Annotated in this window: 45 protein-coding genes and 1 pseudogene (1 of these 46 cut by a window edge); 23 read left to right on the forward strand and 23 right to left on the reverse strand. The window is 66.0% G+C overall.

Features of this window, described 5'->3' with window-relative positions; genetic code table 11:
* Positions 1-248: 248 nt before the first annotated feature.
* From HUW43_RS00015 to HUW43_RS00035, 5 genes are all read right to left on the reverse strand, one after another.
* Complete coding sequence (locus HUW43_RS00015) at positions 249-1,706, reverse strand: cobyric acid synthase (RefSeq protein WP_188235551.1); 1,458 nt, start codon at positions 1,704-1,706, stop codon at positions 249-251.
* Positions 1,707-1,731: 25 nt separating this feature from the next.
* On the reverse strand, positions 1,732-3,192 hold the full coding sequence (locus HUW43_RS00020) for a S41 family peptidase (protein ID WP_188235552.1): 1,461 nt from the start codon (positions 3,190-3,192) through the stop codon (positions 1,732-1,734).
* 44 nt (positions 3,193-3,236) lie between these two features.
* Positions 3,237-3,932 (reverse strand): RlmE family RNA methyltransferase, encoded by a 696-nt coding sequence (locus HUW43_RS00025; RefSeq protein ID WP_188235553.1) that lies wholly within the window; start codon positions 3,930-3,932, stop codon positions 3,237-3,239.
* Positions 3,929-5,020: a Ppx/GppA phosphatase family protein gene (locus HUW43_RS00030; RefSeq protein WP_188235554.1), complete on the reverse strand. Its 1,092-nt coding sequence runs from the start codon at positions 5,018-5,020 to the stop codon at positions 3,929-3,931. The genes HUW43_RS00025 and HUW43_RS00030 overlap by 4 nt, the downstream gene beginning before the upstream one ends.
* Positions 5,021-5,233: 213 nt before the next feature.
* A complete protein-coding gene (locus tag HUW43_RS00035) occupies positions 5,234-5,638 on the reverse strand; it encodes a glycine zipper 2TM domain-containing protein (protein WP_188235555.1) in 405 nt (134 codons plus the stop codon).
* Between the two features lie 213 nt (positions 5,639-5,851).
* On the opposite strand from HUW43_RS00035, the gene HUW43_RS00040 reads away from it, so the two are divergent.
* On the forward strand, positions 5,852-6,796 hold the full coding sequence (locus HUW43_RS00040; protein WP_223181146.1) for an esterase-like activity of phytase family protein: 945 nt from the start codon (positions 5,852-5,854) through the stop codon (positions 6,794-6,796).
* Positions 6,797-6,832: 36 nt separating this feature from the next.
* On the opposite strand, the gene rpmB is transcribed toward HUW43_RS00040, so the two are convergent.
* On the reverse strand, positions 6,833-7,126 hold the full coding sequence (gene rpmB, locus HUW43_RS00045) for a 50S ribosomal protein L28 (RefSeq protein ID WP_188235557.1): 294 nt from the start codon (positions 7,124-7,126) through the stop codon (positions 6,833-6,835).
* A 131-nt stretch (positions 7,127-7,257) separates the two neighbouring features.
* Between rpmB and tadA the strand changes: the two genes are divergently transcribed.
* Complete coding sequence (gene tadA / locus HUW43_RS00050; protein WP_188235558.1) at positions 7,258-7,713, forward strand: tRNA adenosine(34) deaminase TadA; 456 nt, start codon at positions 7,258-7,260, stop codon at positions 7,711-7,713.
* Positions 7,714-7,844: 131 nt separating this feature from the next.
* Here tadA and HUW43_RS00055 read toward each other — a convergent pair whose 3' ends face one another.
* Positions 7,845-8,549, reverse strand: coding sequence for an NAD-dependent deacylase (locus HUW43_RS00055; protein ID WP_188235559.1), 705 nt, complete (start codon positions 8,547-8,549; stop codon positions 7,845-7,847).
* Positions 8,550-8,657: 108 nt separating this feature from the next.
* Between HUW43_RS00055 and dapB the strand changes: the two genes are divergently transcribed.
* From dapB to nth, 3 genes are read left to right on the forward strand one after another with little or no spacing between them, the layout of a single operon-like run.
* Entirely contained in the window at positions 8,658-9,407 is a 750-nt protein-coding gene (dapB, locus tag HUW43_RS00060; protein ID WP_188235560.1) for a 4-hydroxy-tetrahydrodipicolinate reductase, read from the forward strand.
* Positions 9,404-9,787: a hypothetical protein gene (locus tag HUW43_RS00065; protein WP_188235561.1), complete on the forward strand. Its 384-nt coding sequence runs from the start codon at positions 9,404-9,406 to the stop codon at positions 9,785-9,787. The genes dapB and HUW43_RS00065 overlap by 4 nt, the downstream gene beginning before the upstream one ends.
* The gene (nth, locus tag HUW43_RS00070; protein WP_188235562.1) at positions 9,784-10,455 is read left to right on the forward strand and encodes an endonuclease III; all 672 of its coding nucleotides are present in this window, start codon (positions 9,784-9,786) and stop codon (positions 10,453-10,455) included. The genes HUW43_RS00065 and nth overlap by 4 nt, the downstream gene beginning before the upstream one ends.
* Positions 10,456-10,601: 146 nt before the next feature.
* Here the strand turns inward: nth and HUW43_RS00075 are convergent, their stop codons facing one another.
* The 6 genes from HUW43_RS00075 to HUW43_RS00100 all read right to left on the reverse strand — a co-directional run bounded on the left by HUW43_RS00075 (position 10,602) and on the right by HUW43_RS00100 (position 19,925).
* Complete coding sequence (locus HUW43_RS00075) at positions 10,602-13,787, reverse strand: TonB-dependent receptor (RefSeq protein ID WP_188235563.1); 3,186 nt, start codon at positions 13,785-13,787, stop codon at positions 10,602-10,604.
* A 302-nt stretch (positions 13,788-14,089) separates the two neighbouring features.
* Positions 14,090-15,361, reverse strand: a complete 1,272-nt coding sequence (gene clpX / locus HUW43_RS00080) for an ATP-dependent Clp protease ATP-binding subunit ClpX (RefSeq protein WP_011543013.1) — start codon at positions 15,359-15,361, stop codon at positions 14,090-14,092.
* Between the two features lie 190 nt (positions 15,362-15,551).
* Entirely contained in the window at positions 15,552-16,202 is a 651-nt protein-coding gene (gene clpP / locus HUW43_RS00085) for an ATP-dependent Clp endopeptidase proteolytic subunit ClpP (RefSeq protein ID WP_188235564.1), read from the reverse strand.
* A 152-nt stretch (positions 16,203-16,354) separates the two neighbouring features.
* Entirely contained in the window at positions 16,355-16,693 is a 339-nt protein-coding gene (gene fdxA, locus HUW43_RS00090) for a ferredoxin FdxA (protein WP_188235565.1), read from the reverse strand.
* Positions 16,694-16,807: 114 nt separating this feature from the next.
* Positions 16,808-17,158: an RNA-binding S4 domain-containing protein gene (locus HUW43_RS00095; protein WP_188235566.1), complete on the reverse strand. Its 351-nt coding sequence runs from the start codon at positions 17,156-17,158 to the stop codon at positions 16,808-16,810.
* Between the two features lie 7 nt (positions 17,159-17,165).
* Complete coding sequence (locus HUW43_RS00100) at positions 17,166-19,925, reverse strand: helicase-related protein (RefSeq protein WP_188235567.1); 2,760 nt, start codon at positions 19,923-19,925, stop codon at positions 17,166-17,168.
* Between the two features lie 295 nt (positions 19,926-20,220).
* On the opposite strand from HUW43_RS00100, the gene HUW43_RS00105 reads away from it, so the two are divergent.
* The 4 genes from HUW43_RS00105 (at position 20,221) to HUW43_RS00120 (ending at position 25,656) form a co-directional block, all read left to right on the forward strand.
* The gene (locus tag HUW43_RS00105) at positions 20,221-21,765 is read left to right on the forward strand and encodes a M23 family metallopeptidase (RefSeq protein ID WP_188235568.1); all 1,545 of its coding nucleotides are present in this window, start codon (positions 20,221-20,223) and stop codon (positions 21,763-21,765) included.
* Between the two features lie 81 nt (positions 21,766-21,846).
* A complete protein-coding gene (gene hemB / locus HUW43_RS00110) occupies positions 21,847-22,845 on the forward strand; it encodes a porphobilinogen synthase (protein WP_188235569.1) in 999 nt (332 codons plus the stop codon).
* A gap of 4 nt (positions 22,846-22,849) precedes the next feature.
* Positions 22,850-25,108 carry a spermidine synthase gene (locus HUW43_RS00115; RefSeq protein WP_188235570.1) on the forward strand — a complete coding sequence of 753 codons (2,259 nt, stop codon included), beginning with the start codon at positions 22,850-22,852 and terminating at the stop codon, positions 25,106-25,108.
* Positions 25,105-25,656 (forward strand): gamma carbonic anhydrase family protein, encoded by a 552-nt coding sequence (locus HUW43_RS00120; protein ID WP_188235571.1) that lies wholly within the window; start codon positions 25,105-25,107, stop codon positions 25,654-25,656. Before HUW43_RS00115 ends, HUW43_RS00120 begins: the two co-directional genes overlap by 4 nt.
* 148 nt (positions 25,657-25,804) lie before the next feature.
* On the opposite strand, the gene HUW43_RS00125 is transcribed toward HUW43_RS00120, so the two are convergent.
* The 6 genes from HUW43_RS00125 to HUW43_RS00150 form a co-directional block, all read right to left on the reverse strand.
* The gene (locus HUW43_RS00125; RefSeq protein ID WP_188235572.1) at positions 25,805-26,377 is read right to left on the reverse strand and encodes a urate hydroxylase PuuD; all 573 of its coding nucleotides are present in this window, start codon (positions 26,375-26,377) and stop codon (positions 25,805-25,807) included.
* 79 nt (positions 26,378-26,456) lie between these two features.
* Positions 26,457-27,128 (reverse strand): inner membrane-spanning protein YciB, encoded by a 672-nt coding sequence (locus tag HUW43_RS00130; protein ID WP_188235573.1) that lies wholly within the window; start codon positions 27,126-27,128, stop codon positions 26,457-26,459.
* The gene (gene ftsY / locus HUW43_RS00135; protein WP_188235574.1) at positions 27,125-28,051 is read right to left on the reverse strand and encodes a signal recognition particle-docking protein FtsY; all 927 of its coding nucleotides are present in this window, start codon (positions 28,049-28,051) and stop codon (positions 27,125-27,127) included. Before ftsY ends, HUW43_RS00130 begins: the two co-directional genes overlap by 4 nt.
* On the reverse strand, positions 28,048-29,355 hold the full coding sequence (locus HUW43_RS00140) for a MiaB/RimO family radical SAM methylthiotransferase (protein WP_188235575.1): 1,308 nt from the start codon (positions 29,353-29,355) through the stop codon (positions 28,048-28,050). The genes ftsY and HUW43_RS00140 overlap by 4 nt, the downstream gene beginning before the upstream one ends.
* Positions 29,352-30,158: a diaminopimelate epimerase gene (gene dapF / locus HUW43_RS00145; RefSeq protein WP_188235576.1), complete on the reverse strand. Its 807-nt coding sequence runs from the start codon at positions 30,156-30,158 to the stop codon at positions 29,352-29,354. Before dapF ends, HUW43_RS00140 begins: the two co-directional genes overlap by 4 nt.
* A 51-nt stretch (positions 30,159-30,209) precedes the next feature.
* Positions 30,210-31,841, reverse strand: a complete 1,632-nt coding sequence (locus HUW43_RS00150; RefSeq protein ID WP_188235577.1) for a putative bifunctional diguanylate cyclase/phosphodiesterase — start codon at positions 31,839-31,841, stop codon at positions 30,210-30,212.
* A 247-nt stretch (positions 31,842-32,088) separates the two neighbouring features.
* On the opposite strand from HUW43_RS00150, the gene ffh reads away from it, so the two are divergent.
* From ffh to HUW43_RS00170, 4 genes and pseudogenes are all read left to right on the forward strand, one after another.
* Positions 32,089-33,555: a signal recognition particle protein gene (gene ffh / locus HUW43_RS00155; protein ID WP_188235578.1), complete on the forward strand. Its 1,467-nt coding sequence runs from the start codon at positions 32,089-32,091 to the stop codon at positions 33,553-33,555.
* Positions 33,556-33,592: 37 nt separating this feature from the next.
* Positions 33,593-34,030 (forward strand): annotated as a pseudogene (rpsP, locus tag HUW43_RS00160) (30S ribosomal protein S16); the annotation flags it as partial.
* Between the two features lie 141 nt (positions 34,031-34,171).
* On the forward strand, positions 34,172-34,663 hold the full coding sequence (gene rimM / locus HUW43_RS00165) for a ribosome maturation factor RimM (protein WP_188235580.1): 492 nt from the start codon (positions 34,172-34,174) through the stop codon (positions 34,661-34,663).
* A gap of 204 nt (positions 34,664-34,867) precedes the next feature.
* A complete protein-coding gene (locus HUW43_RS00170) occupies positions 34,868-35,752 on the forward strand; it encodes an OmpA family protein (protein ID WP_188235581.1) in 885 nt (294 codons plus the stop codon).
* A gap of 92 nt (positions 35,753-35,844) precedes the next feature.
* On the opposite strand, the gene HUW43_RS00175 is transcribed toward HUW43_RS00170, so the two are convergent.
* Positions 35,845-36,012 (reverse strand): hypothetical protein, encoded by a 168-nt coding sequence (locus tag HUW43_RS00175; RefSeq protein WP_188235582.1) that lies wholly within the window; start codon positions 36,010-36,012, stop codon positions 35,845-35,847.
* A 102-nt stretch (positions 36,013-36,114) separates the two neighbouring features.
* On the opposite strand from HUW43_RS00175, the gene HUW43_RS00180 reads away from it, so the two are divergent.
* The 6 genes from HUW43_RS00180 (at position 36,115) to HUW43_RS00205 (ending at position 40,314) form a co-directional block, all read left to right on the forward strand.
* Positions 36,115-37,050 carry a LysR substrate-binding domain-containing protein gene (locus HUW43_RS00180; RefSeq protein WP_188235583.1) on the forward strand — a complete coding sequence of 312 codons (936 nt, stop codon included), beginning with the start codon at positions 36,115-36,117 and terminating at the stop codon, positions 37,048-37,050.
* 9 nt (positions 37,051-37,059) lie between these two features.
* Complete coding sequence (locus tag HUW43_RS00185) at positions 37,060-37,281, forward strand: hypothetical protein (protein WP_188235584.1); 222 nt, start codon at positions 37,060-37,062, stop codon at positions 37,279-37,281.
* A 59-nt stretch (positions 37,282-37,340) separates the two neighbouring features.
* Entirely contained in the window at positions 37,341-38,087 is a 747-nt protein-coding gene (gene trmD / locus HUW43_RS00190) for a tRNA (guanosine(37)-N1)-methyltransferase TrmD (RefSeq protein WP_188235647.1), read from the forward strand.
* Positions 38,084-38,461, forward strand: coding sequence for a 50S ribosomal protein L19 (gene rplS, locus HUW43_RS00195; RefSeq protein WP_053555131.1), 378 nt, complete (start codon positions 38,084-38,086; stop codon positions 38,459-38,461). The genes trmD and rplS overlap by 4 nt, the downstream gene beginning before the upstream one ends.
* Positions 38,462-38,569: 108 nt before the next feature.
* Positions 38,570-39,595 (forward strand): aspartate-semialdehyde dehydrogenase, encoded by a 1,026-nt coding sequence (locus HUW43_RS00200; protein ID WP_188235585.1) that lies wholly within the window; start codon positions 38,570-38,572, stop codon positions 39,593-39,595.
* A gap of 98 nt (positions 39,596-39,693) precedes the next feature.
* Complete coding sequence (locus HUW43_RS00205) at positions 39,694-40,314, forward strand: DUF2238 domain-containing protein (RefSeq protein WP_411157920.1); 621 nt, start codon at positions 39,694-39,696, stop codon at positions 40,312-40,314.
* Between the two features lie 4 nt (positions 40,315-40,318).
* Here HUW43_RS00205 and HUW43_RS00210 read toward each other — a convergent pair whose 3' ends face one another.
* Entirely contained in the window at positions 40,319-42,250 is a 1,932-nt protein-coding gene (locus tag HUW43_RS00210) for a M61 family metallopeptidase (protein ID WP_188235587.1), read from the reverse strand.
* 121 nt (positions 42,251-42,371) lie between these two features.
* On the opposite strand from HUW43_RS00210, the gene hisS reads away from it, so the two are divergent.
* From hisS to HUW43_RS00230, 4 genes are all read left to right on the forward strand, one after another.
* Positions 42,372-43,628, forward strand: coding sequence for a histidine--tRNA ligase (hisS, locus tag HUW43_RS00215; RefSeq protein ID WP_188235588.1), 1,257 nt, complete (start codon positions 42,372-42,374; stop codon positions 43,626-43,628).
* Positions 43,625-44,692 carry a peptide chain release factor 1 gene (prfA, locus tag HUW43_RS00220; protein WP_188235589.1) on the forward strand — a complete coding sequence of 356 codons (1,068 nt, stop codon included), beginning with the start codon at positions 43,625-43,627 and terminating at the stop codon, positions 44,690-44,692. Before hisS ends, prfA begins: the two co-directional genes overlap by 4 nt.
* Positions 44,685-45,509, forward strand: coding sequence for a peptide chain release factor N(5)-glutamine methyltransferase (prmC, locus tag HUW43_RS00225; protein ID WP_188235590.1), 825 nt, complete (start codon positions 44,685-44,687; stop codon positions 45,507-45,509). Before prfA ends, prmC begins: the two co-directional genes overlap by 8 nt.
* Positions 45,510-45,765: 256 nt before the next feature.
* Positions 45,766-46,626 (forward strand): DUF4167 domain-containing protein, encoded by an 861-nt coding sequence (locus HUW43_RS00230; protein WP_188235591.1) that lies wholly within the window; start codon positions 45,766-45,768, stop codon positions 46,624-46,626.
* A gap of 405 nt (positions 46,627-47,031) precedes the next feature.
* Here HUW43_RS00230 and HUW43_RS00235 read toward each other — a convergent pair whose 3' ends face one another.
* Together HUW43_RS00235 and HUW43_RS00240 are read right to left on the reverse strand one after the other, a co-directional pair.
* Positions 47,032-47,424 (reverse strand): acyl-CoA thioesterase, encoded by a 393-nt coding sequence (locus HUW43_RS00235; RefSeq protein WP_188235592.1) that lies wholly within the window; start codon positions 47,422-47,424, stop codon positions 47,032-47,034.
* Positions 47,421-47,500, reverse strand: the 3' end of a protein-coding gene (locus HUW43_RS00240) for a hypothetical protein (protein ID WP_188235593.1). 223 nt of this gene lie beyond the right edge of the window; only the last 80 of its 303 coding nucleotides appear in the window; its start codon lies off the right edge, out of view; it ends in the stop codon at positions 47,421-47,423. Before HUW43_RS00240 ends, HUW43_RS00235 begins: the two co-directional genes overlap by 4 nt.

Raw genomic sequence — 47,500 nt, forward strand, 5'->3', positions numbered from 1 at the left:
TGAATCAATCCGGCGGCCTTCCCGCAAGGCCGTTTATGAGTTTACGGCCTAATCTGACCGGCAAGCAATCGGTGCTCAGCTATTTGCTGAAACCCGTCTTGAAGGTCAGCAGGACGGCCTTGACCGAACGCTGATTAGCGAGCGTAAGGGCAAAGCTGTTGTGCGATACCGGAACGACGCGGCTGTCGGGTGGGGCTGTCGCGGTGCGATATCCGACGTCGGCCCGGTGCCGCCGCGTGTCGACCCCGCTATCCCGGCTGCGCGGCGATGTGCAGCAGCGCCTCGATGTCGAGATGGATCGCCAGCTCGGCGGCGATGTCGTCGAGCGCGGCGTCGACATCGGCGTCATGATCGCGTCCGTTCCCCGTGACGTTGATTCGTTCCAGCAGTGCGCTGCGCAGGTCGGGCGACGCGAGCAAGCCGTGGATATAGGTGCCGATCACATTGCCCGCGGCGTTGGTCGCCCCTTCGGCTCCGCCGCCCTCGATTCGCGCAAAGGGCCGTGCCGTGTCGGGGCCTGCCGTTTCGCCCATGTGCATTTCATAACCCGCGAACGGGCTGTTCCATGCGGTCCCGGACACCTGGCGGAGCGTCTTGGCGGGGGCCAGCGTCGTCGACACATCGAGCAGCCCCAGCCCGTCGACCGCCGACGGTGCGCCCTCGATCCCCAGCGGGTCGGCGATGCGCTTGCCCAGCATCTGATAGCCGCCGCAAAGGCCGAAGATCAGCCCGCCGCGCCTGTGATGCGCCTTGATATCGATATCCCATCCCTCGCGGCGAAGCGCGGCGAGGTCGGCGATCGTCGCCTTTGATCCCGGCAGGACGATGATCGCCGCGTCCGCGGGAATCGGCTGCCCCGGCGGCACCATCACCAGTGCGACGCCGGGTTCCTGCTTCAACGGGTCGAGATCGTCGAAATTGGCGATGCGCGGCAGGATCGGGCAGGCGACGATGCGGCGGCCCTCGTTCGCGCGCGCGCGGCGTTCGAGGATCACCGCATCCTCGCTCGGCAAGCGCGCCGCCGCAGCGAGCCAGGGGACGATCCCCAGCCCCGGCCAGCCGGCACGTTCGGCAATCGCGCGATAGCCATCGTCGAACAGCGCGGGGTCGCCGCGGAACTTGTTGATGATGAAGCCCTTGATCATCGCCGCATCGTCCGCGTCGATCACCGCGCGGGTGCCGACGATCGCTGCAATCACGCCGCCACGGTCGATGTCGCCGACAAGCACGACCGGAACATCGGCGGCGCGGGCAAAGCCCATGTTGGCGATGTCGCCCGCGCGCAGGTTGATTTCGGCGGGCGACCCCGCGCCTTCGATCACGACGATGTCGCACTCGCTGCGCAGCCGGTCATAGCTTTCGAGCACTTCGGCCATCAGCGTGCCGCGCCCTTCGCGAAAATTGCCGCTGTCCAATGTGCCGCGCACGCGGCCGTGGACGATCAGCTGCGAGGTGCGGTCGGCCTGCGGTTTCAGCAGCACCGGGTTCATGTCGCTGTGCGGCGCCGTGCGGCAGGCGAGGGCTTGCAGCGCCTGCGCGCGGCCGATCTCGCCGCCGTCGATGGTGACCGCGGCATTGTTCGACATATTCTGCGGCTTGAACGGGCGCACGCGGAGGCCGCGGTTGACGAGTGCGCGACAGAGGCCGGCGACGAGCACCGACTTGCCGACGTCGGAGCCGGTGCCTTGCAGCATCAGCGCGGCCATGGAATGCCCCTGTCGGACTGGTCGGTCAGAACAGGCCGGGCAGTTCGCGTTGCGCCGCGCTGGGCCGGTCGGGCACGAGCATTTCGGGCTCGACGCTCATCCGCGCGCCGCTGCTTCGCGCCGCCGCGCCGACGCTCGCCTCGGCGATACGCGTCGTGCAGGCGTTGCCCGCAAGGAAGTCGATCGCGGTGCGGACCGACGCCTCGCGCGGGTCGCCCAGCGGAAAATTGAGGTCGTCGCCCGCAGCACAGCTGTTGGCGATTTTCGGCGCCAGCCCGTCGTAATAGTCGCTTTGGCCCGCCGCATTGCCCGTTGCAAAGGCGACGACGCGCATCCGGTCGTCGCATTCGGCGCGGTCGAGCGCGATCTGGCCGACCGGCTTGCCAAAGGTGTTGCTGCCAACGAGCGTCATGTTGGTGCCGAGATAGGGCAGCATCGAATTGATCACCAGCTCGCTCGCCGATGCGGTCGATCTTGTGCCGATGAAGGCGATGCGCGTCGGGGCGATCGACTGGCTGCCGGGCGCGAAGCGATGCTCGTCATTCTCCGCCGATTTGCTGGCGCGGAACAGCGTCTGCGAGAAAATCTGGCCGCTGCGCCCGGCGCCCAGCAGGTCGCCCATCAGATTGGCGGTGGAGACGAGGCCGCCGCCATTATAGCGAAAGTCGATGACGATGTCGGTGACGCCCTGCGCGCGGAAATCGGCAAAGGCGGTGCGCAGCTGGTCGTTGGCCGAGCCGATGAAGGTGCGGAGGTTGAGATAGCCGTAATTGCGCCCGCCCTCGCTGATGATCTTGGCGCCATAGCGGTCGGACACGGGATCGAGTGCATAATCGGCCTTGGTCACCGTCACGTCGCGCGTGCCCGCGGCGTCGGCGATGCGCAGCACGCGCGTGACGCCGGGGTCATTGGGGCCGAGCGCGCTGGTGATGCCCGCGGTCCCCTCCGTAGCGACAATCTCGGCTATGGTGCGCAGATTGCTGCTGGTCGTGCCGATCGCGATGATGGCCGTGCCGCGGTCGATTCCCGCGGCGAAGGCGGGGGCGCTTTCATAGGCCTCGGCGATCAGCAGGCGCTGGTTCGCGGCGTCATAGACCAGTCGAACGCCGAAACCCGCGCTCGATCCGCTCGAAAAAAAGGCGTTCTCCTCGGCGATCGAGGTGATGTAGGTGAAGAAGCGATCCTTGTTCAGCGCGCGCGCGGGCGCGACGAGCGCGTCGATATAGGATTGGACGTCGCTGAAGCTGGCGGGATTGACCCCCGCCGCGACGTCGCCGGGGAACAGATACCATTCGTCGATCACCGCCCTGGCAAAGTTCTGCCGCGCGGCGAGCGCACAATTCGCGGTCGGCGTTGGTGTTGGCGTTGGCGTGACCGTCACCGGCCCGCCGCTGCCGAGGCTCGAACTGCCACCCCCGCCGCCGCACGACGCCAGCAGCAGCGCCGCCAGTGTCACCGCGGCGAGCGATTGCCTGGATTCCATCATCTTCCCGTCTCCCGGCTTCGACCCCAATGCCTGTTTACAGGGGGTTATGCCGCATCACCGCGCCCCTTGAAACCCTGTGCGATCACATAAAGTTCGGGCGATCCCTTGCGGCTCGCTGGCGGTTTGGCGTGCTTGACCGTTGCGAAGTGCTGTTTGAGCAGCGTCAGCAGTTCACGGTCGGCGCCTCCCGCAAACACCTTGGCGACAAAGGCGCCGCCGGGCAGCAGATTCTGCACGGCGAAATCGGCGGCGGTTTCGGCCAGGCCGATCGTGCGCAGGTGATCGGTCTGCGGATGGCCGACGGTGTTCGCCGCCATGTCCGAAATGACAAGGTCGGGAGCGCTGCCGAGCGCGGCGATCAGGGCATCGGGCGCCGCGTCGTCCATAAAATCCATTTCGAGGATCGCGACCCCCTCGATCGGCTCGCACGGCAACAGGTCGATCCCTGCGACGCGCGCGCGCGGGTTCGTCTTGCGCACGACCTGCGACCAGCCGCCCGGCGTAATCCCAAGATCGACGACCGCGCGCGATTTTTTGAGGAAACCGAACTTGTCGTCGAGTTCAATCAGCTTATAGGCCGCGCGCGATCGATAGCCTTCGGCCTGTGCGCGGCGGACATAGGGATCGTTGAGCTGCCGTTGCAGCCAGCGCGTAGACGAAACGCTGCGCCTTTTCGCGGTTTTGACCCGCACATGCAGGCCGCCGCGGCCGCCGCCGCTCTTGCCGCGCGCGCCGCTCATTTGCGATACTCGCGGCGGGTTACGGGAATGTCGCGCCCCTGCATCGCCAGCGTGCGCAAAATGCCTTCGCGGATGCCGCGGTCGGCGACGCCGACGCGCGCCGCCGGCCACAGGTCGATGATGCTTTCAAGGATCGCGCATCCCGCGACGACCAGGTCGGCGCGCTCGCGGCCAATGCACGCGATCTCGGCGCGGTCCGCGATGCTGGCCTCGGCGAGGCGGCGGCTGATCGCGCGCATCGCGTCGCTGGGCACGACAAGGCCATCGACCGCGCGGCGGTCGTATCGCGGCAGGTTCAGGAACACGCTGGCCAGCGTCGTCACCGTCCCGCTGGTGCCGAGCAGGCGCAGCGGTTGACCGGCAAAGGCCCCGGCGCGGTCGGCAAAGGCGGCAAAGGCCTGGCGCGTCACGTCGCGCATGTGGGCATAGGCCGCCCGGCGTCCCTCCATGCTGTCGTCGGGGAGCGGCGCATGTTCGGTCAGCGATACAACGCCCCACGGCACGCTGATCCAGTCGCGAATCTGGACGTCATGGTCCGACACCTCGACGCGCATCAGCTCGGTTGAGCCGCCGCCGATATCGAAGATCAGCGCGGGTCCGTCGCCGGGTTCCATCAGGTTATGGCAACCGAGAACGGCGAGCCGGGCCTCTTCGGCGGCGGAGATGATGTCGAGCACGATCCCCGTTTCGCGGCGGACGCGCTCGGCCAGCTCGGCGCCGTTGCTCGCGCGGCGGCATGCTTCGGTCGCGACGGCGCGCGACAGCGAGACGTGGCGTCGGCGCAGCTTGTCGGCACAGATCGCCAGCGCCGCGACGGTGCGGTCCATCGCGGCTTCGCTGATCCGTCCGCTGTTGTGCAATCCTTCGCCAAGGCGGACGATGCGCGAAAAGGCGTCGATGACGACCAGCTCGCCGTCCTGCGGCCGGGCGATGAGCAGGCGGCAGTTGTTGGTGCCAAGATCGATTGCGGCATAGCTGCGCGGCCGCACGATCGGAATCGGTCGCCGGGGGGCGTTCGCCTTGTTCCGTCCTTTTGCCGCCGACCCGGGCCGCGGCGGTCGCCCTGATGGCGCTGCCATTTGCCGCATGGCTAGTATAACCTGTTCTGCTCACGCGCCCGCAGAACCGCGGGCGTGCACTTGCCGGCAAACCTAGGCGCGCACCGGGCCAATGGCAAGCGTCTCCTCCGGGGCGCCGCAGACAGTCAAAACCCCGCCCGGCGCGGGGCCGGGGCGGGGCAAGGGAGGGACCAAATTATTGGAGGTCGGGACTGCCTCTTGTGCGGCAGCCGTCATTCCCCGTCAGCGGCGGCAGCCGTCATTGCCTTTGTCGATTGCGCGGCCCGCGATGGCGCCAACGGCGCCGCCGATGATCGTGCCGACGGCCTTGTCGCCGCGGCCGGCGATTTCATGGCCGGCAAGGCCGCCCGCGATCGCGCCGATGATCGTGCCGCCGGTGCCCTTGTCGCACTGACGATAATAACGGCGGTCGCCCCGATAATAACGGCGGTCGTGGCGATAGTCGCGGCGGTCGTAGCGGCGATAGTCGCGGTGGTCATAACGGCGGTCGTCGCGGTCATAGCCGCTGTAATAGCTCGAATAGCCGTCGCGGTCGTAATAGCCGTTCTGCGCCGCGGCCGGCGTCGCCACGCCCAGCGTCACGGTGGACATCAGGGCGGCGATCGAGAGGGTCACCATCTTTTGCATCGTTATACTCCTGCTTTCGCGTTTGGCCCTTGGGGGCAGTGGTCGATGAAAGAGCTTGTGCCCGATTCGCATTGAGCGAAGCCTGAACGCGGCGGTCGGCTGGCGTTCAGCTTCGTCGTCGCGAAAGCCTTTCCTTTCGCGGCCCGGCGGCCTACGCCCCCGGCGATGCGCCGTCTGTTTGCCGCTGTCCTTGTTTTCGCTGTGCTTGGTCCGATGCCCGGCACGGCCGTGCGCTTTGCCGATGTCGACCTGTCGCAACGCGCCGTGGCGCGCCCGCTCGGCTTCGCTGCCGAAACCGCAGGGCCGATGCGCTTTGTGCGCGGCTGGCGCCTCGATAGTCCGAACAGCCGCTTTGGCGGGTTTTCCGCGCTGGCGCGGACGGGGCCGGGCCGCTTCCTGCTGGTCGGCGACAATGGCTATTGGACGCGCCTGACATTCGATTCCGGCGGCGCGGTGTCGTCGGCGCGGATCGACGCGCTTCCCACAATCGACGGCCGCCCGGCGCGCAAGACGATGGCCGATGTCGAGGCGCTGGCCGTCGATCAGGCAGGCGGCACCGTCTGGCTCGCGCTGGAGGGGGTCAATCAGGTCTGGCGGCTCGATGCCGGGCTTGCGCGAATCGAATCGCGGCGCCGTCTGCCGCGCTGGCCCAGGAATCGCGGGGCCGAGGCAATGGTTCGGCTTGGCGACGGGCGGACGATTCTTTTTTCCGAAGATGCCGACGACGATCCGCGCGGGCGCGAGGCGCTGCTCTATTCGGACGATCCGGCGGTGCCGGGAATGCCGCCGGTGCGATTCTTCTATGACGCCGCCGGACGCGGTCTTGTCAGCGACGCGGCGCCGCTGCCCGACGGGCGCGTCCTGCTCGTCCACCGGCGGCTCGGTTTCGATCCCGTCTTCACGACGATCATTTCCGTCCTCGATCCCGCCGACATCGCGCGCGACGCCGTCGTGCGTTCGCGGACGATCGGGCGTGTGCCGCGACCACTGGCCGAAAATTACGAAGGCGCGGCGGTGTCGGTCGAGCGCGGCCGCACCTGGCTTTGGCTCGTCTCCGACGATAATTTCAACGTCTGGCAGCGCAGCCTGCTGCTCCAGTTCGAACTCGGCGACCTGCCGCCTCGAAAAGCGCCACGCAGCAAAAAGGCCGCGCGGTGATCCGGCGGCCCCTTTGCGTCAGCAAGGCGGAAGCGTTCAAGCGGCCTTTTCGGCCAGCTTTTTCGCGACTTCCTTTTTGAGCTTGCGCGCATTTGCCGACAGCTGGTCGTCGCCGGCCTTCAGCAGCCAGTTGTCGAGGCCGCCATTATGTTCGACCGAACGCAGGCCGTGCGTCGACACGCGCAGCTTCACGCCCTTGCCCAGCGCGTCCGAGATCAGCGTCACATTCTGCAGATTGGGCAGGAAGGTCCGCTTGGTCTTGTTGTTGGCGTGGCTGACATTGTGGCCAATCTGGCGGCCCTTGCCGGTCAGTTCGCAAATACGCGACATCGTTCTCGTCCTCACAAAATCTGGGCGGCGTGCCGGTGGGCGCCCGAAAGCGCCACAGGGACCGGTTGGGCCGGGAAAGGCGCGCGCTTATCGGCTTGCAGGGGATTCGTCAAGCGATTAGCGGGGAAGCCATGGCGCAATTCCCGCTTCCCGAACCGATGCGCCGCGCGCTCGAACTCGCCCGCATCGCCGCCGAATGGGGCGAAGTGCCCGTCGGCGCGGTGATCGTCAAGGATGGCGCGATCGTCGCCGAAGGTCACAACCGCCCGCGCGAATCGCACGATCCCACCGCGCACGCCGAAATCGTCGCGCTGCGCATGGCGGCGGCAAAGCTGGGGACCGAGCGGCTGGGCGGCTGCGATCTTTATGTTACGCTCGAACCTTGCGCGATGTGCGCCGGTGCGATCGCGCATGCACGGATCGCGCGGCTCTATTATGGCGCCGACGATCCGAAGGGCGGTGCGGTCGTGCACGGCCCGCGCCTGTTTGCGCAACCGACGGTGCACCATCGACCGGAGATTTACGACGGGATCGGCGAAGCCGAAGCGGCGGCGCTGCTCCGCGATTTTTTCGCCGCGCGACGCTGATTGCGGTCGGCGTCCGTTTTGGGGTGGGCAGCGGACGCAGCGGCCGTTCAGGCCCCTCGCCTTCAGGGTAGGGCCTTTTCCGGGTTATGGCCGATTCCGGCCGAAACCCGCCGTTGCAACAGGGCGCGGCTTCACCCGCCCAGCATCTCTTCGACCCATTCGGGCACCAGCCAGGTCGCGGGACCGTGGCGCGCCTCGTCGAACCAGTGGCTGCCCTGGCTTGGTTCCATGTTCAGTTCGAGCGTGCGCGCGCCTGCCGCGCGTGCCTCGCGGACGAAGCCCGCGGCGGGATAGACCGCGCCCGACGTGCCGATCGACACGAACAGGTCGGCGCGATGGATGGCATAATAAATCTCGTCCATCCGGTAGGGCATCTCGCCGAACCAGACGACGTCGGGGCGCAGCAGTCCCGCCACGCCGCACGCGGGGCAGGACGGCCGGTCGAGCAGCGGCGCGGTCCACGGGCTGCGCGTGTCGCAGCCGGTGCACCAGGCGTTCAGATGTTCGCCGTGCATGTGGACGAGCCGCCGCGCGCCCGCGCGTTCGTGCAGATCATCGACATTCTGGGTGACGATCAGCAATTCGCCCGGCCATTCGGCATCGAGCCGCGCAAGCGCATGGTGCGCGGCATTGGGTTCTTTGGTCTGGATCGCCGCGCGACGCATGTCGTAAAAGCGCAGCACCAGATCGGGGTCGCGCGCGAAGGCTTCGGGCGTGGCGACATCTTCGACGCGGTGCTGTTCCCACAGTCCGCCCGCGTCGCGAAACGTGTCGATGCCGCTTTCGGCCGAAACGCCGGCGCCGGTCAGGATGACGATATTCTGGATGGGGGGCACGCTGACTCCGTTCGTCCTGAGCTTGTCGAAGGACCGTTCTTCCTTCAAAGCGGCGGTTTAGCAAGGACGGCCCTTCGACAGGCTCAGGGCAAGCGGGGGTTTTGGCTTATGACCAGCATCGGCATCATCGGCAGCCAGGGACGCATGGGCGTTGCGCTCGCCGCGGCGATTTCCGAAGCGGGGCAGCGCAGCTGCGGCGTCGACAGGGGCGGCAGTGTCGCGAAGCTCGCCGCAAGCGCCGACGTGCTCGTCGATTTCTCCTCGCCCGCGGCGCTCGAAGCGACGCTCGACGCCTGCGTTGCGGCCGCCAAGCCGATCGTGATCGGCACGACCGGGCTGGAGGAACGCCACCATTATCTGATCGACGACGCCGCGCGCGACATTGCCGTGCTCCAGACAGGCAACACCTCGCTCGGCGTCACCCTGCTCGCGCATCTGGTGCGCGAGGCGGCGGCGCGGCTCGACCCCGAATATGACATCGAAATTGTCGAGATGCACCACCGGGGCAAGGTCGACGCACCGAGCGGCACCGCGCTGCTGCTGGGCGAAGCCGCCGCCGCGGGCCGCGGGATCAACCTTGCCACCTGTTCCGAACGCGGCCGCGACGGCGTCACCGGCGCGCGCGGGCATGGCAAGATCGGCTTCGCCAGCTTGCGCGGCGGGACCGTCGCGGGCGATCATGACGTGATCTTTGCGGGGCCGGAGGAAATGATCACCCTGTCGCACCGCGCCGAAAACCGCATGATCTTTGCCCGCGGCGCGGTGAAGGCGGCGTTGTGGTTGATCCATCAGAAGGCGGGGCGCTACACGATGTCGCAGGTGCTGGGGTTGTCCGACCGGGCGGCCGCACCGGCATGATGAACAACAAGGGCCTTCACGCCCTTCTGATCGGCTTTGTCGCGGCCGTCATCTGCCTGATCCAGGCCTTTTTTGCGATGGGTGCAGGTCATGGATGGAATGCGCCGTTCCGGATCAGCCTGATCGGCTTTTTTGTCTTCCCTTTCGCTTTCTGGGCCGTGCGGTCGCCGCGCAAACGGCAAAGCCGGTTGCTCTATGGCGTCCTTCTGGCGCTGGCGCTCGCCAGCGACTTTCAGCTTTATCGGATGACCGATGCGGAGGGCTGGCAATATGTCCATCGGGCCGCGCCGTTCAGTTTCCTCTGGCTCGTGATCTGGTCGTTATGGCAGCTTGCCGTCCTGTTCGCATTTATGGCCTCGTTTCGGAAACGCACGTCATGAAAAAGGCCGATATTTTCGAGTTTTACCGCCGCCTTGCCGCGTTCAACCCCAGCCCCGAAACCGAGCTGCAGTTCGGCAACACCTATCAATTGCTTGTCGCGGTCGTGCTGTCGGCGCAGGCGACCGACGTGGGCGTGAACAAGGCGACGCGCAAGCTGTTCGAGGCGGTCAAGACGCCGCAGGCGATGGTCGACCTCGGCGAAGACGGGCTGAAGCAGCATATCAAGACGATCGGGCTGTTCAACGCGAAGGCGAAGAATGTCATTGCGCTGAGCGAAATGCTGATCCGGGACCATGGCGGCGAAGTGCCTGCCGACCGCGATACGCTCACCTTGCTTCCCGGCGTCGGGCGCAAAACCGCCAATGTCGTGATGAACTGCGCCTTCGGGGCGGAAACCTTTGCGGTCGATACGCACATCTTCCGCGTCGGCAACCGCACCGGGCTGGCGCCGGGGAAAACGCCGCTGGCGGTCGAAAAAAGGCTGGAGAAGGACACGCCCGCGCCCTTCCGCGTCGGCGCGCACCACTGGCTGATCCTCCACGGCCGCTATATCTGCAAGGCGCGCACCCCCGAATGCTGGCGCTGTCCGGTCGCCGACCTTTGCCGATACAGACCCAAGACCGCGGCGCCGAAAGCAAAGGGCGGGGCGAACGGGACGAAAAACTGACGCCCAGTGACGTGGGCGCCTGTCCCCGCCGGGGTCGTTTCATCCCATGGCAGTTTTCGTCGTTTCGGGCGGTGTGACCTCGCTTTGCGCAAAAAAATGGGCGCGGGAGTGACCTCCCGCGCCCCGATTCGCGAACGCCGACAGGGTTAGAAACTGACCCTCGCGCCGACGCGGATCCCGTACAGCGATACGCGGCTGGTGAGCACCTCATTCGGAGCCAGAACATTGCTGTACTGATACTGGGTGCAGTTGGTGCCGCTGGTCGCCGAACAGGTTACGCGGACGAGTGCCGCGTTATAGGGGAAGGAAACCTGGCGAAGCGAACCCCAGTCGCTGTCGATCAGGTTCAGCACATTCTCCACATCGGCAAAGAGCTTGAACTTGGCGTTACCGACAAAGGCAGGGATTTCCTGACTGATGTGCAGGTCGACCTTGAAGAAGTCAGGCGAAGTCTGGCTGTTCTTCTTCACGATGCGACCGCGGTATTTTTCGAGGCCAAGTTCGGAAATAAGCGCGTTGAATGCGGTCTCGCTGGCCGCCGAGTCAAAGCGGACTTTCGGGTCGCCGCCCGCGGTCGGCACATATAGCAGCATGTTGCCAAGATTGCCCACGGTTCCGAATACCGCGCCGCGACCGCCGCTGTTGTCCAGCATGGTGACGCTGTACGGACGGCCCGAACGATATTCGCCGAACAGGCTGATGCGCGTTTCATTATCGCCGAAGAAGTTGCGTTTGAAGTCGATCCCGCCCTTCCACTGGTGGGTATATTCATAGATCGAACGGCCATAGGCGGCGCGATTGGGATCGACAAAGGCGTTATTGCCATAATTCGACGAGGCGGTCGACGAGGTCAACGCGCCTTCATCCTTCACGTTCGAATAGGTGTAGCTACCGTCGATCGACAGGCCGAAGTCGAACGCCTTGGAGAAGCGCGCCGTCGCGAAATAGGCGCGGCCGCGTTCGCTGTTGGTCAGTTGAAGGTCGCGATTGGTCGTTGCGACACCACCGAACGGACCGTAGCGGGTGCGCCCGTCGGGCAACGTACCGATCGGCACCGACCGCAGGTCGGTCCACGTATAGCCATAGATATTCTTGTCGTAGAGGAACTGGCCACCGATGAACCAGCCGTCGGCGATTTCATAATCGGCCTGCAGCGACGCTTTCCACTTGCGCGCAAGCTTGAGCTCTGGATCGATATTGTCGGTCGGCGCCAGCGCGAGCGATCCGGTATTGCGCGCCAGGAAATTGCCGACACTCGCCGGAATCGTCCCGTCGTCGATCCCGTTCAGCGCATCGCAGGTTGCCGAAGCGGCGCAGTTGGAGCGGTTGATATCGACCAGATTGGTCAGCAGACCGGTATTCGAGAAACTGTTCGACAGGAACACGTCGGGCGTGCCGCCCGAAAAGATCCCGACGCCGCCGCGGACGATCAGCTTGTCGGTGGCCTGCCAGTTGAAGCCGAAGCGTGGCTGGATCACGTCCCGGCCGTTGAACGTCTCGCGGTTGTGGAAGCCGTACCGCGCAAGAAAGTTCGGGTTGAGCGGCGGCTTGGCATCGTTGCCGAACAGGTCATAGCGTATCCCGAACGACAGCGTCAGGTCGGGCGTCACCTGCCAGTCGTCCTGAATGCCGAGGGTATAGTTCTGCGTGCCGAAACTGGCCGCGGCATCGTTCGGATCCAGACTGGGGACCGCATTTGCATAGCGAAGGCGGTTGGCGTTGCCAGCGGCAAAATCGGCGAGGCTGTCGAAGTAGAAGTCGCCAAGCGAGCGCTGCAGGAACAGGTTGAACACGCTGACATCGGTATAGCCGGCCATGAAACGCAGCGCGTGATCGCCTGCGTCGACACGGGCCGTGAAATCGAACGACAGATTTTCGGTGTTCAGATCGTTCGAATGACGGCTCACGTCCGGACCAAAAAACAGGCGCGTGCCGTTGCAGCTGGTGGCCGAACCGCTCGATGTGGCATCGGTGCAGACTTCCATCTGCGGGAAGTCGCGACCGCCGAATGGCGTCTGATCGCGATTATAGTCGCGATACGAGGCGCGGAAGGTCGTCGAAAACTGGTCCGACCAGGTCGAGTTCAGTTCGAAGATGCCGGTGTTGACCTCTTCTGCCAGCTCGTAGCCGTTCGACTGAAAGCCGAGCGCGAACGGCGAGGTCAGGAAAGTGTTTTGCTGGAACTGTTGCGTGCCGACGTTGCGAATATAGGTCAACGAGGCGCGCTGCGTGTCGCTGATGTTCCAGTCGAGTTTGCCGATGATCTTCTCGTCTTCCTCGACCGCGTTAGGCGACAGGCCGAGCGTGTCGTAGCCATAGCGCGACTGGGCAATGCTGCTGACCTGATCGATCACGGCCTGCGTCAGACCCGGCACCTGGTTGGCGAAGCCGGGGCCGAAACCGTCGTCGAACGGGTCGGTTTCCTCTGTCTTTTCATAGGCGAACATGAAGAACAATTTGTCCTTGATGATCGGGCCGCTGATGTTGGCGCCATATTGCTTGCTGTCGAAATCCAGCGAAACGTCGCGCCCGCGGGTGCGGGAACCGGTCAGGCTGTCATCGGTATAGGTGAAGAAAGCGCCGCCGCGGAACTTGTTGCCGCCCGACCGCAGCACGACGTTGACCGCACCGCCCTGAAAATCGCCCTCCGCAATGTCGAAGGGCGCCACCTTGACCGAAAACTGCTCGATGGCATCGAAGGGAACCGGGCCGCGCGACGTCGGCAAGCCGCCATTGTTAAGCCCGAAATCATCGCTGAACTGCACACCGTCGACCGAAAAGCGGTTGAGGCGCCCGTTGTTGCCGGCGACCTCGATCGTGCGCGCGTTGGTCAGGTCCATGGTGACCAGCGGATCGCGTCGGGCAAGGTCCCGGATATCGCGGTTGACCGAAGCGACACCTTCGATCGCTTCCCGGTTCAGAGCCGTGATCGGGCCGTTGGACTGTTCAACAGCGCCGCCGACCGACGAGGCCGTTACAACGATTGCGGTGTCTTCGAGCATGACCGGCAGGCGGAAGGGCTGGCCAGCCTGCAGGAACAGGTCCGTAATGCGGGCCGAATCATAGCCGTCGGCGCTCACTTCCACCGTGAACGGACCGCCAACGCGCAGACCGTTGGCGCTGAAATTGCCGTCGCCGTCCGTGGTGGTGCGGGCGACCGTCCCCGATGGAGCATGGGTGACCGTTACGGTAGCGCCCGAAACCGGGCCGCTGGACGATTCAACGGTGCCGCGAACCGACGAACTGGTTTCCTGCGCCTGTGCCGGCGCGGCGACGACGGTCGCGGCGCTGATGGCCATCAGGCTCGCAGCGATCGAATAACGAAGTTTCATGTCAGGATGTCCCCTTTTGATGCGATCGGCAGGCGCACGACAAGGGGCGCGCCAGAACCTGCGAGCGCCCCTGAAGCCCGCATGTGGCACGATTGTGACAGCAATTGTGACAGTGCAAGCGGCGAGCGGCGCGCGCGTCACGCGGACGTTAAAAAACCGCCGATTTTCGTCGCGCGCGCGATCTTATCCACAGGTGCGGATGCGTTTTTCGCGGCAACTGTTGCTGCGATGCAACATAATGGTCGCACGCATTCGGTCGCGCAACAGGATGGTCGCGTGGATGCGGCCGCGCGCGAATCGGTTCAGGCGGCGTCGCCTGCCGCTTCCTTCGCCTTGTCGGCATAGACGCGCACCGGATCCTTGCGACCCTCGACGACATCCTTGTCGACGACGATCTCGACGACATCGGTGAGGTCGGGCAGGTCGAACATGGTGTCGAGCAGGATCGCCTCGACGATCGAGCGCAGCCCGCGCGCGCCGGTCTTGCGTTCGATCGCCTTTTTGGCGACCGCGACCAGCGCATCGTCGGTAAAGGTCAGCGCAACCTCCTCCAGGTCGAACAGCTTCTTATACTGTTTGACCAGCGCATTCTTGGGCTCGCCCAGAATCTTGACCAGCGCGTCGACGTCGAGATCCTCGAGCGTCGCGATAACCGGCAGCCGGCCGACGAATTCGGGGATCAGGCCGAACTTCAGCAGATCCTCCGGCTCGATCTGCTTGAGAACCTCGCCCGCGCGGCGCTCGTCGGGACCGGCGACATGCGCGCCAAAGCCGATCGACTTGCCCTGCAGGCGGTCGCCGATGATCTTTTCGAGGCCGGCAAAGGCGCCGCCCGCGATGAACAGGATGTTGGTCGTGTCGACCTGCAGGAACTCCTGCTGCGGATGCTTGCGCCCGCCCTGCGGCGGCACGCTCGCGGTCGTGCCCTCCATCAGCTTCAAGAGCGCCTGCTGCACGCCTTCGCCCGACACGTCGCGGGTGATCGAGGGATTTTCGGCCTTGCGGCTGATCTTGTCGATTTCGTCGATATAGACGATGCCGCGCTGCGCCTTTTCGACATTATAGTCGGACGATTGCAGCAGCTTGAGGATGATATTCTCGACATCCTCGCCGACATAGCCCGCCTCGGTCAGCGTCGTCGCATCGGCCATGGTGAAAGGCACGTCGAGGAAACGTGCGAGCGTCTGCGCGAGCAATGTCTTGCCGCTGCCGGTCGGGCCGACCAGCAGGATGTTCGACTTGGCAAGCTCGACATCCTCGCCGCGGCCGCTGTTCGCCAGCCGCTTGTAATGATTGTGGACCGCGACCGACAGGACGCGCTTCGCCTTGTTCTGGCCGATCACATAGGCGTCGAGATGCTGGCAGATTTCGAGCGGCGTCGGCACCGCGCCATCCTTGCGCGCGGCGACCCCGCCCTTGATCTCTTCGCGGATGATGTCGTTGCACAGCTCGACGCATTCGTCGCAGATGAACACGGTCGGCCCGGCAATCAGCTTGCGGACTTCATGCTGCGACTTGCCGCAGAAGGAGCAGTAAAGAGTGCTCTTGCTGTCCGAGCCGCTCAATTTCGTCATAAATCATCCCTTGGCGGGCGCCAGAAGGGCGCTGCCATCCTTATCCTAGCCCCCGGCCACCCAATTACAATATGGCAATTGGGTGACATGGCCGCAATGTCCCGCCTGGCCTCAATTCGCCAAGCGGGCGTCAACAAACGCGGTTAAACCTTTGCCTGATACCCGCCGGCCAGTGCCGCCAAGCGGCAAGTCAAGGCGTCGGGCCTTCGCTCACATCCCTCGGCGCGTCGTCGCCGGGCAGGGCGGGGCGGCGGTCGTAGACATGGTCGACAATGCCGAACTCCTTTGCCTCGTCGGCTTCGAGGAAGGTGTCGCGGTCCATCGCCTTCTCAATGTCTTTCAGGGACTTGCCGGTATATTTGACGTAAAGGTCGTTCATCCGCTTGCGGATGCGCAGGATTTCCTTGGCCTGGATTTCGATGTCCGATGCCATGCCGCGTGCGCCGCCCGACGGCTGGTGGACCATCACGCGCGCGTTGGTTAGCGCGACGCGCATTCCCGGTTCGCCCGCGGCGAGCAGGAAACTGCCCATCGACGCCGCCTGGCCGATGCAGACGGTGCCGACGCGCGGGCGGATATATTGCATCGTGTCGTGAATCGCCATGCCCGCCGTAACGACGCCGCCCGGCGAGTTGATATACATATAGATGTCCTTCTTCGGATTTTCCGATTCGAGGAACAAGAGCTGGGCGACGATCAGCGAGGCCATCTGGTCCTCGACCTCGCCCGTCACAAAGACGATCCGTTCGCGCAGCAGGCGCGAGAAAATGTCGAAGCTGCGTTCGCCGCGGCTCGTCTGCTCGACGACGACGGGAACAAGGGCGGCGAGCGGGTCGATCATGCGAATGAATCCTTGTCGATTATCGGGTTGCCCGGCCGAGGACCGGCGGGCTGCCCCTCCGGCGCCCTACATCGGCGTCAGGCGGGGTTGTTTCAAGGGGGCAAAAAAAGGGGCGGGATGTCCCGCCCCGGCATGGTGTCGGTTCGCGGCGATCAGTCGCCTTCGCCGGGTTCGGGCGAAAAATATTTCTCGAACTTGCCTTCGACCCCCTTATATTCGTCGGCGTCGGCGGGGCTGTCCTTCTTGACCGTGATGTTCGGCCATTCGGCGCTGAACTTGCTGTTCACTTCCAGCCATTTTTCCAGCCCGCTTTCGGTGTCGGGCAGGATTGCCTCGGCGGGGCATTCGGGTTCGCACACGCCGCAGTCGATGCATTCATTGGGGTTGATGACGAGCATATTCTCGCCCTCATAGAAACAGTCGACGGGGCACACCTCGACACAGTCCATATATTTGCACCGCACGCAGGCATCGGTGACGACATAGGTCATGGGCTTCCGGCTCCCTCAAGTGACGCCAAACGGTCGGTCACACACTCATATCGGCTCGCCTCTATGCCGCTGAAAGGCGGTGCGTCAACGCTAAGCGACAGTTGCGAATCACTCTCACTGGTTAGCGCGCCCCGCCACCCCGGCGTGCAAAGCATTTTCATCATCGCCGATAGCCGTCGGCCCGGCATTGCCGGCGAGCCGGACGTAGCAGCTCTGCGCTTCGGTCGCCGGGCCGCGGCGCAGCGGCAGCGAGACGAGGCGGATCACCTCGATCCGTTCGCCGAACGGCAGCACGAGCGTTGCGCCCGCATGGACGGCGCACGACGAACGCGAGACGCGGCGCCCATTTAGCCGGATATGCCCCGTGGCGACCATCGCCTGCGCGACGCTGCGCGAGCGCGCGAACCGCAGGAACCACAGCAGCTTGTCGAGCCGGATGCTGCCTGCGGCGCCGGGGCTGGCCATCCGTGCGTCAGTCCTTGCGCGCGTCGGCGAGCAGCGCGGCGAGGCCCGCGAAGGGGCTGTTGGGCGACGGCCCGCGCCGGTCGGGCCGGTCGCGCCGCAGCGGGTGCGGGGCGTCGGGCCGGGGCTGGCCGGGCTTGCCGCGTTTCGCCTTCGCCGCCTTGGCCGGCGCCCGCCTTGCGTCGCCGTTGACAGCGGCTTGCGGCGGGGAATCGGCACCGCCCTGCCGCTGCTTGCGGCGGGGCCGCTTGTCGGCAGCCTTGCGCAGCCCCGACCAGCGCCAGCGGTGCAAGGCGGGTTCCCCGACGCTGCGGAAACCGAAACTGCCGAGCAGCGCGCGGCGCGTGTCTTCGTCGAGCCCGAGCGAGGTGGCAAGCGCAGGATCGATCACGAAGCCGGGCGGCGGCGCGCCGAGTGTGTCTTCGCCGACCTCGTCGTGATGATGGTCGCCGCCGCCAATCGGCGCGGTTGGCGGCGCCGCCGCCTGCATCCGTGCGGCGTGGGCCTGCCGCGCGAGCTTTTCGGCCATGTCGATCCGCAGCCAGCCAGACGCGCAGCGGCGAAACCCCGCGGTGGTCAGCCCGGCCTGGCTGCCGTTCTTCTGGAGCACCGCGCCGTGCGGCGGCAGCGGCGGGATCGCGCTTCCCTGCTGCGCCGCGATCAGCGCCGCCCGCCAGCGCACCGCCTCGGGTTTGAGCAGCTGCGGGTGAAAAATGTCGAGCGAACCGATGGTGAGACCCAGCTTGCGCAGCAGCGGCCGTTCGTCGGCGGTCAGTGCATTGAGCTGTTCCTCGACTACCGCGCGGACGATCGTGCCGCTGTTGTCGGTGAGCGCGGCGAGCAGCGCGCGAACGCGCGGCGGCGTGAACAGGTCGCCCGCCGCCTCGCCCATCGCGGCAAGCGGCGCGGCGTGGCGCGCGAGCTGGCTGGCGACAAAGCGCTGAAGCCGATCGGCCATCGCCTGCACTTGTGCGGGTTCGAGCCGGCGCAGCGATGGATCGAGCTGGATCGTCGGCTGCACCAGCGTCGGCCCGCGGGTGAGCGTGGCGATGATATGGCCGTGCCAGGCGAGGCGCGGCGCGCTTCCCGCTTCGGCGACGAGCGACAGCGCGGCGTCGTCGCCTTCGGCCAGCGCGACGGCGCGGCGCGCCAGTTCGCCGCGCAAATGCTTTTCGGCCGCGGCGAGCAGCATCCGGTGATCGCTCGCCTTGGCTATCGGATCGACCTTGAACTGAAAGCCGTTGAGCGTCCCGATCGCCTCGCCATCGACCGCGACCGTGCCGTCGGCGCCGACCGCGACGGGCAGGCTGTTGCCGCGCTGCCCCGCGTCGCGCAGCAGCAGCGCAAGGCGCCGGTCGACAAAGCGCTGCGCGAGCGCGGAATGCAACGCGTCGGAAAGGCGCGATTCGAGCGCCTGCGTCGCCTCGGCCCAGCCTGCGCCGCCCGCGATCCAGTCGCCGCGCTGCGCGATAAAGCAAAGCGTGCGCACCGCCGCGATGCGGCTTGCGAGCTGGTCGATATCGCCCTCGACATCGTCGAGCCGTGCAAGCCGCCGCGCGAACCAGTCGGGGTCGATCATCCCGTCGCCGCTGGTGCGCCATTGCCACAGCCTGAACACGGTGCGGCTGTGATGCTCGGCGCCCAATTGCTCGAAATCGGGCAGGCCGCACACATCCCACAGGCGCTGAACGGCGTCGAAGTCGCTCCCGCGCGCGCGCACCTCCATGTCGCCGGCGAGATGTTTGAGCACGGCAAGGTCAACCGCTTCGGGCGCTGCACGCAGTCCTGGCAGCGCCGGTGGCTGTGCCAGGTCGGCGAGCAGCTGGTCAAGCGAGCCGAAGCGCGGATTGGGCTCGCGCCAGAACAGGCTCGGCACCGGAGGGAAATGATGCCCCTCGATCGCCGCGACTTCTTCGGGGGTAAAGCCGCCCTGCGGCAGTCCGACCGTGCCGAAGCTGCCGTCCTGCTGGTGACGCCCTGCGCGGCCCGCGATCTGGGCCATTTCGGCGACCGTCAGGCGGCGCAGGCGGCGGCCGTCGAACTTCTGCAGGCTGGCAAAGGCGACATGGCGGACGTCGAGGTTCAGCCCCATGCCGATCGCGTCGGTGGCGACGAGATAATCGACCTCGCCCGACTCGAACATCGCAACCTGGGCGTTGCGGGTGCGCGGCGAAAGCGCGCCCATGACGACGGCGGCGCCGCCCGAAAAGCGGCGCAGCATCTCGGCGATCGCATAGACTTCTTCGGCCGAGAAAGCGACGATCGCCGATCGCTTGGGAAGTCGCGACAGCTTTGATGATCCGGCATAGCTCAGGGTCGAAAAGCGCGGCCGGGTGATGATTTCGGCTTCCGGGACCAGATTGCGGACCAGGCCGCGAATGCTCGCCGATCCGAGGATCATCGTTTCCTCGCGCCCGCGCGCGCGCAGCAACCGGTCGGTAAAGACGTGCCCGCGTTCCGGATCGGCGCCAAGCTGCGCTTCGTCGATGCCGACGAAGGCGACATCGCGCTCGATCGGCAGGGCTTCCATGGTGCCGAGCAGATAGCGCGCCTGCGCCGGCATGATCCGTTCCTCGCCGGTGACCAGCGCGACTTCGGCGGCGCCCTTGATCGCCACGACGCGATCATAGACCTCGCGCGCCAGCAATCGCAGCGGAAAGCCAATCATGCCGCTCGCATGGGCGGTCAGGCGCTCGACCGCCAAATGGGTTTTGCCGGTGTTGGTGGGGCCAAGGACAGCCTTGACCGGCTGGGAGAAAGAGGGCGTCATTGTCTTGGGGCCAAGCTGGCATGGGCGGGCACGACGCGCAACAGGGGATCGACGGGTTGCGGCGATGGCGGGCATTTTTCACGATCGCGGGGGCAAAGGCCCGGCATATGCCCGCATCATATCGCGGCGGCGGACCGGTCCGTCGCAACGCGGGACGTTGTTCGACCCATTAAATTGACTTTAACGACCTTTCTTTACACACGGTCCTTCGATACTATCTTTCGGCAGCCGGTGCGAAGGGGGGCTGCCGGGCGGGGGTTGTTTCTTGTTCCAGCGTCACGAACCCATCGCGGGGATGTCCGGCAATGCGGCCGCCCTGACGATGTCGCAGGCGATCCCGCTGCGGCGCGCGGCGGCCGATTCGCCCGACCGGCCGAGCTGGCGCGACCGTCTGGCGCAGCTCGACCTTGTCCCTGACCTTGGCAGCAACATCGGGTCGGCCGAATGGTGGCGCGGACTGGCCACGCTCACCCTGCTTTGCGGAACCGCAATAGCGACCTTTCCGGGCGTCCGCCCGCTGACGGTGACGACCACCCCGGCGCTTGACGCCGCCGATTTCAACGAAGCGCGCGGCCAGATGATCGTCCCGCTGGCCTTCGGGGGCGATACGGGGCGCCACATGGCGGCGACCGACGCGGTCCGCCCGCTGACCCAGACCCCCGAACGGCCGCAGATCGAGCTCACCGCCACGCTGGGCCGCGGCGACAGTTTCGCGCGCGTGCTCGAACGTTCGGGCGTCGGCGGCGCCGAGGCACAGGCGATCGCCGACAAGGTGTCGGGGGCGGTGCCGCTGACCGACATCGCGCCGGGAACGCGCATCGACCTGATCCTCGGCCGCCGCGCGGCGCGCACCATGCCGCGCCCGGTCGACGCGCTGGCCATGCGCGCGCGATTCGACCTGCGCATCGAAATGGAGCGGGTCGGCGGTCAATTGGTGCTGCGATCGATCCCGATCGCGGTCGATGCGACGCCGCTGCGTGTTCGCGGGCGGGTCGGCGACAGCCTTTACCGCTCGGCGCGCGCCGCGGGGGCGCCGCCGCAAGCGATTCAGTCCTATCTGCGCGTCATCGGCCAGCAGATTTCGGTCGGCAGCGACATTCAGGCAAGCGACGAATATGACATCATCGTCGAGCACCGCCGTGCCGAAACGGGCGAAAGCGAAACCGGCAAGCTGCTTTATGCAGGGTTGATCCGCGGCGGCAGGCCCAAGGTTTCGATGCTCGAATGGCGGGCGGGCGGGCGGTCGCAATGGTTCGAGGCATCGGGCGTGGGGCAACAGCGTGGCGGCATGGCACGACCCACCAACGGCCGGATCACATCGACCTTCGGGATGCGGCGTCACCCGATCCTCGGCTATCGGCGGATGCACAGCGGCATAGATTTTGCCGGTGGCTATGGCGCGCCCATTTATGCCGTGACCGATGGCGTCGTGACGATGGCGGGGCGCAACGGCGGTTATGGCAATTATGTCCGGCTCAACCACGGCAATGGCCTTGGCACCGGCTATGGTCACATGAGCCGCGTCGCGGTGCGGCCGGGCCAGCGCGTCAGCCGCGGCCAGGTGATCGGCTATATCGGCTCGACCGGCCTGTCGACCGGTCCGCACCTTCATTATGAGCTGTATCGCAACGGCCGCGCGGTCAATCCGTCGTCGGTGACCTTCGTGACCCGTGCCTTGCTCGAAGGAAAGGAACTCGCCGCCTTCCGCGCGCGCATCCGCGAACTCACCGCGATCGCACCGGGCGCCGCGCTGACCCCGATCGCGCCGAAACAGGTCGAGCGGCCGAAGCTCGGCAGCCTCGCCGATGTCGCGTCGAAGCGGGCGGGCGGGGGGATATAAAGCCCCTCCCCTTCAGGGTAGGGTGCCTTGGTCGCTCCATTATCCATTTGCCCCGCGCCCGCTCCCGGCTATGCACCCGGCATGACCCACGCCGCATTCCCCGACCTGCGACTGCGCCGCACGCGTCGCACTGCCTGGAGCCGCGCGATGGTGCGCGAAACGCATCTGTCGCCGGCGAACCTCATCTGGCCGCTGTTCGTGTGCGACGGCGCCGACGCCCAGGAGCCGGTCGCGAGCCTGCCCGGCGTGTCGCGCTGGTCGGTCGACCGGCTGGTCGATCGTGCAAGGGAGGCCGCGGCCGCGGGCATTCCGTGCCTCGCGCTCTTTCCCTATACCCAGCCCGACCGACGCAGCGAGAATGGTGACGAGGCGCTCAATCCCGACAATCTCATGTGCCGCGCGACCGCGGCGATCAAGGATGCGCTCGGCGACGACATCGGGGTGCTCACCGACGTCGCGCTCGACCCCTATACCAGCCATGGGCAGGATGGGCTGGTCGATACGACGGGCTATGTGCTCAACGACGAAACGGTCGAAGTGCTTGTCGGGCAGGCGCTGAACCAGGCGCGCGCGGGCGCCGACATCATCGCGCCCAGCGACATGATGGACGGCCGTATCGGCGCGATCCGCGAGGCGCTGGAGGCCGAAGGTTTCGCTCATGTCCAGATCATGAGCTATGCCGCCAAATATGCCTCGGCCTTCTATGGCCCGTTCCGCGATGCCGTCGGCTCGCGCGGGCTTTTGACGGGCGACAAGAAGTCATACCAGATGGACCCCGCGAACAGCGAGGAGGCGCTGCGCGAGGTGGCGCAGGATCTGGCCGAAGGCGCCGACAGCGTGATGGTCAAGCCCGGCCTGCCCTATCTCGACATCATACGGTCGGTGAAGGAGCATTTCGCGGTGCCGGTCTATGCCTATCAGGTGTCGGGCGAATATGCGATGATCGAGGCCGCGGCCGCCGCGGGCGCGGGCGATCGCGATGCGCTGGTGCTCGAAACCCTGCTGGCTTTCCGCCGCGCCGGGGCGTCGGGGGTGCTCAGCTATCATGCGCTCCATGCGGCGCGGCTGATCGGCGCCTGATATCGTGACCGACACCGCATCGCCGCGGCGCTGGCTGTTCGTGCTGACGATCCTCGTCGGCAGCTTCCTGCTGTTCCTTGTGCAGCCGATGGTCGCGCGGATGGTGCTGCCCAGGCTGGGCGGCGCGCCCGCCGTGTGGAACAGCGCGATGCTTGTCTATCAGGCGTTGCTGCTCGGCGGCTATGCCTATGCACATTGGCTCGGCCGCTTCACCGTGCGGCGGCAGGCGACGATCCATCTTGCGCTCTTTCTCGTCGCCGCGCTGTGGCTGCCCATCGGCATCGCCGCCATCGCGCCGCCCGGACCGGGGCAGGAGGCGCTGTGGGTGCCGCTCCTGCTCTTTGCGTCGATCGGCCCGGTATTTTTCGTGGTCTCGGCGCAGGCGCCGCTGATGCAGCGCTGGTTTGCGGCCGATCCGCAGGCGGGCGATCCCTATTATCTCTATGCCGCCTCGAACCTTGGCAGTTTTGCGGGGCTTCTCAGCTATCCGGCGCTCGTCGAACCCAACATGCCGCTGGCGATGCAAAGCTGGGGCTGGACCGGCGGCTATGCGCTGCTGCTGCTGCTCGTCGCGGGGGCCGCGGCGGCGCGCTGGCGCGGCGGCGCCGAAAGCCATGCCGCCACCAATGCCGCCGAACCGCGCCCGACGCTCCGCCGCCAGCTTCACTGGCTGCTCATCGCGGCGGTGCCGTCGGGGCTGATGCTGTCGACGACGACGCACCTTACCACCGACATCGTCGCCATGCCCCTGCTCTGGGTGCTGCCGCTCGGCCTCTATCTGCTCAGCTTCGTCATCGCCTTTTCGCGTCTCGAACGGCCGACCGAGATCGTCACGCTGATCGCGCCGGTCATATTGCTGGCCATCGGCGGGCTGGGGCTGTTGAGTTCGGGCGGCGGGTCTTTGACGGTTGCGCTCGCCAGCCTCGCGATGCTTTTCATCGTTGCGGTGGCGCTCCACGGCTATCTCTATTTCCTGCGCCCCGCGCCGCAGCATCTGACGCTTTTCTATCTTCTCATGTCGGCGGGCGGCGTGCTGGGCGGGCTGTTTGCGGCGCTCGTCGCGCCGCTGCTGTTCGACTGGGTGTATGAACATCCGCTGCTGATCCTCGCCGCGGCGATGCTGCTGCCGCTGCCCGCCCTGCTCCCGTGGGACAAATGGCTGGGGCTGGAAGCAAAGACCGCAGCGGGCGTTGTTGCGCTGCTCGTCGCGCTCGCGGCCTTTGCGGCATGGCATATGGTCGACAACTGGACGGGTCGCGCCGATGGCGACGTGGCGCCATGGGGCATTGCGATCTTTGTCATTGGCATTCTGGTGAGCGGCTGGCGCTGGGCCTATGTGCCGGTGCTGGCGCTGTTGATGCTTGGTGTCGGGGGCTGGGACACGATTCAGGAAAGCTTCACCGGCGCGCGCGTGCGCAGCTATTTCGGCGTCTATACGGTCACCGACTATCCGCACGCCAACCAGCGCCGCCTCGCGCATGGCACGACGCTTCACGGGCTCCAGCGCACCGATGCCGCGCACCGCCGCGACCCGACCACCTATTATGGTCCGCAATCGGGCGTCGGCCTGACGCTGGCACAGGCGGAGGCACTCGCGGGTCCGAACGCCGCGATCGGCATCGTCGGGCTGGGCGCGGGCACGCTGGCCTGTTACCGCAAGCCGGGGCAGGACTGGACGATCTTCGAGATCGATCCGGTGATGGTCGACATTGCGCGCGACCCGGAAAAATTCACTTTCCTGTCCGATTGCGCCCCCGACGCGGCGATCGTGATCGGCGACGCCCGGCTTCAACTTGCCAAACAGTCGCCGCGGCGCTTCGACATCGTCGTCATCGACGCCTTTTCGTCCGACGCGATTCCGCTGCACCTGCTGACCAGCGAGGCGATCGGCATCTACGCGCGTGCGATGAAGCCGGGCGGCATATTGCTCGTCCATATCTCGAACCGCTTTTTCGGGCTTGAACCCGTGCTCGCGGCCGAGGCGAAGGCGCGGGGCTGGAGCGCGGCGATCCGCATGGACCCAGGCCCCGCAAGCGGCGGCGACTATGACGATCTGACCGCGTCGAACTGGGTTGCGCTCACCGCGACGCCCGCCCGGATGCGGCAGCTCACCGGCGGCGTGCGCCCGCGCGATCAGGCCTTTGCCGACGGCGCCTGGGTGCCGCTGGAAGCGCGCGCAGGGTTCGAACGCTGGACCGACGATTATGCCTCGACGCTGCCGGTCCTCATCTGGAAGAATATCATCGGAGGCCGCGACGAATGAACGACGTCAGCATCATCAGCGTCAACGGCAAAACGCCGCGGATAGACCCCAGCGCCTTTATCGCGCCCGGCTGCCGGATTATCGGTGACGTGACGATCGGACCCGACGTCAGCATCTGGTATAATTGCGTGCTGCGCGCCGACGTCAGCCATATCGTCGTCGGCGCGCGGTCGAACATCCAGGACGGCAGCGTCGTCCATTGCGATGGCCCGATGCCGCACCGGCCCCAGGGTTTTCCGACGATCATCGGCGAGGATGTGCTGATCGGCCATATGGCGATGGTGCATGGCTGCACGCTCGCCGACCGGGCGTTCGTCGGGCTGAAAGCGACGGTGATGAATGGGTGCCGCATCGGCAGCGACGCGATGCTGGCCGCAGGGGCGCTGCTCACCGAGAATAAGGAGATACCTGCTCGTGAATTATGGGCTGGATCGCCCGCGCGGCGGGTGCGCGAGATTGATGATGCACAGGCTGCCGGGATGCAGCTGGGCGTCGCGCATTATGTGACGAACGGGCGGCTGCACAAGGCGGCGGTGGAACAGGGGTAGATCGGAAGAAATCCGTTCGCATCGGGCAAAGCCGATGCCCGTCGATGGCGCACGACCTCCCGACGTCCCGGCTTTGCTCGACACGACCGGAAAGGAAAGGGCGCTCCGGTTTCCCGAAGCGCCCCTGTCGACTTACCGCGGCGGCGGCTCAGCTGAAATTCACCATCGCATAAAGCATCGGGATCGACAGCAGGGTGTTGGTCCGCGAAAAGATCATTGCGGTCTTTGCCGCCTTGGCCTTGGTTGCGTCATCGGCCTCGACAATGCCCAGCGCCTTCTTCTGGTTCGGCCAGATCACGAACCAGACGTTGAACGCCATGATCAGGCCCAGCCACATGCCGACGCCGATCAGCTTGTAGGGGTCCTGGAGCGCCAGTGCAGGCGCCAGATATTGGGCGTGGCCGGCAATGCCGATGCCCAGCAGAACGGTAAGCAGCGCCGCCCAGCGGAACCAGAACAGCGCGGCGGGCGCGATGTGCTTGCCGACCGCGGGCTTCAGCTCGACGGGAATCTTGGGCATCGTCGGTATCTGGACGAAGTTGAAATAATAGAGCAGCCCGATCCACAACACCCCGAAGAAGGTGTGCAGCCAGCGCATGATGGCATTGCCCGCGGCGACGCCATCCTCGAAATTCTGGCCGTTGAGGCCGAACATCACGACGATTGCAAGCAGCAGCCCCGCGCCCAGGACGGCGTGCAGATTACCGAAAAACTTGTCCATGGCATTTCCCCCATTATATCGCGGCGCCGCGTGCGACCCGGTGCCGGTGTCGCAGCTATGCCAGCGACGGGGGGCGGCATCAACTTTTGTCGGCGGCAGCCTCTTCGGGCATGGCGAGGCCGTTCTTCAGCATGACGGGCACCTGGCTCAGCGTGAAGAGGAAGGAAAGGGCGGTGACGCCCCATACCTTGATCGTCAGCCACAGGTCGAAGCTCATCTGTTTCGCCTGGATCAGTTCGTACATCACATGATTGGCGATGCCGAGCGCGGCGAAAAAGAGGCCCCAGTTGCGTGACAGGAGCAGCCAGCCCTTTTCGGTCAGCCCTTCCAGCGCCGACTGGAGCAGATATTTGAGCATGGGTTTCCCGAACCACCAGCCCCCGATCAGCATCGCGGCAAAGGCGCCATAGATGATCGTCGGCTTCATCACGATGAAGCGTTCGTCGTGGAACCAGATGGTCAGCGCGCCGAAACCGAGCACGAGGATGCTCGACATCCACAGCATCGGCGAAATCCTGCCGAGCTTCCATTTCGACGCAGCCATCGCGATGACGATCGCGACCATGAAGGCCGCCGTCCCCTTGATCGCCGCGGCTGTCGCCGCAAAGGCGCCATCGCCGTTCGACGACAATTTATAGGTCAGGAAAAAGACAAGCAGCGGCCCGAAATCGATCGCGAAATTGAGCCAGCCATGCTTGGCGGGCGGCGGCGCCGGAACCGGTTCGGGGCCGCTGGGAAGCACGTCGCTCATCTGATATTTCCTGCAATGATGCTGGCGATCTCGTCGGCGTCGAAGGGGCGCAGGTCCTCCATCGTCTCGCCGATTCCGATCGCGTGGATGGGAAGGCCGTGGCGTTCGGCCGCGGCGACGAGCACGCCGCCGCGCGCGGTGCCGTCGAGCTTGGTCATGACCAGTCCGGTGACCCCCACGACCTCGCGGAACACGTCGATCTGCGCCAGCGCATTCTGCCCCGTCGTCGCGTCGAGCACCAGCACGACGTCGTGGGGTGCCGCGGGGTTGAGGCGGCCGAGCACGCGCTTGATCTTGGCGAGTTCGTCCATCAGCTCGCGCTTGTTCTGAAGCCGGCCGGCGGTATCGACAATCAGCACGTCGATGCCGGTCGCGGTCGCCTGTTTGACCGCGTCGAACACGATCCCCGCGCTGTCGCCGCCTTCCGGCCCCGCCATGATCGGCACGCCGAGCCGTTCGGCCCAGACCTTCAGCTGGCCGATCGCGGCGGCGCGGAACGTGTCGCCCGCGACCAGCATCACGCCATAATCCTGTTCCTGGAACAGATGCGCAAGCTTGGCGATGGTCGTCGTCTTGCCCGACCCGTTGACGCCGATCACCAGGATCACCTGCGGGCGCGGAAAGGCGTCGATGTCGAGCGGCTCGGCGACCGGGCGCAGCACCGCGGCGATCTCGTCGGCGACGATCTTGCGCAATTCCTCGGTGCCGTCCGCGGCGACGTTGCGGCGCTCCGACAGGCGATCGCGGATGCGCGCCGCCATCGCGGGGCCAAGGTCGGCGGTGATCAGCGCTTCCTCGATCCGGTCGAGATCCGCCTCGTCGAGCCGCGCCTTGCCGGTCAGGCCCGCGAGATTCTCGCCGAGCCGTTCGGAGGTGCGGCGAAAGCCGCCGAGCAGCCTTTCGCTCCAGCTTTTGCCGGTCATGCGGCGATGTCCTTTGCTTGCGTGGGGGTGGCGACCAGGCGGTCGCCGTCGCGCGCCAGCAGGCGCACGTCGATGATGGTGCCGGGCATGGCGGGCGCGACCAGCGCCAGCGATGCGAAGTTTTCGGCGTGGCCCGTGATCCCGTCGCGCTCGACGAGCATTGCCGCGGTGCGATTGACCTGCGCGTCGAGCCAGCGTTCGCGGCGTCGGGCATTGGCCGCGCGCAGCGCCGCGGCGCGTTCGCGCGCGACGGCGCGGCCGACCTGCGGCATCCGTGCGGCGGGCGTCCCGGCGCGAGGGCTGTATGGAAAAATATGGCCGAAGACGATGTCGCAATCGTCGATCAGCGCCAGTGAATTGGCGAACATCGCGTCGTCCTCGGTCGGAAAGCCCGCGATCAGGTCGGCGCCGATCGCGATTTCGGGGCGCGCGGCCTTCAGCCGTTCGATGAGCCGCACGGCATCGGCGCGGCGATGGCGGCGCTTCATCCGCGTCAGCACCATGTCGTCGCCCGCCTGCAACGACAGGTGGATGTGCGGCATCACGCGCGGTTCCCCGCTCAGCAGCGCGAACAGCGCGTCGTCGATACGGTCCGGGTCGAGCGAGGAAAGGCGGAGGCGTTCGACCGGCAGCGCCAGCAGCGCCTCGACCAGCGCGGCCAGACTGGTCCCGCTGTCGTCGCCATAGCTCGCCAGATCGACCCCGGTGAGCACGATCTCGCGCTGGCCGCGGTCCAGCGCGGTGCGGGCGGCCTCGACGACCGCTTCGGTGGTCGCCGACCGCGCGGTGCCGCGTGCGAGCACCGTCGCGCAGAAGGTGCAGCTGTGCGAACAGCCGGTCTGGACGCCGAGAAAGGCGCGAGCGTGGTCTGGCCCCGATAGGGCGGGGGTGTAGGAAAGACGGCCCTTCGACAAGCTCAGGGCGAAATGTGCCGCAGATAGCTCGTCCCCCCGATCCGCTCGTGCTGAGCTTGTCGACGCACCGTTCCTGTCATTGTAGCTCTCGGCCAGCCCCTTGGCATCGTTGTGCACCACGCGCGCGCCCATTTCGCGAAAGCGCCCGGCCTCAAGCTCTGCCGCGCAGCCCGTAACGACGACCTCGGCGCCCGGCCGTTCGCGCAAGGTCCGCCGCACCGCCTGCCGCACCTGGCGCACCGCTTCGTCGGTCACGGCGCAGCTGTTGAAGACGATCGTGCCCGGTTTGCCCGCCGCCTCGACGGCCGTGCGAATCGCCTCGCCTTCTGCGATGTTCAGCCGGCAGCCGAAATTGACGACCTGAACGCGGTCGGCGAGTTTTGCCGTCATCCGAACCGCGCCCAATCGGTCTCGCCGTCGAACACCCGCGTCGCCGCGCCGCTCATCACGATCGGTTCGCCCGGCGCCCAGCGGATGACGAGGTCGCCGCCCGGCAGCGCAACGGTCACCGGCGACTGGACGAGGCCCGCCCGAACCGCCGCGACGGCGGTAGCGCAGGCACCGGTGCCGCACGCCTGCGTCAAACCCACGCCGCGTTCCCATACGCGCAATTGCAGCTGGTTCTCGCCGTCGAGGCTCGCGACATTGACGTTGACGCGCTCGGGAAACAGGGGATCGGTCTCGATCCGCGGGCCGAGTTCGTCAAGGCGTATCGCATCGGCCTCGGGCACGAAGAAGACGATGTGTGGATTGCCGACATTGACCGCGGCGCCATGCTCCAGCTCGTCCCACGCGACGGGCATGTCGCGCGTGTCCATCGGCATCGCAAGCGGGATATGCTCCCAGTCGAACACCGGCTCGCCCAGCGTGACTTCGGCGCCGCCGTCGGCCGGCGTGACGCGCAGCATCCCGCCCAGTGTCTCGATCACCGCGGGCTTGCCGAGCAGCGTCGCCACGCAGCGCGTGGCATTGCCGCACGCCTCGACCTCGCCGCCGTCGGCGTTGAAGATGCGCATCTTTACATCCGCACTGTTCGACGGTTCGAGCAGGATGAGCTGGTCGCAGCCGATGCCATGGCGCCGGTCGGCGATCGCATGCGCGCGCGCCGCCGTCATTTCGACGGCAGCCTCGCGCGCGTCGATCACGACAAAATCGTTGCCGAGGCCGTGCATCTTGGTGAAGCGATCCGCCATAGACCGCGCATGTAAGGGCGCGGGCGGGCGAAGTCTAGCGAGGCGCAGGCATTACGCCGTTTTGCGCAGCGGCTCTGTCTCGTCGGTGACAGGTCGGGCCGACGGCACGCCGACACCGCGCAGCAGGCCGCGGTCGGCGAGCAGGCGGTCGGTGTCGGCGGCGGAAGCGGCGCGGCCGAAATACCAGCCCTGGCCCTTGGCGCAGCCGAGCCGCGTCAGTTCGATTGCGGTCGCCTCGTCCTCGACACCCTCGGCGGTGATCGGCATCGCCAGGCTTTCGCCCAGCCGCACGATCGCAAGCACGATCGCCTGCGCATCGGGGCTGCCGCGCATCGCGGCGACGAAGCTGCGGTCGATCTTGATCCGGTCAAAGGGCAGCGCGCGCAGGTGCGACAGCGAACTGTAGCCGGTGCCGAAATCGTCGAGGGAGAGCGATACGCCCTGATTCTTGAGGCTGGTGACGATCGACCGCACAAGCGGCAGATTTTCGAACAGCGAGCTTTCGGTGATCTCGACCTCAAGCTGTGCCGCGGGAAAGCCCGTTTCGACGAGCAGCTTGGTGAGCTTCTGGCTGAACCAGGGGTCTTTCAGCTGTTGTGGCGCGATATTGACCGCAAGGATGATCGACGGATCCCAGCGCTTGGCGATCTCCATCGCGTCGCGGATCACGCTGAGCGACAATTCGCCGATCAGCCCGCTTTCCTCGGCGACCGGGATGAAGCGTTCGGGCGGGATCAACCCATATTCGGGCGATTCCCATCGCATCAGCATTTCAAAGCCGACGAGGCGGCCCGACGCGATGTCGACCTGGGGTTCGAAATGTGGCACGAACTCGCCGCGCGGCATGCCCTCGCGAATGCCCGTTTCGATCTGGTTGCGCACCTGCACCGCCATTTCCATGCCCTGTTCGAACCAGACATGGCGGTTCCGCCCTTCGTCCTTGCCGTGATACATGGCGATATCGGCCTGGCGGACCATGGTTTCCATCGACACGCTGGCGTCGCTCGCAAGCGCAATGCCGAGCGACGCGCCGATGCGAATCTGTTGCGCGCCGTGCATGATCTTGTTGTCGAGCGCGGCGACCAGTTCGGCCGCCAGCGCATCGATGTCGCTGCGCGCCGCGGGGTCGAATGCGATCATCGCGACGAACTCGTCGCCGCCGAGCCGCGCCTTGGTGGCGCTGGGCGGCAGCACGGCGGCGATGCGTTCGGCCGCGACTTGCAGCACGCGGTCCCCCGCGGCGTGGCCGTGAACATCGTTGACGGTCTTGAAATGATCGAGATCGAGCAGGAACAGCGCGACATCGCGTTTTTCGGCAGCGGCTTCGGCGATCATCCGTTGGCCCGATGCGAGCAGCGCGCGGCGGTTGAGAAAGCCGGTCAGCGGATCGGTGTCGGCCAGATAGCGCGCGCGCTGCTCGGCCTCCGTGCGCTCGCGGATTTCGCGGTTCAGATCATTGTAGCGACGCCAGCCGAAGAGGATCAGCGCGACATTGAGCACCAGCGCGGTGGCCAGCACGCGATCGGGTCCGCCACCGATGCCGATCAGCGCTCGCACAACGGCCTGCATCACGTTGCCGCCCGTGCCGATGAACAACAGGATCGCGGCCACAACAATGCCACCGGTGATGATATCGCGTTTGGCGCCTTCGCTGCGGTCGAGTGACTTTGGCGTCGAATACATATGAACTTGTCCTACCCTCGATCCGGCTTATGCGGGTGAAGCGATGAAATTTGGGTTAAGTGCGGCTCTATCCCTTGGCCTTGCCTTTGCGCGCTGCTTGCTGTAGGGCCGCGACGTCCGGGCGCATCTTGCGCCGGGACATATCGACATCCGCGACGGAAATCTGTCCACGGATAGCCGCTGGTTGGCGAGGTTTCGCTCACCGGCGTGTTTTGCGTTGCGGTCGTCAGAAGGGTTGAAAAGGCGCATGTTCGACAGTCTGAGCAATCGGCTTGGCGATGTTTTCGGAAAGCTCCGCGGTCGCGGCGCGCTGACCGAAGCCGACGTGCGCGCGGCGATGCGCGAAGTGCGAATCGCCCTGCTCGAAGCCGACGTCGCGCTGCCCGTCGTGCGCAGCTTCGTCGACCAGGTCACGGAACTCGCGATCGGCCAGAACGTCCTGCGCTCGGTCACGCCGGGGCAACAGGTGGTCAAGATCGTCAGCGACGCGCTGACCGAAATGCTTGGCTCGGAAACCGCCGAGCTGGACCTTGCGGTCGCCCCGCCCGCGGTCATCATGATGGTCGGCCTCCAGGGGTCGGGCAAGACCACCACGACCGCCAAGATCGCCAAGCGGCTGAAGGAAAAAGAACGCAAGAAGGTGCTGATGGCGTCGCTCGACGTCAACCGCCCGGCCGCGCAGGAACAGCTCGCCGTCCTCGGCCGCCAGATCGACGTGGCGACGCTGCCGATCGTCGCGGGCCAGCAGCCGGTCGAGATCGCGCAGCGCGCCATGCAGGCTGCAAAGCTTCAGGGTTTCGACGTGCTGATGCTCGACACTGCGGGCCGCCTCCACGTCGACCAGCAACTGATGGATGAAATGCAGGCGGTGTCGCGCACGGCGGACCCCGTCGAAACCTTGCTTGTCGTTGACAGCCTGACGGGCCAGGACGCGGTGCAGGTTGCGCAGCGCTTCAGCGATCAGGTGCCGCTGACCGGGGTGGTGCTCACCCGCATGGACGGCGATGCGCGCGGCGGCGCCGCGCTGTCGATGCGCGCAGTCACCGGCAAACCGATCAAGTTCGCGGGCACGGGTGAGAAACTCGACGGGCTCGAAATGTTTCAGCCGGCACGTATCGCGGGCCGCATCCTCGGCATGGGCGACGTCGTCAGCCTCGTCGAACGCGCCGCCGAAACCATCCAGGCCGAAGAGGCCGAGGCGATGGCCGCCAAAATGGCCAAGGGCCAGTTCGACCTCAACGACCTGCGCACCCAATTGAACCAGATGCGCCGCATGGGCGGCCTTGGCGCGCTCGCAGGGATGATTCCGGGGATCAAGAAGGCGCAGGCGGCGATGGCCACGGGCGGCGCCGACGACAAGATGCTCGTCCACTTCGACGCGATCATGGGGTCGATGACGCCGAAGGAGCGCGCGAAGCCCGAAATCATCAACGCCAAGCGCAAGATTCGCATCGCCAACGGGTCGGGGACGACGGTGCAACAGGTCAACAAGGTGCTCAAGATGCACCAGGAAATGTCGACCGCGATGAAGAAGATCCGCAAGATGGGCGGACTCAAGGGCCTCGGCGCACTGTTCGGGCGCGGCGGCGGCATTCCGGGAATGCCCGGGCTTGGCGGCGGCGCAATGGGCGGTGGCGGCCTTGGCGGGCTGCCCGGTCTCGGCGGCGGGGCGGTCCCGCCCGATCTCGCCAAGCTGATGAACAAGAAGAAATAATCCAGACAATCCTGTTTAGACTTAGAAGGAATTATTCATGGCTACTTCCATTCGCCTCGCACGCGGCGGTTCGAAAAAACGTCCCTATTACAAGATCGTCGTCGCCGATTCGCGCAGCCCGCGCGATGGCCGCTTCATCGAGCGCATCGGCAGCTACAACCCGCTGCTCGCCAAGGACAATCCGGAGCGCGTGAAGCTCGACACCGAACGGGCGAAGCACTGGATTTCGGTGGGTGCGCAGCCGACCGATCGCGTTGCCCGCTTCCTCGACGCCGCGGGCGTCAAGGAACGCGCCGCGCGCAACAACCCCAAAAAGGCCGAGCCCGGCGAGAAGGCCAAGGAACGCGCCGAAGAAAAGGCCGCGAAGCAGGCCGAGGCGGCCGAAGCCGCCGCCGCTGCTGCCGCCGCTGCCGAAGAAGCGACTCCTGAAGCCGCTGAATCGGACGCAACCGGGTCGGTGAAGAGCGAGGCGACCGCCGAGGCGGTTGCCGAAGCCGTCGCCGGGGAAGTGCCGGCCGACGCGACCGCCGAAGACGCGGCGGCGATTGCCGAGGAAGTCGCCGAGGGCGGCCCGGTCGCTCCCGAAGCCGAAGAAAAGGCCGAAGGCTAAACCCCTGTGGTCGCCGACCGCCCCGTCACCCTGGCCGCGATTGCAGGCGCGCATGGGGTGCGGGGCGAGGTGCGGCTCAAATTGTTCGGCGAAGGCGCGGAGGCCCTCCGCGCCTTTTCCGTTTTTGACGCGGGTGGCCGCAAGCTCACCCTGAAGTCGGTGCGTCCTGCCAATCAGGGCGCCGTTGCGACCTTTGCCGAAATCGCCGACCGCAGTGCGGCCGAAGCGCTGCGCGGCACGTTGCTCACCGTCCCGCGCGCGGCGCTGCCGCCGTTGGAGCCGGGCGAATATTACCACCATGACCTGATCGGCCTGCCGTGTGTGTCGACCGACGGCACCTTGGTCGGCCATGTCGCCGCGATCGACAATTTCGGCGCTGGCGATATCCTCGATATCGAAAAGCCGGACGGCAGGCGTTTCATGGTGCCGATGACGGAGCAGGCGGTGCCGACGTGGGACGCAACCGGGGTGACGGTGAACGCGGCATTCATCGAATAATCGCGCGGTCGCCGCGTGGCCACCGGCGCCGCGCGCCCACCTCGACGCCGTCAAAACGGTCCGGGGGCGGTGTGGCTTCCCTCGTTTCGCCGCACAATGCACTCCAATCGGCGGCGTGGCCCGTCAAGGCCCTTGCTCCGCGTCATCGGCTCGCGGAAAGGGCGAACCGATCACGCGGGGGCGGCTCATTGAAGGAGTAGGGTAATGAGTGCGGTTTCCAAAAGTCCGAAATGGCTGTTGCTGTTGACCATGCTGGTGGCGCCGACGACCGGCAGCCTCGCCGCGCAGGCGCAGGACGAAGGGGCAGAGGACGGTGTCATGGCCACTGTCTATGGCGAGCGGATGCCCGACCCGTCGCAGATGGCGAAAGGGCCAGAACTCGAAGGCATCATCTCGGCCCGCAGCGGCAACCAGATCCAGATCACGACCGCCGACGGCGCGAAAACCGTGGTCATCGTCAACGAGAATACGCGCGTGAAATCCAGCGGCGGCTTCCTTGGTTTGAGCCGCAACAAGCTTGCGACCGACGCGCTGCTCAACGGCCTGCCGGTGAAGGTCGACACGCGGCAATGGGCAGGCGGCCTGTTCGCCCGCGAAGTCGACCTCAAGAGCAAGGATTTGCGCACGGCGTCGATGATCCACACCGGCACCGACCAGCGCTTCGCCGAACAGACCGCGGCGACCGAGGCGCTGCGCAGCCGCGTCGGCGACATCGATCAATATAATGTCAAAAGCACGACGAACGTGAACTTCGACGTCGGCAAGGCTGCGTTGTCGGCGCAGGCCAAGGCCGATCTTTGCGCGACGGCGACGGCGGCGGATGCGATGGACAATGCGCTGCTGCTCGTTGTCGGCTACACCGATTCAACCGGAAGCCAGGAGTTCAACCAGAGGCTCAGCGAAAAGCGCGCGGGAGCGGTGGTCAACCATCTGCAACAGGCGTGCGGCTGGAAACCCTATCGGATGCTGACGCCCACCGGAATGGCCGAAGCCGATCCGGCCGCCGACAACAGCACCCCGGAAGGCAAGGCGCAGAACCGCCGTGTCGCGGTGAATGTGCTGGTCAGCAAGGGGCTGGACGGTCTGTAAGACTGGCGGGGCGGCGCTGTGCAAGGGACAGCGCCGCCCCGCTTCGCGGCGGGCCTTTGGGGGACGGCGCCCGCGATTCTCCGGTGTCGGGATCAGGGGGTTGGCACCCCCATCCGCGCGCGCAGGTTGCGGTCGCGAAGGTCGCGCCGCCGCCGCAGCCGCGATATGGCGCCGGCGATCCCGGCAAGGCAGCGGTCGAGATCGGCGCAAAGCGCTTCGTGACCGCTGTTCCAGTTCCGCATCCACATTTCATCCATCATCGTCTTGCTCCTGTCGGTTCGATGCCATGAAGATGCGCCTTTGCCGGCGCGAGCGCCAACTAAAGCTTTGCTATTCATCATAAGGTCAGCTTATGGTGACGCATGAACCGAATCCCGCCCCTTGCTGCTGTCCGTAGCTTTGAAGCGGCCGGACGCTTGCAGAATTTTTCGCGCGCGGCCCAGGAATTGGGCATGACGCAGGCGGCGGTCAGTTATCAGATTCGTCAATTGGAGGACCGGCTGGGTCGCGCATTGTTCGTGCGCGAAAAGGGACGCGTGCACCTGTCCGAAACGGGTCGGCGGCTGCTCCCCGCGATCAGCAACGCCTTTGCGATGATGAACGATGCCTTCGCGGCGCTGGGCAGCGACGAGGCCGATGTGCTGACAATCAACGCCGTGACCAGCTTTGGCGGCACCTGGCTCAGCGCGCGTATCGGCGGATTCCAGCTTCTTTACCCGGACCTTGCGGTCCGCATGTCGATGAGCAATGAACTGATCGATTTCGATGCCTCGAACGTCGATGTCGCGATCCGCATGGGGCGGGGTCAATGGCCGGGGTTGCGCAGCGATTTTCTGATGCGCCAGCATGTCGCGCCGCTTGCCTCGCCCGCCTTTCTCGAAAAACATCGCATTCGCGAACCCGCCGACCTGCTGCGCGTCGAGCGGCTGGCGCCCAACGACAGCTGGTGGGCCGATTGGTTCGCCGCCGCCGGGGTTGTGACGCCGATCGCGCCGTCGCGCCGCGGGATCGAACTCGACAGCCAGCTTCAGGAAGCCAGCGCGGTGCAGGCGGGTTTCGGCGTCGCGATGATGACCCCGCTTTTCTGGCAGGCGGAGATCGCCGCGGGACGCATGGTCCAGCCCTTCGACACGCTCCATATATCGGGGTTGGCGATGTGGCTCGTTCACCGCGAGAACCGCGTCGGGGTGCGCAAGATCGAGCGCTTTCGCGAATGGCTGCGCGCCGAGCTGGCCAAGGATCGGTACCTGCTTCCCAAGGCGCTGTGGGAGCCGCCGGACCAGATCGCCTCGACATAAGCGAGCGCAATGTATACGCACGATGCATATACGGCGATGAATGGTGACGAAGCGCAACGAAGTGAATGGGGAATGGCACGGATTCGCACTGAATCGGGTATCTGGTTCCGCCCCGTGGCTGAAATCCGGCGACAAAAGCCCGCGCAAGGCCAGGGTTTGCAAATCGGGAAAATCGCTGGCGGCGCGCGAAATATCTGCCGAATAGCCATGCCAGCATTGCGCTTGTCGTGAACCGCAATGACCCTCTGGTGTCGCGTGCCGGGACTGAGGGTCGAGAATTGGACGCTGCCTTGACCTTCACCGCCGTCCCTTTGACCCTCTATCCCGACATGTTCCCCGGCCCGCTGGGGCACAGCATGGCGGGGCGTGCGCTTGAGGCGGGAAGGTGGACCTGCGCGCCGGTGCAGATCCGCGACTTTGCTACCGACAAGCATCGCACCGTCGACGACACGCCGGCGGGCGGCGGGGCGGGGATGGTGCTCAAAGCCGATGTCCTTGCCGCCGCGATCGACCATGCGACCGCGGCCCATCCTGGGCTGCCCGTCCTTGCGATGACCCCGCGCGGCACCCCGATCACGCAGGCGCGCGTGCGCGACCTCGCCGCCGGTCCCGGCGCGATCATCCTCTGCGGCCGATTCGAGGGTTTCGACGAGCGCATCTTCGACGCGCGGCCGATCGAACAGGTCTCGATGGGCGACATCATCCTGTCGGGCGGCGAGATGGCGGCGCTATTGCTCCTCGACGCTTGCATTCGGCTGCTTCCCGGCGTAATGGGCGCGGCTTCCAGCGGCGACGACGAATCGTTCGAAAACGGTTTGCTCGAATATCCGCACTATACCCGGCCCGTCACATGGGAAGGGCGCACGATCCCCGAAGTGCTGCGATCGGGGGATCATGCGAAGATCGCCGCCTGGCGGAAACAACAGGCGGAAGAGACAACACGGTTACGCAGGCCGGACCTTTGGGAGCGCCATGAGGGCGCTCGGGACCGACCTGCCTCTGGCGCGCGGCAAAAGAAGAAGGACCAGGGGCCATGAACCTCATCCAGACGATCGAAGCCGAAGAAATCGCCAAGGCTGGCAAAGACATTCCGACCTTCCGTCCCGGCGACACGCTGCGCGTCGGCGTGCGCGTGGTCGAAGGCGAACGCACCCGCGTCCAGAACTTCGAGGGCGTGTGCATCGCGCGCTCGAACAAGGGCATGGGGTCGAACTTCACCGTGCGCAAACTGTCGTTCGGCGAAGGCGTCGAGCGCGTCTTTCCGCTTTATTCGCCCAACATCGACAGCATTACCGTCGTCCGCAAGGGCGCCGTCCGCCGTGCGAAGCTTTACTATCTGCGCGGGCGCACTGGTAAATCGGCACGAATTGCGGAGCGCCGCGATTACCGGTCGGAAGCCGGCGAAGGCTAAGGAGAGCTTTTCTCACCCAAAGCCGAAACAGCTTTCCAAAACGACCGGTTCGGCCAAGGGGCGGAACCGGTCGTTTTTCGTTTCACGGACAAGATAAAGGACAGTTTCATGGGTTACCGGATCGTCGTCGCGGGTGCGACGGGCAATGTCGGACGCGAAGTCCTCGCCATCCTCGCCGAGCGCGAGTTTCCCTATGACGAACTGGCCGCGGTCGCATCGCCCCGCAGCCAGGGCGACACGATCGAGATCGGCGACAGCGGCAAGACCGTGAAATGCCAGAATATCGAGAATTTCGACTGGACGGGCTGGGACATGGCGATCTTTGCGATCGGCAGCGAGGCGACCGCCATTTACGCGCCCAGGGCGGCCGCGGCGGGCTGCGTCGTGATCGACAATTCGTCGCTCTATCGCATGGACCCCGACGTGCCGCTGATCGTGCCCGAGGTGAACCCCGACGCCATCGACGGCTACACCGCGAAAAACATCATCGCCAACCCCAATTGTTCGACCGCGCAGATGGTCGTCGCGCTGAAGCCGCTCCACGATGCCGCGACGATCAAGCGCGTGGTCGTTTCGACCTATCAGTCGGTGTCGGGCGCGGGCAAGGCGGGCATGGACGAGCTGTGGAACCAGACGCGCCAGATCTTCGTCGGCGACGAAAAGGATGTGAACAAGTTCACCAAACAGATCGCCTTCAACGTCATCCCGCACATCGACAAGTTCCTCGATGACGGCTCGACCAAGGAAGAGTGGAAGATGGTCGTCGAGACCAAGAAGATCCTCGACCCCAAGGTCAAGGTGACCGCGACCTGCGTGCGCGTGCCCGTCTTCGTCGGCCATTCGGAAGCGATCAACATCGAGACCGAGAAGGAATTGTCGGCCGAGGACGCGCAGCGCATCCTGCGCGAAGCCCCCGGCGTCGTGCTCCACGACAGGCGCGAGGACGGCGGTTACATCACCCCCGTCGAATGCGTCGGCGATTTCGCGACTTTCGTGAGCCGTGTGCGCGAGGATCCGACGGTCGAAAATGGTCTCAACCTCTGGTGCGTCTCTGACAATCTGCGCAAGGGTGCGGCGCTGAACGCGGTGCAGATCGCCGAGCTGCTGGGACGGCGGCATCTGAAGAAGGGCTGAGGGCAGGATGCTGCGCCCCTGCCTTTGCCGGGGCGCAGTGGAATCAGCCTATCTCGACTTTGCGCGATACGAACGGGTAGGGTGTGGGCGTGCCGTCCGTGTCCGCCATCCCGTTCGCGCAGCGCCGCCTGATCGGCCTGCTCCTCGCGCTGCTCCTTATCGCGCAGATCGACCAGCCCTATCCCGAGGTCGCGCTGCTCCAGCATATCCCGACGATGCTGCTTCTTGTCGCGTCGCCGTGGCTGCTTCGCCGCTGGCCGCTGTCGACCGGGTCGGTCGCGTGCATCGCCCTTTTCCTGGCGCTCCACACGCTTGGCGGACGCTATGCCTACAGCAATGTGCCCTATGACGATTGGGCCCGCGCGCTGACCGGGGCGACGCTGTCCGACGGCTTGGGCTGGACGCGCAATCATTATGACCGGCTCGTCCATTTCGCCTTCGGCGGCTTGTCGGCGGTTCCGGTGGCAGAAGTCGCGCGCCGCTGGGGCGGACTGGGCGCGCGGGGCGCCATGCTGGCGGTGCTGGGCTGGGTGCTCGCCGTTTCGGCGCTTTATGAAGTGTTCGAATGGCTGCTCACCCTCGCCGCGGCGGGCGAAACCGCCGACCGCTATAACGGGCAACAGGGCGATATGTGGGACGCGCAAAAGGATATGGCGCTGGCGGCGCTCGGCGCGGTCGCGGGGCTGGCGATCGGGATGTGGCGACGGCCGAAAGGCTGATCCGTCAAAGCGCGCGTTTCGGGGTGAACAGCCGGTCGAACCCGTCGGGCATTCCTTCGACCTTTTCCAGATGCGGCCAGCGCAGCCCGCCGTGATAGGCGATCTCGACCGTGCGATAACGCCCGCCGCGCTCGACGAGCAGGCGCACCGGCGTCTTGCCGTCGGCGGCGGCGCGAATCGCGGCCTCGATGCGCTCGCGGCTGTAGCTCATGCCATCGACCGCGACGATCCTGGTGCCGTTGACGATGTCGGCGCGGAATGCCGGACCGTTCCACAGGATGCTGCCAGCGACGCCGTCCTTGTCGATCGCCAGGCCGAGCGAGTGGGTAAGGTCGACATTTTTGCCCTGCGCCATCCGGTCGCGGTCATAGGCGTTCGGCGTGTCGCGCCAGACGAGGCGGTAGCCCGCGCGCTCGATCCCGCCGGTGGGTGCCGGGCGGCCCGACGTCTGCATCCGGTCGCGCAGGAAACGCTCCCAGTCGTGAGGATGCACGGCGTTCAGCGCCGCGACGACATCGCCGAAATCATAGGTCGACTGCCCCCAATCACCCTCTCGCCCACCGAAAAAGGCGCGCGCGAAATCGTCGAGGCTCTTGCGGTTGTCGGTGGCGCCGCGGATCAGCATGTCGGCCTCCAGCCACATCAGCGACCCTTCGTTGTAATAATCCTCGGTCCGCGACCAGCTTGCGAAGGGTTTGGGCTTGCGCGCGGCGATGATCGGGTCGAGCGTCGTGTCCTCGACCGAGCGCCAGCTGCGCCCCGGCTGGACGCTGTAACTGGCGGCATGGCTCGCCCATTCGCCGAGAATCGTCTCCTTCGCCTGCATCCCCGACCGTCCCGCCAGCACCAGATCCCAGAAGCTTGTCTGCCCTTCGTAAACCCACAGCAGATTGTCCTGCATCGGCGTGCGGTAATCGGGGGTCCATAATTTGTCGGGGCGGCGATATTTGCCGTTCCAGCTATGCACCAGTTCGTGCGGCAGCAGTCCGCGTTCCCAGTCATTCTCGTCCCATTTGGTGAAATAATCGACCGCGCGGCTGTTCTCGCTCGACCGATGATGCTCGAGCCCGATGCCGCCGAGTTCGTCGGTAAGCGCCAGCAGAAACTCGTAACGGTCGAAATGGCGCACGCCGAACAGCGCGATCGCTTCCGACACCAGCGCCGCGTGGCGCGCGATATGGTCGGGGTTTGCCGCCAGATATTGCGGCTCGTCGGCGACAACGTTGAGCGTGACATTGTGGCCAAGGTCCCATTTGCGGAAATGGGCTCCTGCGAACATCGGGCTGTCGACCAGCACCTCGTAACTGGTCGGCGCATAGCTGTATCGGTTGCCGGTCGTCTTGAGTCCGTCGAGCGCCGCGACGCCGGTCCAGCCTTCGGGCAATGTCACCTCCAGCTGCACCGGGATATTCCGCGTGAAATATCCGGCGGGATAAAGGCTGACCTGTTCCCATTGCAGGTTCATCATCGCCGGGGTCACGACGACGCGGCCCTCGCTGCTGCGCGTCGGCGACAGAAAGTCGAACCCGACCTCGATAGTCTTGGCGCCCGCAGGCACGTCGATGTCGAAGGCGTAAACGTCGGTTGGCTGGCGGGTCCAGCTGAGCGGCTTGCCGCCCGCCGATGCCGTGAACCCCGCCATTTCGGCGATCGCGCCGCGCGGCGCATGTTTGCCGGGCAACCATTCGGGATAGAGGAGGGTCAGCTTGCCCGCCTTTGCCACCGGAATCGTCTGGCGGACGCGAAAAATGCCGCGCGCAACGTCGGTGGCATCGACGCGGAGTTGCATCGTCCCCGGATAGGGCTTGTCGGCGGGCAGCGGGATGGTGAGCGGCTGGGCGACCGGCTGTGGACGGCTGTTCAGGTCCTGCGCGGATGCGGCGGGGACGGTGGGCGCGGCAAGGAGCGCGGCGGCGGCGAATGCTGCTGTTTTCATGGGCTGTTCTTTAGGCAGGAAACGAGGGGGAGGTCCAGCCTCGCTCCTCTCCCCCTCAAGGGGGAGAAGGTTTGACGGCGACTCTTTGCCTTTCATCCAAAAACCATTAGACGCCGCCGCCATGAGCAAGGATAAGGCCGCGAAAATCCCGACGCCGCAGCCGGTGCGCGGCACGCAGGACATGCTGGGCGATGTCGCCGATCGTTTCGCGCATGTCGTCGAGACGTTCGAGCGTGTGCGGCGCCTCTATGGCTTCAAGCGGATCGAGGTGCCGGTGATCGAACCGACCGCGGTGTTCGCGCGATCCCTGGGCGAAACCACCGACGTCGTGTCGAAGGAAATGTATTCGTTCGACGATCGCGGCGGCGAATCGGTGACGCTGCGCCCCGAATTCACCGCCGGGATCGCGCGCGCCTATATCACGAACGGCTGGCAGCAGTTCGCGCCGCTGAAGGTTGCGACGCACGGACCGCTGTTCCGCTACGAGCGCCCGCAGAAGGGGCGTTATCGCCAGTTCCACCAACTGGACGCCGAAGTGCTCGGCAGCGACAGCCCGCTGGCCGATGCCGAGTTGCTGGTGTTCGCCGACCAGCTTTTGAAGCAGCTGGGGATCGCCGAAGGCGTGACCTTGACGCTCAACACGCTGGGTGATGCGCAAAGCCGCGAGGCCTGGCGCGCGGCGCTGGTCGAGCACTTCGAGGCACATCGTGGCGATCTGTCCGAAGACAGTCTTGCGCGGCTCGACAAGAATCCGCTGCGGATTCTGGACAGCAAAGACCCGCGCGACCGCCCGATTGCCGACAGCGCGCCCGACATCGACGCATTCCTCACCGGCGAGGCGCAAGACTTCTTCGGTGCGGTGACCGCGGGCCTCGATGCCGCGGGCGTCGCGTGGGAACGCAATGCGCGACTGGTGCGGGGGCTCGACTATTACCGCCACACCGCGTTCGAGTTCGTCACCGACCGGCTGGGCGCGCAGGGAACGGTGCTCGGCGGCGGGCGCTATGATGGGCTGATCGAAAATCTGGGCGGGCCGCCGACCCCGGCGGTCGGCTGGGCGGCGGGGATCGAGCGATTGGCGATGCTGCTGGCCGATGATGTTATCGACACGCGGCTCGACGCGGTGATCGCGGTCGAGGACGACTCCGAACTTGCGTTTGCAACCAAGGCTCTGGCGGCGCTTCGCGCGGGCGGCTTTTCTGCGGAGATCGTCGCGACGGGTTCGCCGCGCAAGCGGTTTGACAAGGCTGCGAAAATACCCGCGCGCGCGCTGATTTCAGTGGGCGTGCGAGATGGCAGCCGCTTCACGCGGAGCAAGACCGACGGTAGCGAAATCGCCGCCCGCGTGGATGCCCTTTTCCTTTCAATCGCCCCATGACCTCCGTTTCCGCCCGCCAGATCGACGCCATCATCGAACGTCACGCGGCCCTTCAGGCGCGTATGGCGACGGGCGACATGGCACCCGCTGATTTTGTCGCGGCGTCGAAGGAGTTTGCCGAGCTTGAACCCGTCGCCACCGCGGCGCGCGAAGTCGTGCGGTTGCGCGGGGAACTCACCGCGCTCAAGGAAATGCTGGCCGACCCCGAAATGAAGGCGATGGCGGAGGAGGAAATCGCCGCGATCGAGGACGCGCTTCCCGCCGCCGAGCACGAGCTGGCGGTCAAGCTGCTCCCCAGGGATGTCGCTGATGAGCGCGCCGCGATGCTCGAAATCCGCGCCGGAACCGGCGGCGACGAGGCGGCGCTGTTCGCGGGTGACCTGCTGCGCATGTACAGCCGCTACGCCGACACGCAGGGCTGGAAGGTCGAGATCATATCGGCGAACGAGGCCGAGGTCGGCGGTTACAAGGAAGTCGTCGCATCGGTCAGCGGGCAGGGGGTATTCGCGAAGCTGAAGTTCGAAAGCGGCGTCCACCGCGTCCAGCGCGTCCCCGTCACCGAAAGCGGCGGGCGGATCCACACCAGCGCCGCGACCGTCGCGGTGCTGCCAGAAGCCGAGGAGGTCGATGTCGCAATCAACGATAATGACCTGAAGATCGACATCTATCGCGCGTCGGGGGCGGGCGGGCAGCACGTCAACACCACCGATTCGGCGATCCGCATCACGCATATCCCGACCGGCCTTGTCGTGATCCAGCAGGACCAGCGCAGCCAGCACAAGAATCGCGCCAAGGCGATGCAGGTGCTGCGCGCGCGGCTTTACGACCTCGAGCGCGAGAAGATCCACAGCGCCGAAGCGTCGGCGAGGCGGTCGATGGTCGGGTCGGGCGACCGGTCGGAGCGCATCCGCACCTATAATTTCCCGCAAGGTCGTGTGACCGACCACCGCATCAACCTGACGCTCCACCGCCTGCCCGAAATACTGGAAGGCGCGATGGACGAGCTGATCGACGCGCTGATCGCCGAGGATCAGGCGCAGCGGCTGGCGGGGCTGGGTGACTGAGGTCGCGGCCGCGCTGCGCGAGGCGGCGGCGCGGCTGGCGGATGTGTCGGATACGCCGCGGCTCGACGCCGAACTGCTGATGGCCCATGCGCTGGGGATCGAGCGACAGGCGCTGCTGCTTGACCCGGCGCGCTTTGACGTCCCGGCGGGTTTCGACGCGCTGGTCAAGCGGCGCATGGCGCAAGAGCCTGTCGCCTATATCATCGGCTATCGCGATTTCTGGACGATCCGGCTGGCGATCGGCCCCGGCGTGCTGATCCCGCGGCCTGACAGCGAAACGCTGATCGAGGCGGCGGTCGATCATTTCCGGGCTGCACCGCCGCAGACCATCCTCGACCTCGGCACCGGTCCCGGCACGCTGCTGTTCGCGGCGCTCGCCGAATGGCCGACGGCGATCGGCGTAGGCATCGACGCCAGCGACATCGCGCTCGACTATGCCCATAAAAATGCCGTCCGGCTGGGACTGGAAAACCGGGTGCGCCTGATGCCGGGCGATTGGGCGGGCCAGGTGCAGGAGCCGTTCGACCTTATCCTCTGCAACCCGCCCTATATCGCCGATGACGAAGCGCTGATGCCCGATGTCGCCGACCATGAACCCGCGAGCGCGCTGTTCGCGGGCGCCGATGGGTTGGGCGCTTATCGCCGCATCATTCCCGACCTGCCGCGCCTGCTGACGCCCGGCGGCGCGGCGATCCTTGAAATCGGTCACGCGCAACGCATATCGGTGAGCGAGCTGGCCCGCGCCGCGGGGTTTGCCGTTGCCTGCAAACAGGATCTCGCTGGCCGCGACCGGGCGCTTTTGCTGACCCGCGACTGACCCGCGCACAAGAAATCGCTTGGTTTTGGCGGCAAAGCGCGGTAGGGGCGGCTCACAGGCCTGATCAGGGTCCCTTTGGCGGTGCGGCGCACCGATACTGGTCCGGCGGGTCTGCTTCCCAATTGCGATGCTCGTGCGGGACCGTGGGGTCCGGCGCAGGCGGTAAAGGGCAAGGCCGCGCACGAAGCGCGGACGCGACGCGCAAGGAGCGCTGTCGGCCAAAAGGGGTTGGCATAGCTATTAGCTTATCGACAGGATGTCTCAGTTGAACATGAACAACCGGCAGAGCGGTCGCCGTCGCGGCCGCAACAACAATAACAACAATAATCGGTCGCAGTCGGGTGGGCGCGGAGGCGTCGACCAGGCGAACCGCATCGACAGCCGGGCGCGCGGCAACGCCGCGCAGATGATCGAGAAATATCGCAACCTCGCGCGCGATGCCCAGCTCGCCGGCGACCGTGTTCTCACCGAATATTATCTCCAGTTCGCCGACCATTATTTCCGCGTCGTCAGTGATTTTCGCGCGCGCCAGGAAGAAAAGGCCGCGGCGAACGGACAGGAACGCAGCCACGACCGCAGCCGCGAGATTCGCGGGGTCGAGGATTTCGACGGCCATGACGACACCGATGGCGACGTCGAAGGCGACAACGGCACCGACGATCAGGGGGACGAGCGCAACGACCGCGCTGACCGCAATGACCGGAACGACCGTGGTCAGCGCGACAATCGCGGCAACCGCGAACCGCGCGGCGATCAGGGCGACGACAGCCGCGGTAACCGGCCGTCATCGCGTGGCCGCTCGCGCAGCCGCGACGATGCCGACAGCGGCAACGAGCGCGATGAGCGCGATGAGCGCAGCGATGACGACGCGCATGATCAGAAGGTCGAAGCCGAGCGCGCCCCGCGCGCGGCGCGGCGCCCGACGCGTCGGCCGCGACCGAACGACAGCGGCGAGACCGCCGATACCGGGATCGACACGGCGGTGCTGCCGCCCGCGATCGGGCGCAGCGAACGCCCCGCCGAAGCCGACAGCGCCGACGAAGCCCCCGCAGCCAAGCCGCGCCGCACGCGCCGCACGCTGGCCGCGCGGAATACCGACGTCGAGGCGGCCGAATAAGCGCGCGACTTCGCGCTGGCCTTTCGTTCGACATGCCATAGCCTCCCCTCGGCATGACCGCGGGGAGGTTTTACGTGTGCTTTGTCAGCGCTTTGCCTTCCGCTGATCGTCGCGGCAGGCGTTTCCCGATGCGTCGGCGCAGATCCGGCCGCGTGACGGTGACCCATGCGAATCCATGTCCGGCCGATGTCGAGACCGGCTTTCTTGTCGAAGACCATGACGGGCTCGATTCGCGGATACGGACATTGCCCCGCCGCATGGCTTGCTCAGCTGGAGCGCCCGCGTGCCCGCGAGCGCCAGCAGGAGGTTTCATTGCCGCCCGAAGCGGAGGATCAGGGCGCGGTCATTTCGCGGAATCGTCATCCCGGCCTGCGCCGGGATGACCGACCGAGGTGAGTTGACGCTTCAAACCGGCGGCAGCGGGCGGGGGCGGTGATTTTCGTCGAGCGCGACGAAGGTGAAGAGCCCGCCCGTCACCTTTTCCTCGGTGCGCCCGCCGTCGCGCGTCGCGATCACCTCGATCCGGATCGCCATCGACGTGCGCCCGCGACGCTCAAGATGCGCATAGACCGAGATGATGTCGCGCAGCAGGATCGGCGCGATGAACTCCATCGATTCGATCGCGACCGTCGCGACCGCCCCCTGCGCGATTCGCCCCGCGACGATGCCGCCCGCAATGTCCATCTGGCTCAGCACCCAGCCGCCGAAGATGTGGCCATTGGCGTTGATGTCGGCGGGGCGCGGGACGACGCGCAGAATCGGGTCGCGCGGGGCGACCGTGGGCGTGGATTCGGTCATGGTTTCCAATCCGGGTCGTTTTCGAACGGGTCTTCGATCGATTCGTCGTGGCCGCTGCCGCTCGACAGGAACACCA

This window comes from Sphingopyxis sp. LK2115 (assembly GCF_014595975.1).
Taxonomy (GTDB): domain Bacteria; phylum Pseudomonadota; class Alphaproteobacteria; order Sphingomonadales; family Sphingomonadaceae; genus Sphingopyxis.

What these genes read in the sequence shown, in the direction of transcription:
- HUW43_RS00200 (WP_188235585.1), top strand. Translation starts at nt 38,570, where the DNA reads ATGGGTTACCGGATCGTCGTCGCGGGTGCGACGGGCAATGTCGGACGC.
- rplS (WP_053555131.1), top strand. Translation starts at nt 38,084, where the DNA reads ATGAACCTCATCCAGACGATCGAAGCCGAAGAAATCGCCAAGGCTGGC.
- HUW43_RS00150 (WP_188235577.1), bottom strand. Translation starts at nt 31,841, where the DNA reads ATGTATTCGACGCCAAAGTCACTCGACCGCAGCGAAGGCGCCAAACGC.
- nth (WP_188235562.1), top strand. Translation starts at nt 9,784, where the DNA reads ATGAAAAAGGCCGATATTTTCGAGTTTTACCGCCGCCTTGCCGCGTTC.
- HUW43_RS00140 (WP_188235575.1), bottom strand. Translation starts at nt 29,355, where the DNA reads ATGACGGCAAAACTCGCCGACCGCGTTCAGGTCGTCAATTTCGGCTGC.
- HUW43_RS00170 (WP_188235581.1), top strand. Translation starts at nt 34,868, where the DNA reads ATGAGTGCGGTTTCCAAAAGTCCGAAATGGCTGTTGCTGTTGACCATG.
- HUW43_RS00025 (WP_188235553.1), bottom strand. Translation starts at nt 3,932, where the DNA reads ATGAGCGGCGCGCGCGGCAAGAGCGGCGGCGGCCGCGGCGGCCTGCAT.
- HUW43_RS00230 (WP_188235591.1), top strand. Translation starts at nt 45,766, where the DNA reads ATGTCTCAGTTGAACATGAACAACCGGCAGAGCGGTCGCCGTCGCGGC.
- HUW43_RS00035 (WP_188235555.1), bottom strand. Translation starts at nt 5,638, where the DNA reads ATGCAAAAGATGGTGACCCTCTCGATCGCCGCCCTGATGTCCACCGTG.
- HUW43_RS00075 (WP_188235563.1), bottom strand. Translation starts at nt 13,787, where the DNA reads ATGAAACTTCGTTATTCGATCGCTGCGAGCCTGATGGCCATCAGCGCC.
- HUW43_RS00030 (WP_188235554.1), bottom strand. Translation starts at nt 5,020, where the DNA reads ATGCGGCAAATGGCAGCGCCATCAGGGCGACCGCCGCGGCCCGGGTCG.
- dapB (WP_188235560.1), top strand. Translation starts at nt 8,658, where the DNA reads ATGACCAGCATCGGCATCATCGGCAGCCAGGGACGCATGGGCGTTGCG.
- ftsY (WP_188235574.1), bottom strand. Translation starts at nt 28,051, where the DNA reads ATGACCGGCAAAAGCTGGAGCGAAAGGCTGCTCGGCGGCTTTCGCCGC.
- HUW43_RS00125 (WP_188235572.1), bottom strand. Translation starts at nt 26,377, where the DNA reads ATGGACAAGTTTTTCGGTAATCTGCACGCCGTCCTGGGCGCGGGGCTG.
- HUW43_RS00185 (WP_188235584.1), top strand. Translation starts at nt 37,060, where the DNA reads ATGTATACGCACGATGCATATACGGCGATGAATGGTGACGAAGCGCAA.
- clpX (WP_011543013.1), bottom strand. Translation starts at nt 15,361, where the DNA reads ATGACGAAATTGAGCGGCTCGGACAGCAAGAGCACTCTTTACTGCTCC.
- HUW43_RS00235 (WP_188235592.1), bottom strand. Translation starts at nt 47,424, where the DNA reads ATGACCGAATCCACGCCCACGGTCGCCCCGCGCGACCCGATTCTGCGC.
- clpP (WP_188235564.1), bottom strand. Translation starts at nt 16,202, where the DNA reads ATGATCGACCCGCTCGCCGCCCTTGTTCCCGTCGTCGTCGAGCAGACG.
- HUW43_RS00040 (WP_223181146.1), top strand. Translation starts at nt 5,852, where the DNA reads ATGCCCGGCACGGCCGTGCGCTTTGCCGATGTCGACCTGTCGCAACGC.
- dapF (WP_188235576.1), bottom strand. Translation starts at nt 30,158, where the DNA reads ATGGCGGATCGCTTCACCAAGATGCACGGCCTCGGCAACGATTTTGTC.
- HUW43_RS00100 (WP_188235567.1), bottom strand. Translation starts at nt 19,925, where the DNA reads ATGACGCCCTCTTTCTCCCAGCCGGTCAAGGCTGTCCTTGGCCCCACC.
- ffh (WP_188235578.1), top strand. Translation starts at nt 32,089, where the DNA reads ATGTTCGACAGTCTGAGCAATCGGCTTGGCGATGTTTTCGGAAAGCTC.
- rpmB (WP_188235557.1), bottom strand. Translation starts at nt 7,126, where the DNA reads ATGTCGCGTATTTGCGAACTGACCGGCAAGGGCCGCCAGATTGGCCAC.
- prfA (WP_188235589.1), top strand. Translation starts at nt 43,625, where the DNA reads ATGACCTCCGTTTCCGCCCGCCAGATCGACGCCATCATCGAACGTCAC.
- tadA (WP_188235558.1), top strand. Translation starts at nt 7,258, where the DNA reads ATGGCGCAATTCCCGCTTCCCGAACCGATGCGCCGCGCGCTCGAACTC.
- HUW43_RS00020 (WP_188235552.1), bottom strand. Translation starts at nt 3,192, where the DNA reads ATGATGGAATCCAGGCAATCGCTCGCCGCGGTGACACTGGCGGCGCTG.
- HUW43_RS00065 (WP_188235561.1), top strand. Translation starts at nt 9,404, where the DNA reads ATGATGAACAACAAGGGCCTTCACGCCCTTCTGATCGGCTTTGTCGCG.
- HUW43_RS00175 (WP_188235582.1), bottom strand. Translation starts at nt 36,012, where the DNA reads ATGATGGATGAAATGTGGATGCGGAACTGGAACAGCGGTCACGAAGCG.
- HUW43_RS00120 (WP_188235571.1), top strand. Translation starts at nt 25,105, where the DNA reads ATGAACGACGTCAGCATCATCAGCGTCAACGGCAAAACGCCGCGGATA.
- hisS (WP_188235588.1), top strand. Translation starts at nt 42,372, where the DNA reads ATGAGCAAGGATAAGGCCGCGAAAATCCCGACGCCGCAGCCGGTGCGC.
- HUW43_RS00105 (WP_188235568.1), top strand. Translation starts at nt 20,221, where the DNA reads ATGTCCGGCAATGCGGCCGCCCTGACGATGTCGCAGGCGATCCCGCTG.
- HUW43_RS00130 (WP_188235573.1), bottom strand. Translation starts at nt 27,128, where the DNA reads ATGAGCGACGTGCTTCCCAGCGGCCCCGAACCGGTTCCGGCGCCGCCG.
- HUW43_RS00095 (WP_188235566.1), bottom strand. Translation starts at nt 17,158, where the DNA reads ATGGCCAGCCCCGGCGCCGCAGGCAGCATCCGGCTCGACAAGCTGCTG.
- HUW43_RS00180 (WP_188235583.1), top strand. Translation starts at nt 36,115, where the DNA reads ATGAACCGAATCCCGCCCCTTGCTGCTGTCCGTAGCTTTGAAGCGGCC.
- fdxA (WP_188235565.1), bottom strand. Translation starts at nt 16,693, where the DNA reads ATGACCTATGTCGTCACCGATGCCTGCGTGCGGTGCAAATATATGGAC.
- HUW43_RS00015 (WP_188235551.1), bottom strand. Translation starts at nt 1,706, where the DNA reads ATGGCCGCGCTGATGCTGCAAGGCACCGGCTCCGACGTCGGCAAGTCG.
- HUW43_RS00210 (WP_188235587.1), bottom strand. Translation starts at nt 42,250, where the DNA reads ATGAAAACAGCAGCATTCGCCGCCGCCGCGCTCCTTGCCGCGCCCACC.
- hemB (WP_188235569.1), top strand. Translation starts at nt 21,847, where the DNA reads ATGACCCACGCCGCATTCCCCGACCTGCGACTGCGCCGCACGCGTCGC.